Consider the following 57,671-nt stretch of genomic DNA (forward strand, 5'->3'; position numbering starts at 1 on the left):
CCTCAGACTGAAACGTAGAACAATCCTGGAGATAATTCATAATGCCTGTTAAAGTCAGTCTTCCGCATTCATCCGTCTCACTGTAGCGGACCCTGCTGCCAAATGTATACATTACACACCTCTCATCAAAATTATATAACATTATAAAGCATTTTCATGCTCTTGTCCAGATAAACCAGAAAGAACCCTGCCCCGGTTTCCCGAGAAATTCTATCAAAAAAGAAAGCTTTAACAATAAATTAACAACCGGTAATACAAAAAACGGAACCTTATAGGGTTCCGTTTTTCAGACTGGGCTACAAGGATTCGAACCTTGAAAATGACGGAGTCAGAGTCCGTTGCCTTACCATTTGGCGATAGCCCATCAATACAACAAGAGGAATTATACAAGATTTTTCTACATTAGTCAAGCTTTTTTTAACTCATTTTAAAAAACTTCGTTACCACCCGGGTTCAATCATATACTCCTTATCAGAGATTGTCCGGGCGGCAGAAGATTTTTTATTCGTAAATTTTCTTTCCAAAGATCTTTTCCAGTTTTTCCAGTGGAAGCTTAGGCGTTCTGTCTTCCCTCAGCAAACCGTTTGTCTCCTGCATGACATCCGTAAGCTGCGTATAACAGAAACCGGAAAATTTTCTGCTTTTAATCAGGAAATCCGTGATTGGTTCCAGACGTTTTAAAAATTCCCCTTCGCTTCCCACCTTATTGTAATATCCCCAGCCTTTCTCTTCTGCAGAAAAAGCGATGCCGCCATACTCTGTCATAAGGACAGGCTGCCCCCGGTATGTCTGCCCATCCGCCAGAACAAAACGGCGTTCCGCATGGCTATTAAGGATATCTTCCAGACAATCATATTTCTCTTCGGTTTCCGGCATCAGTTCATAATCATGTAAGGCAAGAATATCGGTGTGCTCGGTCTGTTCCCAGCCATCGTTTCCACTGACCGGTCTGGTTTTATCCAGAGCTTTGGCCTGATAAAACAGCATATTAGAAAAGCTCTGCTGACTCTTATCCGTCTTTATGTTTCTCATTCCCCAGCTTTCGTTCGCTGTCACCCATGTAATGATGGATGGATGGTTATAATCCCGTTCAATGAATTCAGCAAGCTCTCTGGAAGTGCTTCCCACAGTATTGTCTGTATACATATAGCAGCTTGGCATCTCTCCCCATACAAGAAATCCCAGTTTATCGGCCCAGTAGTAATATCTTGGATCTTCAATTTTCTGATGTTTTCTGGCCCCATTAAACCCCATTTTCTTTGAAAGCAGGATGTCATTCCGGATGGCTTCTTCATTGGGAGGCGTGAGAAGGCTTTGACTCCAGTAGCCCTGATCGAGAACCAGTCTTTGATATAACACCTCTCCGTTTAGCAGAATCCTTCCATTTGAAACGCAGACAGACCGAAGTCCAAAATAACTGGTTACCTTATCATTTTGAAGATTTACTTCCATCTCAATTAAATTGGGTTTTTCCGGCGTCCATGTCAGCTGATCCCGGCGCAGATCCAAGTCCGGCAAAGCCAGAATTCCTTTTCCATAGCCGTTTTCACAGGATATTTTCAAACTGCCCAGATCCATATCCATACCACCTTCTGCAGGAAGGCTATGAAAGGAAGCTTCCGCAGTCACACGCTCCATGGTGGAAATAAAGATTTCACATAATGCTTCATTACGTTCCAGATCCGGAGTTGCCTTTATTCGTTTTATATAGGGTTTTCCCGCATATTCCAGCCACACGCTCTGCCAAATCCCAGTTGTAGGAGTATACCAGCAGGCAAAATTTTCACCTGTCCAGGTCTGCTTTCCTCTCGGTTTATCCGCGTCACTGTAATCCATGACTTTAACCGTTATGATATTCTTTCCTTCGGAAACCAGTCCTGTAATATCTGCCTCAAAGGGAGTATGGCCTCCTCTGTGCCCGCCTGCATAGGTTTGATTGATATAAACCTCTGCTTCATAATCCACGGCTCCAAACTTTAAAAGCAGGCTTTTTCCACTTAATCTGCCTTTTTCCACAACGAACTCTTTCCGATACCACACAATATGGTGGACTCTCGTATCACCGATTCCACTCATTTCGGACTGATAGCAGAACGGAACCTGAATTTTCCGGTCAAATACCGGTTCATCAAAAGAAAAATCCCATTCTCCATTCAGATCCGTCCAATCTTCCCTTTTAAAATCAGGTCTTGGATAACTTTCAATGACCATCTTCATTCTCCTTTCCATTTTCCAATTTCAACTTAAGACAAAACTTTATCTTACCCTTTTAAACCGGAAGTACTGATGCCTTCCACCAGGTATTTCTGCAGGCAGATAAAGATAATGACTGCAGGCAGGATTGATAAGGTTGCCATTGCGAACATCGCGCCGTAATCGGAAGAGGATCCCGGATCGCAAAACAACTTTAAGGCAAGGCTGACCGGATATTTGGCAGACTCATTGATATAGAGCAGGGCGGAAAGAAAATCATCCCATCTCCACATAAATGAAAAAATGCTGGCCGTAATCAGCGCCGGGGATATAAGCGGCATAATGATCCTTGAAAATATGCCATAATAAGAGCAACCGTCAATCTTAGCTGCCTCGTCAAGCTCATGAGGGATTCCATCTATAAAATTGATCATCATGTAAACAAAGAATCCCTGAATCGCAAAACAATAAGGAAGAATTAACGGCTTATAGCTTCCTACCCACCCTAATTTCTGATACCATAAATACTGAGGGATCATCAGTACCTGAGCCGGAAGCATCATAGAAAGCAGCATAGCTACAAACAGAGCTCTTCTGCCAAAAAATCTGCATCTTGCCAGGCCATAAGCTACCAAAGCCGAGGAACAGACAGTTCCAAAGGTTGCTGCAACGGCTATAAACAGGGAATTCTTAAAAAAAGTCGCAAACGTAATCTTTGCAAAGCCTTTCCAGCCATTGATATAATTGGAAAATACAAATTTTTCCGGAATCAGCTGACCTGCTGTCTGAAAGATGGTACTGGTTTCCTTAAAAGAGCTCATAACCATCCACACCAGAGGATAGATCATCACAAGCCCCAGACCACAGACGATTACATGGTAAAAAATTTTTCCTATTTTTCTTTTAGTCTTCATCTGTATCACACTCCTTCCGTATAAACCCAGAATTTCTTCGTTGCGAACAGAATCATTGTAATGAGGCCAATAATCCCAAGCATTACCCAGGCTAAGGCTGCACCGTATCCAGTATTATAGAACTCGAAGGACTGCTGGTACATATAAACCGTATAGAACAAAGTGGAGTTAAGCGGTTTGCCTTGCGTAATAATGAAGCACTGGGTAAATGCCAGGAAACCGTTGATCATCTGCATCACCAGATTAAAGAAAATAGTAGGTGTTAAAAGAGGCAGAGTGATCTTGAAAAACTGAGAAAATTTATTTGCGCCGTCTACTCTGGCAGCCTCATAAAGCGTTACAGGAATCTGCTTTAAGGATGATAAAAAAATCAGCATAGAAGAACCAAACTGCCAGACTGCCAGGATAATAAGGGTCCAGATAGCCGTGTTCTTATTTCCAAGCCACGCAAAGCTTGTCTGAATCCCCATAATACCCAAAAGGTGGTTGATCACACCGTCAGTTGCAAACATTCTCTTCCAGAGAATAGCGACAGCCACAGAACCTCCAATGATGGATGGAAGATAGTAAGCCGCCCGGTAAAAGCCGGTTGCCTTTGTTGTATTAAGCAAAAGCATTGCCACCATAAGTGCAAAAATTAAACGCAGAGGAACAGATACTAAAGCAAAATAAAACGTGACTCCTATGGTCTGAAAAAATACTTTATCATCGGTAAACATCTTTATGTAATTTTTAAGTCCTGCAAAAACAGGCGGTGACAAAATGTTATAATCACACAAAGAATAGTAAAAGGATATTCCCATAGGCACCACCATAAACAGCAGAAAGCCGATGATGAAAGGAAGACTGAATATCACTCCCGCTGTACTTTCTTTGTTCAGGAAATGTCTGAGGCTTGCCCCTTTGTTATCTTTCATAGACGTCCTCCATTCAGGGATAACTTGTGTTCTTAGTCAATCGGATATTTGCAATCCGCTTCGCTACTTGATGATGTTAAAACAGGGGCAGAGCAATCTCTGCCCCTGTACTGCTTTTATTTATTTTTTGTTCATAATGTTATTAGACCCGTTAAAGAATTCTTCTGCTGCTGTAGCTGCATCATAAGCACCGTAGCATAACTGTTCCTGAACCTGATTTAACAGATTGGAAACCTCACTTGCGCCGTCTGGCTGTGGTGGATTGATGGGGGAACAGTTGGGGGTTACAACATCATTGATATAACGGATTACCTCCTGATCCACATCACTCATCTTCGGTGCCAGTTCCCCTGCAATTACGCCGGAAGCCGGAACACCTCTTTCTCCCTGCAAAATGTCGTTTGCCTCGCTGGAATTTGTTAAGAAGTTAAGAACCTTAACTGCTTCTTCCGGATTCTTTGTTTGAGCGCCTACAGAGAAAAACATACTAGACTTTAAATAACCGGATTTCTTCGGATCTGCTGACGGCCATGTGGTAATACCGATTTCCATACCATCCGGAGCTGCTTTTTGAATAGCAGTCAGCTGATTTGAGTTATAAAAAGCACACCAGGACATGGTTTCAGGACCGGAGCCGTAAACCAGAGGCTCCTGTTCAACGGAACCGATAGAAAGCTCAGCAAATACGCCTGGATCAATAAACCATCCTTCTTTAATTCCCGTCTCATACATCTGGAAAAATGGAATGTAATCTTCCGCAGTTCCGCCCATCTTTTTGTCTCCATAGAGAACAATATCATTGCCTCTCATAAAGTAATCCAGATAGGCTCCCGCATTATAGTAAGCAATGTTTGTTTTATACCCTGTCTTTTCGTAAACCTGGCGACACAAATCAATAAATTCATCCGTAGTCATATAATCCTTAATTTCAATCCCGTTTTCTTCCAGCAGAGTCTTATTATACAGAAGAGAAGGCGCATTAATTCCCGCGCAGATTGCATAGATCCCATCTCCCACCTCACCGCTGGCCATCGTGTTTTCGGAAATATTGGAGACATCCAGGGTGCCATCTTCAATATATGGCTTTAGATCTACCAACAATCCGTTCTTCACATATTGGTCAACGAACGAATAATCCATCTGGACAAGATCCGGGATTGCCTGCCCTGCTGCAGATGTGGCCAGTTTATTCCAATAATCAGACCACTCGGAAAACTGCCCTTCTATCACTGTCCCCGGATTCTGCTCTGCATATAAGTCTAAGGCAGCCTGAGTTTTCTCATTTCTGACCTGATTTCCCCACCAACTCATAGTCAGCTTTACATCTCCGCCACCATTTCCTGCACCTGCTGCGGTAGACTCTGCTGCTGCAGAACCTTCCGTAGTGTCTGCAGTTGTAGATGTGGTGACACCGCCACCGCATCCGGTAAGTGAAGCTGCTGCCATAGCTGCCGCCATTAGTAACGCAATTCTTTTCTTCATGAAACCTTCCTCCATTCATCTACTTTTGCTCTATCAAGCGTTTTCATTATACTTCCCACCATTCTTCCAGTAAATGAGTAAAACCGGGTTCCAAGTTGAAAAAACCGTGTTGTCTGTATAATTTGAATAGTTCTTTTACTTAATTGGTTGTTTTGCGGGAATGTTTTATATATAATTTAGCTGTCATTAGTTAGTACGCGAAAGGCGGTCCTTTATGAAGCAGTTTATTAGAAATCTCTCTTTAAAAAAGAAGATTCATTCCATTGTATTTCTTTGCATCATCCTTTTGGCTTTCGTTTCTCTGTTCAGTATTCATCTGGTATCCAAGGCCCATCAAAAGGTGCTTTATCAATCTGTGGCCTCATCCTTATCCTATACTGCCAAAGAGTTAAATAACCAGCTGGACAATATTTCTACTATGGCTGATATGTTTCTTGCTGATACCAATGTTCAAAGCGGACTCGGGACTTTAAAGGATTCTTCCAGCGTTCAGGACCGTTCCATTGCATACAAAGCTCTTTACGGAACTTTAAATGAATATTATTTTACCTTCCGGAAAAACAATATCAACTATATGAGTCTTTATCAGGATCGCTATTCCATTCATACTCATATCACATCAGGAAATACCCTACCGGAATCCGTTATTCAGGATCTTGTTGCAAGAGCCGAGAATGCGAAGGGACTCACTCTCTGGATTACCGATTACAGCGATGAGTACGGCCTGTTTATGGTAAAGAATCTGCGCCGCTCGGAATATTTAAGTCTGGATTCCTTAGGAACGCTTGTTGTCAGCTTAAATATTGACGGTATGATTAAATCTGCCACAAGAACCAGCCATTTTTATGATGACACCCGTTATATTCTTTACGGTCAGGAAGATTTAATCTATAATTCCTCCAGTTTAAAAGCCGGTGAACTGTCACTTTTTGATAATTTCTTTCATTCCAGATATGGTCTTGTGAATCCGGATGGTAATAGCTTCTTTTATGTAAAAGGGATCATACCGGAATTTGACTGGGATTATGTTTGTCTGATTCCATACGGCAGCATTGCGGATTCTCTCCGTACCAGCCTAAAAATCTGCCTGGCAATCATTACAGTCTCCATAGGACTGGCCATTTTACTCTCCTCTGCCTTGATCGACTCCATTACAAGGCATTTTGATAATCTGCTTTTAAAAATGGAACGCTTTGCAGCCGGAGAAAATGAAACACCGCAGATTTCCTACGATTACAGCAAACGTACTGATGAATTAGGTATTCTTCACACCCGCTTCGACCAAATGGTGGATAAAGTAAACCAATTGATCCGGACCAACTACTTAAACAAAATTTTTATAAAGGAAGCTCAGCTAAAAGCCCTGGAAACACAGATGAATCCGCATTTTTTATACAACACCCTGGAATCCATCAACTGGAGGGCAAAGTCAGTTGGGGCAAAAGATATTTCTTCCATGACAGAATCCCTGGGTACACTCCTTCGCATTACACTGGATCAAAAGCACAAAGAAGTTCCTTTAAGCCGGGAACTGGAGCTTGTGCAATGTTATATGACAATCCAAAAATACCGCTATGAAGACCGGCTGGAATATGAGATATCCGCTCCCCAGAATCTCTTCGGATGTTATGTACTTAAGATGACGCTCCAGCCACTGGTGGAAAATGCCATCCGTTATGGATTGGAGGAAAATACGGAAGAATGCCGAATTCAAATCGTAGCTGAAACAGACGGTTCTTCCCTCTTCGTTTCTGTAAAGAATAACAGTTCCTTCTTTGAGGAAGACCTCATAAAGAAACTTAAAACTCACAAAATCGAACCCCATGGTTTTGGAATTGGTCTTTTAAATATTCTGGAGCGAATGGAACTTACTTACGGAGAGAACTATGGTCTTACTCTCTATAATGAGGATGACCAAGCCGTCGCTCGTTTGTCTTTTCCTATTAATCCTCCACCTTTAGCCATTTCTGATACGAAAGGAGAACGTTAATGCTTAAATTAATTATTGCCGATGATGAACGAATGATCCGGGAATCTATTTCTTCTCTTATTGACTGGAACAGCCTGGGTATCGAACTTATAGGAACCTGCCGCGACGGTATTGAGGCTTATAATATGATCCTCGATGAATCGCCTAATATCGTTATGACTGACATCCGGATGCCTGGCCTGTCAGGTTTGGAGTTGATCGAACGCATATCTCAAACCGATATGGATATCCAGTTCATCCTGCTTTCCGGTTTTGGAGAATTTGAATATGCAAAGCAGGCGATGAAATACCGGGTCCATCATTATCTTCTTAAACCCTGCAACGAGGCACAAATCATGGAAAGCATGCGGGATGTGATCCAGGAATACTATCACCGACAGGCATTTCAGGATTTGAAAGAGCGCCAGAAGGCGCTGACCGCCAATCTCCACCACAGCATTCTGGCAAATATTATCAACGAACAGATTTTTCTGCCTGAACCGGCAGAATCTTCCTGGAATGCCTATTCCGGATTTATGGATTTTTATAATACGGGATATGAAATGTGTTTTCTACACTATCTGGAAGAAGACTATTTTATCTCTGTTTTAAGCCGTATTTACGATTACATGGCCGAACATGCACCTGGTATAGAACTCTACAGCATATATGTGAAAAACTCCTTGATTCTATTTTTTGAAGGATATCAGGTCTCCTATGATACGTTCGATTCATTTATGCGCAGCTTAAATCCAAAGGCGCAGTCAGTGGAATTAGACTATAAACGTTATACCTTTTCCAGCCTGGGAAGGCTTTTAGAAACCTTGATTGCAAAGATTAAGCGTTACGGAATCATCTATTTCATGAATGGACTGCAGCCAGTCCCCACCTGTAATTATAAAAACCTGATCTCCGAAATAGAAGAGCTGACCACACTTTTAATAGAAGCAAACGGCTCGGAACTGAAATCACACCTGGAGGAACTAACTGCAATTTTAAATGACATCGGCAATCCCGACTTTTTAAAGCAGGCAGGTTCACGGATACTGATTAAATTTGCCACAGAAAGCAACTACCTGTCATCCGTTGACACCACGGAGTATCTGATGGATTTAAACCAGCAGACTGAGGTTGGCAGCATCCGCTCCTTGCTATGTGAAAAGCTTAACGAGGCCTTAAAAGAGCCAACCACCCATTCCCAGCGCTACAGCCCTTTTATTGAAAAGATCATGCAATATGTAGAGGAACATCTGGACAATCCCAATCTTACCTTGAAATCCATCGCAGAGAATTATCTGTTTATGAATGTGGATTATGTAAGCAAACGGTTCAGCAAGGAAACAAAACAAAAATTCTCAAACTACATCACCATCCTGCGCATCCAGAAAGCCAAGCAATTATTAGCAGAAGGTCATACCGAACAAATTCAATGGATCGCTCAGCAGGTAGGATGTGGAAATAACCCCCAGTATTTCAGCCAGATTTTCAAAAAAAATACGGGGATGACACCTAGCGCATATGCAAAAAAGTTAAATGGAGGAGAATGACATGACAAACAAAGAATTACTGCCAAAAATCCATCTTGTGATGGACAAGCTTATGAACTTGGGAGGGGGTGACTATGAAAATGACCGCTCTGTTGGAAAGGAAGAGGCAAGCCGTGGCATCATTGCCAGAGACTTTGGAATCGAAGAATGGGACTGGCCTCAGGGCGTAGGTCTTTATGGTCTTTTAAAGCTTCAGAGATTTTACAGAGATAACCGTTACTTAGAATTCTTTGACAGCTGGTTTGAGAACAATTTAGAGAAAGGACTGCCCAGCAAAAATATTAATACAACTGCCCCTTACCTGGTTTTAGCCGAACTGCTTGATGATCTTAAGAACCCGGAATATGAGAAGCTGTGTCTGGAGCACGCTCACTGGCTGATGACCGGACTTCCAAAAACAAAAGAGGGCGGTTTCCAGCATGTGGTAACTGCCATCGGAGACCGCGACGGCGTCCTGTTAAATGATGGGGAAATGTGGATTGATACGTTATTCATGGCAGTTTTGTTTTTAAATAAAATGGGACATCGTTTCCAGAATCAGGAGTGGATAGGCGAAGCTCTTCATCAGGTATTATTACATATCAAATACTTATACGACAAACATACGGGATTATTTTATCACGGCTGGAGTTTTCCGTTAAATAATAATTTCGGAGGAGTTTTCTGGTGCAGGGGCAACTCCTGGTTTACCTATGGAATTCTGGAATATATTGAGTCCTACGAAGGAACTCTTGATCCGGGGCTTCTCACTTACCTGACAGATACTTTTAAAGCCCAGGTGAATGCTCTGATAGGTTTACAGGCCCCTTCTGGTTTATGGCATACTGTTCTCACTGATCCTTCAAGCTACGAAGAAGTATCCGGATCGGGAGCAATCGCCGGTGGTATTTTAAAAGGAATAAAAATGGGGATTCTTGATGAATCATATCATGACTGTGCAGACAGGGCCGTTAAAGCGGTATGCAAAAACATAGGAGAAGACGGAACCGTGTTAAATGTATCCGCAGGAACCGGGATGGGCTATCATGAAGATCATTATAAAAACATTACCATTCGCCCCATGGCCTACGGACAATCATTGGCTCTGATCTCACTGGTCGAAGCGTTGAATTAATAACAATCGGATATTCCCAATCCGCCCCCTGCTTAATGGGGTTAAATATACATACAAAAAAACCAGTAAATCTTACATTTACTGGTTTTTCTTATCACTGGGCTACAAGGATTCGAACCTTGAAATGACGGAGTCAGAGTCCGTTGCCTTACCATTTGGCGATAGCCCATCAGTGCAACGAATGTATTATACTATAGCTTTTCATTCTGGTCAAGTACTTTTTTACACTTTATTTCCAAAAACAATCCATCAGGAAGAGCGTCCTGATGGTGCAGGCTCTTCCTGATTTTTTGTTGTATGGGGCTCTTCCTGGGAACCGTTTTTCCCGGTTTCCGTCGCATTCTTTGTTGTCTCAGGCGGGCTGCTTTCCTTGGTAGGGTCCGTCTGCTCCGTTTGTTTCGTCTCTTCGCTCTCTTCTTCTGTTGTATCCGGATCTGCATTCCCATCTCCGATCACAGGAGTCTCAAAGATCCCCTTTACGGTTGTCTGCTTTCCTATTTTAGGAGAAATGCCGCCCAGGGTGAAGGTATATTCCGTACCTCCCTCCAGACCCGTCACATGAATCTCACAGGAATAAGAATCCGTATCTCCTACCTTGGCAGAATAGGTTTTTCCATCTCCGTCTTTTACTGAAACCGTAGGATTTTTCCATTTCACTTTGGTTTTAAAATAAACCATCACAACGCCATTATCGTAATCCACATAGTCGATTTTAACATTTTCCGTCGTTACGACATCCGCTTCTGAGGTGGTCTCTCCCACTGTAGTCGCTTCTGTGGCGGTTGGCTGGGTCTGGGTCGCCTGTGTCGGTGCCTGGCTTGTCGTTTCTGATGAAGAGGCTGCAGTACTTGATTCCTCAGCTGCAGAACTCTCTGCTATGGTTTCAGGCACAGTTGCTGTGGCAACCTGAGTTGTTTGCGCCGGGATCGTCTCTTCCCCCGCATCAGTCTTGCCGCTCACTGCATAAGAGCGTTCCGTTATTACTTTTGCAATCTCCTCCATGGTAAGAGGCGCCAACGCCTTCATATCTTCCATGGAAAGAGAATTGTTTTGCAAAATCAACTCCCTCAAAAAATAAGCTTTTCCATATGAAATCTTATATTCCTCTGCCAGCTGTTTTACTTCATCCTCTTCCATGACCTGCTGGTCATAGACCACCGCCTTCAGCTGTTTTTCCTCCAGCGTATTCCGAATGTCATTGACAACCGCATAACGCAGGCCCTGTGCCTTGCTAATGCTGTCATTGGACACAGTAACCAGGATCGCATTATCCAGCTGGTTTAAATAGCCGTGGGTCACCATAGAACCGATCACGGCGTTGACAGCTGTGTTCAAATCCACTCCCTTTAGATCCATGTCCTGCATGATGCTTTCCCCGTCCTCATTAAGGGCCTTTGCCGCCAGGACTTTATTCTTTTTATTCACAGATAATTCCACGCTTGGATTTACATCTATTCCGATTACAGAATCTACTTTCCCATTCTGATAAGTAAATGTTCCTCCGGCCAAAGCGATCATGCAAAAGCATGCAGCCACCAAGGTTGCAATGACCCTCTGCCTCAGGAAGAAAACGGAACGTTTTTCCTTCTCTGCCTTTATCTGAGGCGTACTCAAGTCAATTCGTTCCAAAACATTAGGAGTCATATCCCCGGCCGCAGATTTTAAGCAGGCTTCAATCTGTTGTCTATTCAATTGTCTGCGATTTAATTCAGCCATCTTAAAGCCTACTCCTCTCTTAAATAATTTTCCAGTTTTTTCATAGCACGGTTATATCTGGAAAGAGCTGTAGCCAAAGGAATCTTAAGGCTGGCGGCGATCTCCCTGTGCTTCATACCTCCCGAGGTATGAAGGAGAACGATCTCCCTTTCCTCTTCCTTAAGAATTTGAAGAGCGGCAAGAAGAACCATCCTATCAGCTGCCATCTCAATTTCAGGGCAGACTTCTCCTGTTTCCGCTCCGGTTAAATCCTCCAGTGTCACATCCGAATCATGCTTTTGCTCACGGAATTTCATATAGCACAGATTCCGGGCAATGGTAAACATCCATGCCAAAGGCTTCCCCTGGGATTTATAGCCTGACGCAGAAGTCCATATCTTAAGATATACCTCCTGCATGATCTCCTCCGCATCCTGGGGGTGCCTTATAATAGACAGAATAAAACTGTATATCGTCCGGTCCGTATTCTGATATAGCTGCCGAAAGGCCTCCCGGTCCCCAACCGCAACTTTTTTAAGAAGCTCTTCGTCGCTCAAACGGCCATAATCCTCAGGCCCGCCAAGGCTCATCAATCCCATAAATAACATGGATCCGATTTCCTTTCTACTATGTTAATGCGAAATACTGTCATCTTATTGCATAATATGGAAAATTTTTATTACCTTATTTTTCCACCCCGAAACCGCTTTCCGCAGTTATGATCAGACAGCACCGCTTATCTATTTCAGTTACCTTTTTCTTGACTTCTTCCTTCAGCCAATCCTTCTTTTTCCTGTCATATTCCCGGGGCATCACCAGATCAAAGATCAGATTGATCTGGCTTTTTCCCTCTACCATACGAAAATCGTGGAAAGAAATCCTGGAATCTATTTCCTGCAGCACATTTTTCACCATGTTCCCAAATTCCAAAACCCTGGAATCTTTTGTCTCTACCGGGTCCATATGGATTACCAGAAATATCCCAAATTTTCTTACTGCTTCCCTCTCAATGGAATCAATGATTTCGTGTGACACTTCTATGTCAACATCATTAGGCACCTCTGCATGAATGGAAGCCATGCTTCTGGAAGGGCCGTAGTTGTGTACAATCAAATCATGACTCCCTATAATTCCATCGTAGCTTTCTACAAATTCTGTAATCTCAACATATAACTTTGGATCAATCGGCTCTCCGATGAGAGGAGTAAGGGTATCCTTGGCAATTTTCACTCCTGCCCACATGACAATGACAGAAACTGCAATCCCTATGATTCCATCAATATTAAGTCCCCATATGCCATAAACAAGGATTGATACGATCGTGGCAGAAGTAGTAATCACATCTCCAAGGGAATCTGCCGCCGTAGCTTTCATGACCGTTGACTGGATTCTCTTCCCCAGAGTATTGTTAAAAAACGCCATCCAGAACTTAACGCAAACAGATAGCAATAGAACTACAACAGACACAGCCTTAAACGTCATCTCTTCGGGCTGAATGATTTTCCCAATGGATGTTTTTAAAAAGGAAAAGCCTACCTGAATGACCAAAAAGGCTACGATAAAAGCAGCAATGTACTCCATTCTTCCGTGTCCAAAGGGATGGTCTTCATCGGCAGGTTTTCCGGCCATCTTTACCCCTATAAAGCCAATGATAGAAGAAGCAGCGTCAGAAAGGTTATTAAAAGCATCTGCCATAACAGAGATACTGTTCACCAGCATTCCAACCAGCAGTTTTGCGCTGAACAAAATTACATTGCAGCAGATGCCTACGATACTCGCCATAAGCCCATACCGGGTCCGTACCTGAGTATCCTCTGTCTTTCTATAGTCCTTAACAAATTTCCTAACCAAAAACTCTGTCATAGTACTCCTTTTTCAGCCTTTACTCTTTATAACATACCTGTTCAAGAAACAGACCTTCCGGCGGCGCCGTATAGCCTGCCTCATTCCGATCCTTTGCATTCAGGATTTCCTTCATCTCTTCCGCTTTACGCTGTCCCAATCCCACTTCGATCAGCGTACCCGTTAAGATCCTGACCATATTATATAAAAAGCCGTTTCCCGTAAATCGTATCAGAAGACGGCTCCCCTGCTGTTCAAATTCAATCCGTTTTAAAACCCTGACTGTAGATTTCTTCATTTTCCGGTTGGAACAAAAGCTTTTAAAATCGTGTTCACCTATAAGAAATGACGTAGCCCGTTCCATAGCCTTTATATCAAGCTCCTTAAATAGGCCATAGATATACTTTCTTTCAAAAACCTGCTTTTTTTCGCCCATATCGATCCGGTATAAATAGGTTTTTTCCTGGGCATGAAGGCGGCTGTGGAATCGCTCTGCCACGCACTCCACGGTTTTTATCCGAATGTCCTCTGGAAGATACTGGTTTAAATATTCCCTGATCTCCTCTGAACTCATTCCTGTATTCCCATGAAAATTAGCTACCTGGGCCAATGCATGAACGCCTGCATCCGTTCGTCCCGAACCATGTACTTCCACTGCCTGTCCCAGCATACGTTCTAAAACATGTTCGATCTTCCCCTGTATGGTCTGATCCGTATTTCCCTGTTTTTGCCAGCCATCATAACGGCTTCCGTCGTATTCCAGGATCATTCGATAATTTTTTATCATATTGTTTTCGACCTCTTCTTCTATATCTGTGCAGCAAGGCAGCAATTAATATTCCAAAAGCCACTCCTGCGCAATCCAGCCACACATCTGATATCTGACCGGAACGGCCCCTTACCCCAAGCTGAATGGTCTCATCCACAAACGGAACCATAAACCCAGCCGTTATTCGTAGAAAATATCTTCTCTCCGCCGGAAAGTCAAAGGACCTTATACATCCGTACAACAAAATTCCCAATAAGGCATATTCTGTGAAATGACCCGTTTTACGGATTATGTGCTCTGTCAGCCACCTTGTGCTGATTCCCATGGATCCAAGTGATTCCTGTGCTACACGAAGCACCCATCCGCTGTCAGCCGATGAGATATCCGACGGCTTCATGGAATTTGAAAATATGAACAGGATAAAAAGAATGGTCACTGCCGTCCATATCGCTTTCTTTTTCATAGCCGTTTCCTCAAAATTCCGCCTTTCTCCACCATTTAGGCGGCCTGAGTTTCATTTCCTCTATCTTCCATATTTTATCATAATTTCATCCATTATAGTACAACAGCAGTTATAATACAAGGATAGGCATTAAAAAAATCCCCAAAAACGGCCTAAAACCGCATATTGGGGGAAATTCCTTTTATGGTCCAATCGTAACCGGTACGCCTAAATTACAGTAACTCCATAATACATCCATATCGCTGTTGTCCACTGCAACGCAGCCGTGAGTGGTTCCGTCAGGAACCCTGCAGCCGTGAATCTCAATAGCTCCTCCCAGAGGAGTATCCCATGGTGGCTGCTGCCCTGCCAAATTGGCCTTTATTATTTCATCTCTTTGAGCCTCGGTGATAATGCCGTCTGCATATCCTCTTTCCGCATCTTTAATACCCGGATAGGAAAGTCCCAATGCCAGATATGCTATGCTCTTATCATTTCTGGTACATACATAGAACTCCCCGCTAGGTGTTCTCATGTCACCCTCTACTTTTTTATTTCCTTCCGCTGAGGCCGCGCCCATGGAAACCGGGTATTCTGCAATCAATACACCATTCTGCTTTAATGTAAGCGTCTTTGTTCTCTTGCTCACATATATGGTCACGTTATTGGTCGTACCGGTATTGCCGGAGGTAATATTGGCACCGGGACCGGACACCGGCTCTGCGTACCCAGTAACTTGGGAAGATACCGCCAAAACGATGACCAGAACGGCTGAGATCAGACACCTATATCCTTTTCCTAACCATTTCATCATTCTTAACTCTCCTTTTTTGTTACATTATACCATCCATTTTGGAAACTATCATTTACAATATTCTTACATTTCCATCCAAAATTTTCCTATTGTAAATTCCATTTATTTAAAGTAAACCCTGCAAATAAGCCAGCACAGAATTTAAGCAGCCTTCTACCCCCACCAAACTGCTTTCCAGACAAAGGTGGTAATTCTGTGCCTTACCCCATTCGCATCCGGTATAATACTGGTAATAATCTCTTCTCTTTTTATCTATCTCCCGGATTCGTTCTTCCATCAATTCAGGGCTGACGCCTGTTTCAAGAGAATTCATCCGTTTAATCCGATCTTCCATTTTGGCATAAATAAACAGATTAATGCTGCTTTCAAGCACCCGGTCCGCACATCGTCCAACGATGATACATGGTCCCTCTTCTGCCAGCTTTCGTATCACACAAGACTGGGCCAGAAAAACTTGATCTGACATGGAAATCTCATAAATTGTAGAGAAGGGAGTATAATAGAGCTGTTCTAAGGATTCCTGCTGGACGGGAAGATGCTCGTCGTAATGCAGAAATGCTTCCTCCTCCAGATCACTTACTTCTGCAGATAAAGAAATCAGGTCCTTATCATAGAATGGAACTCCCAACCTTTCAGCCAGTTTCATGCCCAACTCTCGTCCGCCGCTTCCAAACTCCCGGCTAATTGTAATCACCTTATCCAACATATGCTCCTCCTTATCTTCTGCTGAGTAATTTCTGAGTAATCCTCTTCTACCCATCATAGTTTCTGTATAGCAAGATATCTACAAGGCTGTCAAATGGGCTTTAAATCTCCTGTTAATATAACTGCATTTTACCACATTCTTAAATACCTGTATACCACATTTCGGCTCTACTTATTCATACTTAAGCCAAATTGCATAAAAAGTATTGCGTACTGCATTTATTTTGTTAAATGATTAGTTATCTTTTTTAAAAATTCCCAGACGTTATCACCGTAATTACTTACCAAAACGAACATCATCTTTTTATCTGCATCATAGCTGGAAATAAAGCTGACACCTGGATCACAGCCTTGAAAATATGGTTTGTAACCGTTAACCTGTTTTTTTAACCAAATGCCGTAGCCATAACATTGCGCATCTCCGCTATGATTTGTCATCATAGCCGCTGTCATCTCTGGCGAAAGCAATTGGCCGGACATCAAATGTTCCCAAAATAAGCTTATGTCATTTACTGTTGTATAGGCGCCGCCTGCGCCTGTTCCTTTTGCGTCCACACTGAAAATATTGGTACGGTAATCATTATCTTTTTCATTGTAAATATAATTTACCGCACATTTTGCAGGCAGTCTGTCCAATTCATAATACCCGGTACTAACCATACCACAAGGAGCAAATACATTTTCTTTCAGATATTCATCAAACGTTGATCCTGTTAATTCTTCAATTATCATAGCAAGCACGACAAAGCCGGTATTATTATATTGAAACCTGCTTCCCCGTGGATACATCATTGGCTTATCAATAAAAAGTGGCAGCAGGTCCTTATTTGAACGTATCTTATAGTTGGGAAAATCGATCCACAATTCCTCATAGTCACTCATGACCCCTTCATCAAAGTAATCCGGTATTCCGGAAGTATGGGTTAGCAATTCCTCTATGGTTATTGTACCATCAATGGCCTTTAAGTCAAAATTGAAAATATTTCCTATTTCATCATTAAACTTGAGCAACCCTCGTTCTATTAGCTGCAATATTCCAACAGCAACAAAAACCTTACCTGCAGATGCCGTCGCAAATTTTGTATCGTTTTCATTTGGAACCTTATTATGTAAATCCGCATACCCAAATGACTTCTGAAAAACTGTTTCATTACCTTTTTGTATGAGCACACAGCCCCTGAAGTCCAAGCCGATCAAGTCATTTATATCCATATACGTTTGATTCCTTTCTGCTGTTTTTTAGTAATCTTCCCTCAGTATAACATAAGTACTTTAAAAAAGAAGCATCTAAAATATAGAGACGCAAACATTGTATAATATGTTTCCGCAGCTTTTCCACTAGATCATATCAACCAGTTCATATCCACCAGTTTATATCCACGAGTTCATATGATTGCCGGAATTCATGTTAGGATTAATTCAAGTTTCTATATTCGTCGGTTATACGATTAAAAATAAACCAAATTGCGAATGTAGCAATTAACGAATAAATTGTAGAAACTATAAATCTACTTATAAACGCTTTGTTTGTTACCAAACATTTTATTCGATTGATGATTTTACCTATCATAAATTTAACCTTCTTTCTATTACTGCTATCATTACACTACGCTACAAATAGTATAATCATAGAGAAATAAACTTATGACCTCATAGCAATTGATTTGTAAACTGTCTTCAGCTGTCTTCAAGTTGTAAATACGAAAAAATAGCGAAGACCTTAGTAAATTAAGGCTTCCGCTACAAATAAAAAAAGCGCGAGACGGGACTCGAACCCGCGACCCCGACCTTGGCAAGGTCGTACTCCACCAACTGAGCCACTCACGCATATCTCTTATTAACTTTCCTCTTGAGACATATACCCTCAAAACCACACATTGCTACATATCTATTTTCATCCGTTCTTTCCTCTTACCTAAACCAACCTGGTTAAGCCCTCGACCTATTAGTGACAGTCAGCTGCACATGTTGCCATGCTTCCACCTCTGCCCTATCTACCTCGTCGTCTTCAAGGGGTCTTACTCTTGCGATGGGATATCTCATCTTGAGGGGGGCTTCACGCTTAGATGCCTTCAGCGTTTATCCCTTCCCGACTTGGCTACTCTGCCATGGCTTTGATAGCCAACAGATACACCAGAGGTCAGTCCATCCCGGTCCTCTCGTACTAAGGACAGCTCCTCTCAAATATCCTACGCCCACGCCGGATAGGGACCGAACTGTCTCACGACGTTCTGAACCCAGCTCGCGTACCGCTTTAATGGGCGAACAGCCCAACCCTTGGGACCTACTACAGCCCCAGGATGCGATGAGCCGACATCGAGGTGCCAAACCACTCCGTCGATGTGAACTCTTGGGAGTGATAAGCCTGTTATCCCCAGGGTAGCTTTTATCCGTTGAGCGATGGCAATCCCACTTTATACCACCGGATCACTAAGTCCTAGTTTCCTACCTGCTCCACCCGTCGGTGTCGCAGTCAAGCTCCCTTATGCCTTTGCACTCTTCGAATGGTTTCCGTCCATTCTGAGGGAACCTTTGAGCGCCTCCGATACCCTTTCGGAGGCGACCGCCCCAGTCAAACTCCCCGCCTGACATTGTCCCCCAGCCAGGTCATGGCTGCAGGTTAGAAATCCAATACCGCAAGGGTGGTATCCCAACATCGGCTCTGATAAGACTGGCGTCCTATCTTCACTGCCTCCCACCTATCCTGTACATGCAGTACCGAATCCCAGTATCAAGCTGGAGTAAAGCTCCATGGGGTCTTTCCGTCCTGGCGCAGGTAACCAGCATCTTCACTGGTACTTCAATTTCACCGGGTGCATTGTTGAGACAGCGCTCAAATCATTACGCCTTTCGTGCGGGTCGGAACTTACCCGACAAGGAATTTCGCTACCTTAGGACCGTTATAGTTACGGCCGCCGTTTACTGGGGCTTAAATTCAGAGCTTCGCGTTGCCGCTAACCCCTCCTCGTAACCTTCCAGCACCGGGCAGGCGTCAGCCCATATACCTCACCTTTCGGTTTTGCATAGACCTGTGTTTTTGCTAAACAGTTGCTTGAGCCTATTCTCTGCGGCCTGGTTTCCCAGGCACCCCTTATCCCGAAGTTACGGGGTCATTTTGCCGAGTTCCTTAACAATGCTTCTCCCGCCGGCCTTAGGATTCTCTCCTCATCCACCTGTGTCGGTTTACGGTACGGGCACATATTACACAATAGCGGCTTTTCTTGACAGCCCCTACGAAGACTTCCCTACTTGTGTTCGGTACGCGTCACACCTTCCTGTTGCTGGGTGGATTTGCCATTCCAGCCAGTCCAGTGCTTGCCCCGGTCTTTTCATTCCCGGGTTCTTCTTCGGTTCTGTGTCCCCACAGTTCTGATAATATGCGGTACAGGAATTTCAACCTGTTGTCCATCGACTACGTCTTTCGACCTCGCCTTAGGCCCCGACTTACCCAGAGCAGATCAGCTTTACTCTGGAAACCTTAGATATTCGGCCTGGAGGATTCTCACCTCCATCTCGCTACTCATTCCGGCATTCTCTCTTCTTAACACTCCACATCTCCTTACGGTAATGCTTCTGTGCGTTAAGAATGCTCCTCTACCAATGTATATAAATATACATTCCACAGCTTCGGTGTCGTGTTTTAGCCCCGGACATTTTCGGCGCAGGACCTCTCGACTAGTGAGCTATTACGCACTCTTTGAATGTGTGGCTGCTTCTAAGCCAACATCCTAGTTGTCTGTGAAATCCCACATCCTTTTCCACTTAACACGCACTTTGGGACCTTAGCTGGTGGTCTGGGCTCTTTCCCTTTTGACTACCCAACTTATCTCGTGCAGTCTGACTCCCGTACATCATCTGGCCGGCATTCGGAGTTTGATATTCTTTGGTAAGCTTTGACGCCCCCTAGGAAATTCAGTGCTCTACCTCCGGCAGACTAATACGAGGCTAGCCCTAAAGCTATTTCGAGGAGAACCAGCTATCTCCGGGTTCGATTGGAATTTCTCCCCTACCCACACCTCATCGCCACCCTTTTCAACGGATGTGCGTTCGGTCCTCCATTTCCTTTTACGGAAACTTCAACCTGGACATGGGTAGATCACCCGGTTTCGGGTCTACCTTTACTGACTCTACGCCCTATTAAGACTTGGTTTCCCTTCGGCTCCACACCTTAAGTGCTTAACCTTGCCAGTAACGGTAACTCGCCGGACCGTTCTACAAAAAGTACGCGGTTCCACCTTTAACGTGGTTCCACAGCTTGTAAACACAGGGTTTCAGGTTCTCTTTCACTCCCCTCCCGGGGTCCTTTTCACCTTTCCTTCACAGTACTATGCGCTATCGGTCACTAAGTAGTATTTAGCCTTGGGGGGTGGTCCCCCCGAATTCCCACAAGGTTTCTCGTGTCTCGTGGTACTTTGGATCCTGCTCGCTGACTATTGTTTTCCCATACAAGGCTTTCACTTTCTATGGCCGGTCTTTCCAGGACCGTTCTGGTAACAAATCGTCTCACTTATTGCAGTCCATAACCCCAGTATGCACGCATACTGGTTTAGGCTCCTTCCATTTCGCTCGCCGCTACTTTGGAAATCGAGTTTTCTTTCTTTTCCTCCGGGTACTTAGATGTTTCAGTTCCCCGGGTTCCCGACGTATGGCTATGTATTCACCATACGACAACTGAGGTTTGCTCAGCTGGGTTTCCCCATTCAGATATCTCCGGATCAAAGGATATTTGCTCCTCCCCGAAGCTTTTCGCAGCTTATCACGTCTTTCATCGGCTCTTAGTGCCAAGGCATCCACCCTGCGCTCTTATTAGCTTAACCAATTCGATGTTCACCTGCGGGTGCGGGCTACTTATCTAAGATACATAGCGTTGTATCTCTGGTCTTAGGTTTGTTATTTCACCGTACGTTACGGTTACTTTAACGAGTTTTGTTTGGTTACATCGTTAGATGTAACACCTCGGATGTCTTGATGTCGTCTTTATACTTTAACATATAAAAACTCTATCTAGATATATTTCAATATGTGGTTTTCAAGGTACATGCGTGATGCAATTTAAAGTCCTATTAATTATAATAAACTTCACAATTACACCAAATGGAGATGGAGAGATTCGAACTCTTGACCCCCTGCTTGCAAGGCAGGTGCTCTCCCAACTGAGCTACACCCCCATAAAATAATCTGGCACCCACCTGCTCTCCCATGCCGTCTCCAGCATAGTACCATCGGCCGCTTAAGTCTTAACCATCGTGTTCGGGATGGGAACGGGTGTCTCCCCTAAGCGCATCGGCACCAGAAATCTTTTGTCTTTCTTGGTGTTTCTATATTCATTTTTATTTCTTTGAAAACCAAAGACTCAACAGTATATAAAACCCTTACTTCTTCTTCCTTAGAAAGGAGGTGATCCAGCCGCACCTTCCGATACGGCTACCTTGTTACGACTTCACCCCAGTTATCAGTCCCGCCTTCGGCAGCTCCCTCCTTACGGTTGGGTCACTGACTTCGGGCGTTACCAACTCCCATGGTGTGACGGGCGGTGTGTACAAGACCCGGGAACGTATTCACCGCGGCATTCTGATCCGCGATTACTAGCGATTCCAGCTTCATGTAGTCGAGTTGCAGACTACAATCCGAACTGAGACGTTATTTTTGGGGTTTGCTCCAGATCGCTCCTTTGCTTCCCTTTGTTTACGCCATTGTAGCACGTGTGTAGCCCAAATCATAAGGGGCATGATGATTTGACGTCATCCCCACCTTCCTCCAGGTTATCCCTGGCAGTCTCCCCAGAGTGCCCAACTTCACTTGCTGGCTACTAAGGATAAGGGTTGCGCTCGTTGCGGGACTTAACCCAACATCTCACGACACGAGCTGACGACAACCATGCACCACCTGTCTAGAATGCCCCGTAGGGAAGGGATCGTTACATCCCGGTCATTCCGATGTCAAGACTTGGTAAGGTTCTTCGCGTTGCTTCGAATTAAACCACATGCTCCACCGCTTGTGCGGGTCCCCGTCAATTCCTTTGAGTTTCATTCTTGCGAACGTACTCCCCAGGTGGAATACTTATTGCGTTAGCGACGGCACCGAAGAGCTTTGCTCCCCAACACCTAGTATTCATCGTTTACGGCGTGGACTACCAGGGTATCTAATCCTGTTTGCTCCCCACGCTTTCGAGCCTCAACGTCAGTTACAGTCCAGTAAGCCGCCTTCGCCACTGGTGTTCCTCCTAATATCTACGCATTTCACCGCTACACTAGGAATTCCACTTACCTCTCCTGCACTCTAGCACCACAGTTTCCAAAGCAGTCCCGGGGTTGAGCCCCGGGCTTTCACTCCAGACTTGCAGTGCCGTCTACGCTCCCTTTACACCCAGTAAATCCGGATAACGCTTGCCCCCTACGTATTACCGCGGCTGCTGGCACGTAGTTAGCCGGGGCTTCTTAGTCAGGTACCGTCATTTTCTTCCCTGCTGATAGAGCTTTACATACCGAAATACTTCTTCACTCACGCGGCGTCGCTGGATCAGGGTTTCCCCCATTGTCCAATATTCCCCACTGCTGCCTCCCGTAGGAGTTTGGGCCGTGTCTCAGTCCCAATGTGGCCGGTCACCCTCTCAGGTCGGCTACTGATCGTCGGCTTGGTGGGCCGTTACCTCACCAACTACCTAATCAGACGCGGGTCCATCTCATACCACCGGAGTTTTTCACACCGTACCATGCGGCACTGTGTGCTTATGCGGTATTAGCAGTCGTTTCCGACTGTTATCCCCCTGTATGAGGCAGGTTACCCACGCGTTACTCACCCGTCCGCCGCTAAGTCAATTTCAATTCCATCCGAAAACTTCCTTGAAATCGCTTCGCTCGACTTGCATGTGTTAAGCACGCCGCCAGCGTTCATCCTGAGCCAGGATCGAACTCTCAAATTAAATGGTGTTCAATCCGGGGTCAAAATCAACTAACTAGCTAATTTATTTCCCGTTTTACTTGTTGTTTGGTTCGTATACAATTGCTTGTATTCGTTCTGAAATTTTCTCATTCAAAGCCATCAAACATGACTTGTTTTATTAGAATTTTCAGGGTTTTACATACTGTTCAATCTTCTGTTTTCAAAGTGCTTTATTTCGTGTCGCTGTCTCAGCAGCAACTTTTAAAGTTTATCATGTTCGGTTGTTTTTGTCAACCATTTTTTTCATTTTCTTCAAAACTTTTTCATCGCTCATCGATGTGTTTTAGAAGAAGTTTTTGCCGCCGTTTTCAGCGGCGAGTTATATCATACCAAAGCATCTGACAAAAGTCAACAATTATTTTGTATTTTTTTCAAATTAATATTCCAGAACATTGCATGGTAAAATCGGCATATTATATTCTATCGTACTGACCATTGTTTCCCTTCTATATTACATAGATTTAATGCCTGTATATTTGTCTTTGAATCTTCTTATTACCTATTATATAAATCACCTTCAGCATTACCTGCACCTTTAATCTGTTATTTTGAGTGGATCTCTTATAACAGCCATCTTGAATTAGACTATCAAAAATTCAAGAGATTGCGCCTACATTATCCCTCTTAATCTTTTCCACAGTCTTAGCATTAAATGAAAGTTCTTTGAGTATCCGATAAACATCTAAGCTCGCTGACGCAAACTTATAGCTATAAGGGGAATCCTAAAAGAACCTTCATTACTTTATATCGGCCCTTATAATAAAAAGTATTCTCTCAAGCACCATTACTGTTCTTCCTATATAAAGAAGTCACTGTCTTTCTATGAATTTATACGCGTTGTAATCATACTCCATGATTTTGACTCCTATCAACGTGATTTCTATAATACTGTACTATTTATTATGAGAGTGGAACGCTCTTGGAAATTTAATGGAATTTTTGCAGGAGCTTTTATTTAATATTTCCCATGGGAAAATGTCTCCTTTTTCTTGACAATTTGTCACTCAAATGGTATCATCTATGTTGTCGTCAGCGGGTATGGCGGAATTGGCAGACGCGCCAGATTTAGGTTCTGGTGGGAGACCGTGCAGGTTCAAGTCCTGTTACCCGCATTGATCGAAAACCCTAGTGTTTACAAGAATTTCTTGCAAACACCAGGGTTTTTGCATATCAGGATTGGAAGTGTTTTACTGTATAAGGCACTCATATACCCATAAATGCAACACGATATCACACATAAAGAAGTTAGAAATGATATAATTCAATGAAGGGCGGGTATCTGGAATTCCAGACCTGCCTTTTAGTTACTTCCTAAATAATTAAAGTAGTTTGAGCAGTATTACAATCTGTAGGAAAACATATGGGAGTATTGGGGATCGGGACTAATGTAAAAAACATAGTAAAATATGCCTGAATGATAGAACAAATTTTATCATTTTCCATATTCTAATTTATAGTAAAATAATTGGAGTAATATAATGACAAATTATCCCCCTCCTTATGGAGCACCTACTTCTCCTCCTCCAAGAGTACCACCCAGAAAACCAAGAAATTCATATATTATTGATTGTATGTTCAAATATACGTATGTATGGCCACAGTTAGGTGATGAGTTTTGGTATTATCCAATTAACTTACAGTACGGTGCAGTGTTAGGATACCGCTGGACAGGAAGAAGTTGGACTTTCTTTGGTTTTGATCCGGATTTGATTGATGAGGTAGCATGCGTTCCGGTACCTACACTTTATTAGTTATAATAGGGAAGATGGATACAGTTCAATTTCATACAGTAAAATAAAAAGGCATCAGTATAAGTAAATCTTGATGCCTTAATTTTTATACTTTTTAGACCAAAAACGTGCTTTGCCGTGCTGCATTTTTAGGATCAAGATATACGCATTTAAACGCATATCTTCTATAATATTAGCCTCCAGCATATCCTCCATCTGTGCATAAGTAAAAAACTGCCTGTAATAAATAGGAACACGGGGCGGTGCTCCACCATCCTCTCTCTTCTATATTCAACAGTTTCCGGCTGACATCCCCTGCACCGGCCCTATTATTTACTTTCATAAGGTGCCATGGTAGAATAAGCATACAAAGGTTTCTATCATTTATATCAAACGAGGTAAATTGCCATGCGCAGTGAAAAGGAAATGTTTGAATTGATCTTGAGAGTTGTACAAGCTGATGAACGCATCAGAGCAGCATACATGAATGGTTCCCGAGCAAATCCCCTTATTGAAAAGGATATTTATCAGGATTATGACATTGTTTTTGTGGTTTCTGAGACACAATCATTTTTATCCGATAAAACGTGGATAAAGATCTTTGGAGAAGTTGCCGTTATGCAGGAGCCGGATTCTAATGACTTTGGCTGGGGCAAAGACTGCGACTTTACCAAATCATATGGCTGGCTCATCTTATATAAAGACGGGAATAGAATTGATCTGCATATTATGACCAAAGAAAAGGCCATTGAGAATTATCTTTCCGACAGCCTTACAGTGCCTTTGCTGGACAAGGATCATATCTTGCCTCAGATACCTCAGGCAAGTGATACCGGCTACTGGATTAAAATTCCCACGAAACAAATGTATGACGGATGCTGCAATGAGTTTTGGTGGTGTTTAAACAACGTTGCAAAAGGGATTAAAAGAGATCAGATTCCATATGCGATGAGAATGTATACGGAGATTGTACACAATCAGCTTGATATGATGGTGGAATGGTACATCGGCATGAATCATGGATTTTCTGTTTCAACGGGAATGTGGGGGAAATATTATAAAAAATACCTGCCTTCAGAGCTGTATGAAAAATATTTGAAGACCTACTCTGACGGCAGTTCTGAAAATCTTTGGAATGCTGTTTTCTCAGCCTGTGATCTGTTTCGTTTTCTTGCACTGCAGGTTTCCGGCCATTTGGGTTACACCTACTGCGTGCAAGACGATGAGAATATGATCAAATATATCGCTTCAATAAAAAATGCTGACATTGATCAATCGGAGATCTAATCCAGGATTGTTTTCCAGGCTTGCTCAGAAAAAGCCTGAAAACACATTTTTATCTGTTCTGCATTGCTCTTTTCCGTTGCAAGTGGCGGTAATTCTTCCAATGAGAAATAACGGCTGTCCGTGGTTTCATTATTTGCTTTAAATGAACCTCCAATAACGGAACACTGTATAAAAATTTTACAAATTTTGTAGGCATAGATTGGAAGATTATGTTTTTCTCTGTCCTGCACGGCAATAACCTTTTGAACCTCGACATCGAGGCCTGCTTCTTCCCTGACTTCTTTTATTATATTTTCTTTTACTGATAAATCTACATCGACCCAGCCTCCAGGCAGTGACCATCTCCCATCGGCTTCTTTAACCAGAAGAATCCTGTTGTTCTTAAAAATGGCGGCCCTGGTATCGATCTTGGGGGTTTGGTATCCTGTTTCACCACAAAATAAATCTTTGACCTTTTCGACAGGCATTTCTGATTGTCTGCTGATTATTTCAGCCGAAATCTCCCGGATCCTTTCAAATCGTTCCTGGTCAAAGCAATCCTTCGTATAATATAGTCCGGCCTGTGCGATTGCCTGCAATTCAACCGCCCATTCAAGCCATTTTTTATCCTCCATAATGCTTTCCTTCCTCACTCCATACTAAGTAGTATATTATCTCACATCTCCATAACTATCAAGATTATCTTATAAGATTGCGGTTACGGACGGCAGGCAATTGGAAAAATGAAGCAATCAAAGTTAATTAAGAAAGGAGAGGCAATATGGATACCAGAACAATCATGATATTTCCAGAATTTCATAACATGGATGTGATTCATTTCTATAGGAAACAATACGATCCATTATCTGCTCTTGTTAAACCGCATATTACTTTAGTTTTTCCCTTTCAAAGCAATATGAGTAATGATAGATTGAACAAGCACTTAAGCGATAAGCTTATGAATATCAAACCTTTTGAAATTACTCTGAATGGAGTTTCAAAGCAGCCTGGTGAATTAGGGAATTATTTGTTTTTAAATATTGTAGAAGGAAAGGAACATATTCATGAAATCCATGAACTACTCTATTCCGGTCTATTAAAGGAGTATAAAAAAGGATACTCTTATACTCCTCATTTAACTCTTGGAAATTTAGACTCCTTAGAAAAACTGGAAATGGCCTATTTAGATGCTTCTAAATGCACTGAAACATTTAGAGCTGTAATAAACACAATTTCTGTTGAAGTGATAGGTGCATTTGGAGAGTCAATGATAATAAGCGGGCACAGACTGCCGGAATAAAGGCGGTATAGCCCTTCGGTCTATCCATTTCTCATATTTTTTCATCTTCTGCCATATTATTTAACATGCATAACGGCCCGGCAGTGCTGCCGGGACATCCCTATTTTAGACAGCCACTACTGTCAGCAACGGCAAGGAGACTTAACTGTGAAAAAAATTTTGGATAACAATTATTTTGATTTAATTATTACAAATCCAATTACTTCAGCCACCAGCGATGATAACATTACCTATCTGAACAACCGGCATTCCTTACTGCATATCCCGGCTGCCGGCGTAACTCTTTGTGATATGGTAAAATATCCAGTCCACACCTTTCCCGGAATTTTTACGCTCACATCTACGGTCAGCCTTGAACAGTCCGGCGTAGGATCGGTTCAGCGGAATCCTGCCTTAGCCCTGTTTGGAAAGGGCGTAATCATTGTAGTCATTGATACGGGTGTTGAATACCAGCATCCTGCCTTCCGCAACAGTGACGGCTCGACACGTATTCTCTCCATATGGGACCAGACCCAGCAGGAAGGAACCCCTCCTGAGACTTTTACCTTTGGTACGGAATACAGCCAGGAGACAATCAATACCGCATTAAATTCTGATGATCCCCTCTCTGTTGTACCATCTACAGATACAAACGGGCACGGAACGTCTATTGCAAGCGTTATTGCCGGCACTCCCAACTTACTGGAATCCTTTAGTGGTGTAGTCCCTCAATCTGATCTGGTGATCGTAAAGCTTAAGGAAGCAAAAGAAAATCTGAAAAATTTTTATTTTATTCCTGATGATGCTTTATGCTTCCAGGAATCGGATCTTATTCTTGGTTTCCGTTATTCTCTTACCATCTCAGAAAAGTATAACCGTCCTGTGGTCACCTGCTTCGCCGTAGGAAGCAGCCAGGGAGGTCATGACGGGAGAGGCGCTCTAAGCGGTTACCTAAATGACCTGGCACTGCAGCCCAGTATCGGCATATCCGTCTCTGCCGGTAACGAGGGAAACAGTCAAAGACATTATTTTAATTCTACCCAATTAGAGCCTTATTACAATGATTTTGAATTAAGAATAGGGGAAAAAGATAAAATGTTTGCTATGGAAATCTGGTCAAGTTCCCTTGGACGGCTTTCCATTGATATTTCCTCACCAAACAGAGAATCCACCCAGCAGGTATATCCTTCCCTCGGCGATTGCAGAGTATTTAATTTTGTATTCACCCCTACTACCATTTATGTCAACAATTATCTTTTTGAAGAGGAAACCGGAGACCAGATGATCCTGGTACGTTTTCAAAACACCACTCCCGGAGTCTGGCGCATCCGGGTCAAAAGCATTGAAAATGAACCTTTGTCCTTTCATGCCTGGCTCCCTTCAAATGGTCTCATATCCAACCAGACCTTTTTTCTTAATTCCTCTCCGGATACCACCATCACTTCACCTGGAAACGGCAGGCGCCAGCTGACTGTGACTGCCTATAATCAGATGAACAACTCAATTCTTGGTGAATCAAGCAGAGGCTATACAAGAGTTGGCCTTATTAAACCGGATATTGCCGCTCCTGGTTATCAGCTTACCTGTGCTGTTCCCGGAAATAGATATGGCTCTGTTACAGGAACAGGGGCTGCTGCAGCCCACGTGGCCGGCATCATTGCCATGGCCTTTGAGTGGGCCATTGTCAAAGAACATTACAAAACAATGAATGGAGTCGATGTCAGCCGTCTGATGATGAGGGGGGCAATGCGCGCAAGCTCATACACCTATCCAAATAACGTATGGGGATACGGCCAGGTGAATGTGAACAATATGTTCATGCAGCTTACCAGTATTTAACCTCATCAAGCAGGATCGGGGATTGCGAATATCCGATTGACTGGAATGGAGAACAATTAGAGTCAAAAAAACAGAATTTCAGTCATATGTCCGGAACATTATATAAAAGGTGCTTTACAACTGTTATATAATTTTCTGGGAGGTGATCATATGAGACACTGGAATAAAAAACTCGAAAAAAGCTTGGAGGAAGAATTCAACCGGTTAGAGGCTGCCAGCAGGGATGTAATCCCCCCTTCTGCCCCTCCCGGAGAATTTGAAAACATCATGGCCGAAATGGAACGCAGAGGGATTGAACCCAGGATCAGAAAAGAATTAAGAAATCGGAAATAGGCGGGCTGGGTTTTTGAAAACCCGCCATTTTTGATCTATGCGTCATATGATAAGGGCCCGGGAAAATCCCAGACCCCTGTCACTACGGCTTCTCATTATTCTTTTTTGCCATATTGTTTCATTAGCTGATCAACGTACGTACTCAGTCCGGCGACCAGGATACCCTGGGTGATTGCTGTAAATGCTGCTGTAGCAATCTGTTGGATGGTGTATACTTCACTCATGGACATTACGTAAACACTACACAAAACAATGCCCGCTGCTCCGTTAATTATTGGAATGTATTTATCTTTAATCGTCTGGCTTTGTTTGATCCACTGCCCCAGCAGGTAAAGGACCACTGCCACTATGACAAGTTCTGGTTTCACATAATTTATAATCTCTTCCATAATAATCATTTCCTTTCCCCTTTCCCAATTCAGGAAACTATCCTTAACTCCTTCCATCTGGTAGAACCGCCTGATTTAATTGATGCTTTTTTTTCCTCAAACGTTCCTACCAAAAAAACCTCCAGGCCGCCGGAGAAAACTCTATCCAGCCTGAAGGTTTTGATCTTAAATTGATGTCAGCTGCCTGAACATATTTGCCGCATCCAGCTGCCCGTATCCCCATATATTATTGGGATAAATAGTCTCAGGGTCCCGTCTTGCCCCGCGAATCAATAAGCGGTTGACCTGATATCCGGTAACGGAGGTATAGTTTCCCTTATTGTAGGCCCATTCCATGCTCATGGCTGCAACCCCAGCCGCATGGGCAGCCGCGGCTCCGGTACCGGTCGCATTTCCATATCGAAAGTCAGGAAGCGCACAGGGAAGCTGGTAGCCGGGAGCACCCAAATCTGGTTTTACAAGCCCCAGTCTGGTATATCCTCTGCTTGATTCACTCAATATATTTCCATCCAGCTGATTATAGGCCGTAACTGTCAGAGGATGTATGGCATCTCCCTGGGCGGTTATGGTTGTATCAGGATTGGAGTTTAAGAAAAAGGTCTCATTTGATATGAGATTACCGGAGGGCAGCCAGGCATGATAGGAAAAACCTTCATTTTCAGTGCTGCCTACCCTGATACTCCAGATTCCGGCAACTACATTTTGAAAACGTACCAGAATCAGCTGATCTCCGGTTTCTTCTTCAAAAATAATATTGTTCACCCAGACAATGCTGTCCACGGATTGAAAGACAATTTTTTTACAATCTGAAAAGGAAGGATAAATAATCTGGGAGGACTCCCAGGTTGGAGCGGTGATCTCTATAAAAAGCCTGGAAGGTATGTAAGGCCAGATTTCCATGGAAAATCCCTTATCATTGATTCCTACGTTTAACTGGAAGGTATCTATGTAAGGGGCGGTCTGAGTGTTGTTAAAAAAATGTCTTCCGTTATTGCCTTCATTTCCGGCAGCAATGGTCACACCGATTCTTGGCAGCTGTACCAGATAATCCAGGTAAGCGGAGGAGGCACCTCGCCCGTCGTGCCCTCCCTGACTGCTTCCAAGGGCAATGCATATGACCAGAGGCCGGTTCAGCCTTTGAGCAGTAGTAACCAAATACCGGATTCCAAGGATGATGTCTGATTCCTGAAAGCACAAAGCATTATCCGGAACAAAGAACAGTTTCTTTAAGTTATCCTTTGCCGTTTTAAGTTTTACTACCAAAAGATCCGCTTCAGGAACAACACCGCTGAAGTTATAATCATCATTAGGCCTTCCGGCAATAATGCTTGCAATGGCAGTTCCGTGACGTATGGTATCAACTGTGGGAACAATCGAAAGAGGATTTTCAGAAATTAATGCAAAATTAATCAGTTCTTTGGTATATTCAGCACCGAAAGTAAACCCTCTTGGAGGTGTGCTTCCTACCTGAGTCTGATCCCATATAGACAGGATTCTGGTTGTTCTGTCATTATACTTAAAAGCAGGATGGCGGTAATCAATACCAGTATCCACAATGCCAACAATTACCCCTCTCCCAATCAGGCCAAGGCCAGGAGTCCTCTGAACAGATCCTATACCGGATTTCTCAATGCTGACCGATGACTCCAGGGTATATAGAGCCGGAAAGAAATGATAGGGATTTATCCCAAGATCACAGGGCTCCATCTGGTCCTTTGGTATATGCAGTAAGGAATTCATATCATTCAGCGTGGTAATATTATCACCTGTATTATAAGATGGCACCATGGCATTACTTATGATAAGATCATAATACCGATTATCCAGTATTTTTTCCATATTGCGGCCTCCTGCCTGTTTCAAATGAAGCATATGATATATTTTATGCAAAAGAGGTTCCAATATGAGCAGAAGAATCTGCCACAATCCAGGGAATAAAATGGCAATAGTGGAGTAATGTGTATATTTATATTTTATATTGCAATTTATGATGTATTTACGAAATATAAACGGATAATCTATAAAAATTTACTTATTTCCCTTTACTTAACCGATTATTTGCGCTATAATTTATATAACTCTTCTTTGGAGTGCCGTATTTCCCCAATCCTGCGGTGCTCCATTTTTTTATTGTCTCCTTTCACAATTTCTTCACATTTCCAACAAATTCTCAACACATTTCCACCGTATATTAATACCTGTAAACAGGCCAGAGAGACCTTTCATATACATTTTTTCATACTCAGCCGACAGGATCCCCCCTCCTGTCGGCTTCCTCCATTTTTTGAAGTGTAAAACAAGATTACTTTATGAAACCAACGGATTCCAATTCGGCAGCCGTTTTCTCCTGCCCATATTCCAGCAGATTGTGCAGTTGTTTTTCTATGACCGCACCATTTTGTTCCTGGGAAGAATCCTGTGCAGCATTACCATCCGAAGATCCACGGTCTGCTCTCCCGGTCAAAATTTACTCTAATGATTCCTTTTCATTTAGTTCCTGGTCATCATCCGGCTCCGATTTCTCAGCCAAGGGTTTTTCTGTCAGATTTTCTTCCGGAAACTTCCCTTCCGAACTTTCCTCTGCAGCGCTTTCTTCTGCAGGGCTTTCCTCTGCAGGACCTTTCTCTGCAGGACCTTCCTCTGCCGGGCCTTCTTCTGTTGGTTTTTCCTCTGCTGGGTCTTCCTCTGCTGGGTCTTCCTCTGCTGGGTCTTCTTCTGTTCGATTTTCTTCTTCTGTATTTACTTCCTCCGCGTTTTCTTCTGCAGGCTCATTTCCTTCCTCTATCTCAGGTTTCTCTACTACCTCTGCAACTGGTTCTTCCATGATTAATGTCCTTGCTTCCACATTCATATAATTTGGGATTTCCGGAACTGTTACAGTTATTTCATATGGCGCATAATTATTATATGTTGACAATATCCTTACCTCATGCTCCTCTGAGGTGAATTTTTTTGATAAGATGGTTAAACTGTATGGCTTTGTTCTCGTATTTACGCTATAATCTGTGCCACTGGTCAGCTTCTCACCATCCAGATAAACCGTGTTGTAGGAGCTATAAAAATAGTAAGATGTATTGGTTGAAAATTGTAAATCTCCATTTTCCAACCACTCATCTGTTATATCCGGCAGCTTCTGGTATGGAGTGAAGGTAACATTACAGGAACGGTATCCCGGCACTGAGATTGTTACGTTATAGCCATAAGAATATGACAAGGTACCGCTTAGCGTAATCGTCAACTGTTCTTCATCAGCGTTTTTGCTGAATCCTGTAATCGTCTGGTTGGAGGAAGAACGCTTTACGGATGCGTGGGACTGGATCAGAGAATCCCACCATTCCTCGTTCCCATCTGCTACATGCAGGATGATTGTATTTTCACCGCTTAAGGAGGTCCCGTTTTCTACTTCCAGCTTTGGCGCTGGTTCATAGGCAATATACTGCCCAAAGCTCATTTCTATCTTTTGATATGCTTCATTATATAAGACCAGAAGGTTTTCTTCCTCTGTAAGCAGTGCTGCAGGAATGTAAATTGTGCTGTATCCGCTGGTTGTATATCCGGTCCCCTTCTTCAGTTCGGCTCCATTCAAGGATACCGTTACTTTATCATAGAAATAGGAATCAGCCGCTGTCAGTTCCAGGCGTTCCTCGTCATAATTAATCGCGCCCTTAACACTAACTGTATATAAGATTCTGACCTCCACCTGAGCTGCCCGGTATCCCTTTGCATTTACTGTAACCGTATAAATACCAGGACTGTAGGAGCTGACAGTTGGTAAAGTCAGTCCATTTTCATTTTTTGTATAAGTGACTGCCGTGGAAGAGTAAGAATCCGATAGTGTCACTGAACTGATATTATTCAGCCAATCGCCCGCCTCTCCTGACACCACCTCAACAGTTACAGTACCTTTCTGTACAACAGCTTCTGATTTTAGCACCGGAGCTTCTAATGGAGACACCAAATCTGCCGGAGCAGTCCCTTCTAATACCTTTATTCCATAGCCGGAGGCATAAAGCTCAATTCTATATGGCGATCCGGCGGTAAAGTTATGGGGGAAAATTTCAATTCCTTTGCTGTAGGAAGCGGTATAATCAACAGCTTCTCCCTTTTTCAGTTGTGTTCCGTTTAAAACCACATTTGTTACATAGGAGCTTAAATAAGAGGCATTGCCTGTAAGCATTAAGCTGTAATTTTCCTGGTTCCACTGCTGGGTTATGGCAGGCGGCGCTTTTACGGGAGTAAATGTTATCGTTACCGCATCATATCCCGGTATGGCAATTTTCATGGTATATGTGTAATAAGAAGACATTGTAGTCTTACTCGCAGTGACCGTAAAACTGTTTCCTTCTTTTTCAAGAGAAAGGCCGGAAACACTGCTATAAGAATATGTCAGACTAAGATGATCAGCCTCTAAAGCCTGGAACCATTCCATCTCTTCGCTGTCTTCCTGCAATGCTCCGATATCAAATACAACAGAAGAACCTTCTATCGCTTCTCTTACGGTAACAGACGGCGCTTTCTTAGGCGTAACGAACGTTTCCGGGGAATCCACCTCAAGACTGGTATCCTCATAACCCTTTGCCTGAATTTCAATCGTATTTTTTCCGTTTACCAGATAGCGGTAGGAAATGTACAGATTATTGTAATCACTTGTAAAGCTTCCGGATTCCAGCCGGGTTCCATTGACTGTAATTGCGGTTATCTGATCAGTATAATATGTAAATCCCGCTCTTAATTTCAACTGGCTGTTGGCATCATCCCAAGTGGGCGTAAAAGATGGAGCCTTATCTACAACAGAAAGAGAACCTTTTACATCCCCGAACCCAAAGGAATGGATCGTAACCTCATAATCTCCGGCATAATTCATAGGGCCGCTGATCGCATCTACTCCAAGAGTTATGGTCTTCCCGTCTGCAGACAAGGTATTATTTTCTTGATAGTAGTGGGTTTTTGTTTCACTGTATGGAATCTCAATTTCAGTAATAGAACGGTACCAAGATTCATTTTCCTCACTGAGCTGTATGACTGCGCTCTTTCCTTTCAAAGATGGGACAATGGTCAGCTCAGGCGGATTGGTATTGTCTGTTTTTCCTGTTAAAAGTTCTGCTTTTGTTCCGTAGCCGCCTTTATCTGTCAAATACTTCACATACCTGGGCAGGTCCTCCGCTTTTTTCCAACTTCTGGACTTTAAATCTTTCGCATCTGTACTCAGGGTCAGGTCCTCATTTAACGCAGATAATTTCTCAGAAGGTTCCCATTTCGACAGAAAGGCCTCTACATAAGAGGTTCCAATTCCCAGATTATCAGCAATTATATTATTAGCTGCCAAATCAAACAATACAGCAATTGTGGCCACCTCTTCCTTTCCCTCCAGACTGGCAGGGGGTGCGGTAGTAGCACTTGAGACCGCATCCGAAGCAAGGCTCTTAAGACCGGCCGCGGCCCTGTTATCTTCCTCTATCAGGATATCACTTTCTTTCTCTTCCTGGCTTTTGCTCTGCGCTTCCTCCAGACCCTGGAGCTGCATGGTATCTACCGTAGTTTCCGACGGTTTTATGAAGAGGGAATCTCCCTGCCTGATAAATTTTACATACTGGGTCAAGGGAATGGTTGCCTTAGTAAGCACCACATAGGGGATATCCGATGGAAGGGAAAGGTTCGTTTCAATAAGCTCTTTCTCTGCCGCAGTACTCTTTCCCGGCTCTCTCAGTGCAATAACAGATACGGTCCATTTCCCGGAGGTTATGGCCAGTGTATGGGTATCTTCATCCGGCAAAGGTATCTTTACCGTCCTGCCTGAAGCTGTTACAGGAGTAACGGTCGATGTGGCATCTTTCCCTGCTATGGAATAACGGAACTCATCAAGTCCTTCTGCCTGATCGGTAAAGGATATTACGGCATAGGGAAGTCCCTGAACAGATACGATCCCGGTTTGTTCCAGAATAACAGGACTCTTGCTTTCCCATGGATTTTCGCCGCCCTCCGTTCCATTATTTCCGGAATTCCCATTTTCGCTGTTCTCTCCTCCTTGATTATTTTCTCCCCCTGGTTGATTGTTTCCTCCTCCCGTTTGATTGCTTCCGTTCCCCCCTGTATTGTTGGAGGTTTTGCTGCCAGAACTGCTGCCGCCGTAAGAATTCCGGGCTGACTTTCCGTTCCAGGCCCCGCTTCCGTCCACATAGTATCCTTCGGGCGTGTAACCATTTACCAAAGCCTCTCCTGACTGCTTATCAAGATAATACCATTTCCCATTGATCTCTTTCCAGCCGGAAGCCATGGAACCGTCCGTCTCCATGTAATACCACTTTCCACGAATCTCCTTCCAGCCGGAAGCCATGGAACCGTCTGAATCCAGATAATACCACTTCTGATCCGTGTCCTGGTACCATCCCGTTCTCATAATTCCGTTCTCATCAAAATGATACCAATTGCCGTCATCGGTTTTCAGCCACGAATTCTTTTGTACCCGGCCATCTTCCAGATTATAACGCCACTTGTCCCCATCTTGTCTCCACTCCCCTGCAAATGGCTGGATCGTAAATACCAGGTTCATGGCAGTCAGAACCGCCAGAAATTTAACCTTATTTCTACTCCTCATAGATTCCTCCTTGCTTATGATTGAAGTTAGTTATAACTAACCAATGTATTATAAAATATTCCCAATCTTTGGGCAAGCGGATAAACGAGAAAATTATTCAACTGGTGACCAGTGATAATTTATCACCATTAAAATAAGCAGGAAAACCACAAATTGGTTTTCCTGCCAAAAATCTGTTTTAACCCTTGATTCCTGTGGAGGCAATTCCTTCCACCAGATATTTCTGCATGGTCAGGAAAATCAGAAAAATAGGAATCAGGGAAAAGGTTGCCATTGCAAACATCGCGCCCCAGTCTGAGCCGGCTGTTGGGTCGGAAAACATCTTTAATGCATAGCTGACCGGGTATTTCATTGGATCGCTTAAGAAAAGCAGAGCCGTCATAAAATCATCCCATCTCCACATAAAGGAGAAAATGGCGCTAGTCACCAGAGACGGTTTAATAAGAGGAAGGATGATCCTTATGAAAATGGAGTATATGGTACATCCATCCATTCTGGCAGCTTCATCTAAATCAATGGGGATTCCCTTTATAAACTGTACATTTAAGAAAATGAAAAAGCCCTGGCCAAAAAACTGAGGTACAATGATGGGAAGATAGCTTCCCACCCAGCCCATTTTGTTAAAAATGATATACTGGGGAATCATGATGATCTGGAACGGAAGCATCATGGCAAGCAGCATACATGCGAACCAGAAATTTTTAAATTTAAAATCAATACGGGCAAATCCATAGCCTATAAGGGCGGAAGAAACGACCGCCCCAACCGTGGAAAGGCCAGCAATGATAAAAGAGTTCTTAAAAAATGTGCTGAAACCATAGCCGGCAAAGCCCTGCCAACCTACGCGGTAGTTTTCAAGTGAAAATTTATCAGGCAGCAGTTTTGCAGCAGTCCGGAATATTTCATTGGAGTTCTTAAAGGAACTCATCACCATCCACACAAGGGGATATATCATAACACATGCCAGCAAAAAGGTGAACACATGATAAACCACTGTGGTGGCTATTCTTCTTTCTCTATATCCTGTTTTCATATTTTGTCACCCTTCTGATTCATAATATACCCATTTCTTCTGTGTCTTGAAAAGTATCAGGGTCAAAAGCCCTACTACAAACACCATGAACCATGCCATTGCACAGCCATAGCCCAGCTTATTATACGTAAAGGAATTCTGGTACATGTATACTGTATAAAACAGGGTACTGTCCTTTGGTTTTCCCTGAGTAATAATATAGCTTTGGGTAAATGCCATAAAGCCGTTGATCAGCTGGTTAATCAGGTTAAAGAAAATCGTTGGTGTCAGCATTGGAATCGTGATCTTAAAGAAACGCTGAATGCCATTTGCACCATCTACGGTAGCCGCCTCATAAAGACTTACGGGAATCTGTTTTAACCCGGATAAAAATATGAGCATGGAAGAACCAAACTGCCAGACAGCAAGGATAATCAGGGTCCAGATAGCGGTATCCGCTCTACCCAGCCATGCAATGTCGGACGGCAGTCCAAATATACCTAATATTGCATTTATTACACCATCACTGGCAAACATCCGCTTCCATAGAATTGCCACAGCCACGCTGGAGCCAATGATGGAAGGTAGATAATAAACAGCCCTGTAAAAACCGGACATTTTAGTGCTTTTTACAAGCAGCATGGCTACAAGCAGAGCCATAAGAAGCCGGAGGGGAACCGAAAACAGAACATAGTACATGGTCACGCCAAATACCTTCCAAAACTTTGGATCCGCTGTAAACATGGCCTTGTAATTTTCCAGACCTATAAAAACCGGTGATTTTAAAATATTGTATCTGGTAAACGAAAACCCTAAAGAAAAAATCATTGGTACAGCCAGAAAGGCAAGAAAGCCTATAATGAAGGGCAGGATAAATACATATCCTGCAACCTTCGGTGTGTTCATTACCTGGGAAAATGTTTTTTTTCTTTTGGGGGTCATTTGATTGTTCTTCATCTAATTCCCTCCAGACTATTCTGTCACTATTTCGCTGCTTCTTCCAAAATCTTTTTCGCTTCAGGTACAAAGCTGGCTGCCGCTTCATCAGCGGATGTATCACCATAGCGGATTGCTTCTACTACGCTCTTGGTCAACGCCTCAACTTCACCCTTACCTGCTGGATCTGGAGCATCAATCGGTACCGCAATCTCAGAAACCTTTGCGACATAGTCAAATACTTTCTGTGCAACTGCATCTACCTTTGGTTTAATTGCATCAGCTACCTCAGTATTAACCGGGATTCCTCTTTCAGCCATAAGGATTTCATTACATTCTACGCTGTTGGTGAACCAGTCAAGAAACTTTGCAGCCTCCTCTTTGTTCTTGGAAGTTTCAGCAATGGAGAAGAACTGGCTTGGCTTTAAATACATATTCTGTGTGTCTTTGTTCAGAACCGGGTTCATCGTTACTTCTAACTCTCTTCCGGCTGCATTGGAAAGGCTGATAAACTGATTGGAATATGGGAAGTCATTCCATGTGGTCTCATCTACAATCGGTTTTGTTTCAATGTTATCCGGGTTCTTCTCAACAAGAATATCCGGTGCGATGGAGAATTCTGCTTTTTGGAATTTCTCCACATTGGCAAAATGTATCTTCGTAGAATCTTCCTTACCTGCCATTAACTCATCGAATATATGAGAACCATTGGCTCTTGCTGTCATCTGCAGCATATTGATCCAGCCGTCATAAGCGGTCTTTACCCCTGTTTTCTCGTATATGGTTTTGGAAATGTCATATAATTCATCATAGGTCATCTGCTCAGGAATGGTCACTCCTGCCTTTTCTACAATGGCCTTATCATAAACCATCATAGGAGCGTTGCTTCCAAGGCTGAGAGCATAACAGTTTCCATCGATAGAACCACTCTCAATGATGCTTGAAGGAATCTTTGAAGTATCAATAACGCCTGAGGACATGAATTCTGATAAATTAGCCAGCTGTCCGCTCTTCTGGTACTGGTTTAAGTAGGAATAGTCCATCTGGATGATATCCGGTAAGTTACCGCCGGCTGCCATTGCAGAAAGCTTATCCCAGTAACCGCCCCAGTCAGTAAACTCAACCTTGATATCCACATTTGGATTTTTACTCATGTATAAATCCGCTGCTTTTTTTGTTACGTCATTTCTGGTCTGATTGCCCCACCAGCAAATGTTTAAAGTTACCTTATCTCCTGATGCTGTCTTTGCGCCGTCATCTGCCTTTGTAGTTGACGCCTCTGTTGCAGCAGCCGCTGTCGTCCCGGAATCCACTTTTTCTGTCTTGGAACCACAACCGGCTAAAGATGTCGCTGCAATTAATGCAGCAAGTGATGTTGCTAGTAATCTCTTTCTCACTTGTAAAACCTCCCTTTAAGTTATTTGTGATATCCACATTTTATGGCAAATATGCACAATGGTAAAGTTAAAATGTGGCTTTTTATGATTAAAAAAACGGCTTTATGTAATTTTAGGCGGTTTTGCAATTCCTTTTTTTATCTTTTTACTATATAATACGATTACTTGGGAAAGGATATAAGATTATGAAAAGATGTACGTTCTGGTTTAATAACCTGTCTTTATACAAAAAAATACTGACCATTTTTCTGTTGGCCCTGCTGGCAGTTTGCATTACCTTCCTGATCAGCATCAGGATTCTCACCTCCCGCTATAATGAGGAGCTGTACCGCACCAATGCCAACTCCTTAAATCATGTGACCACTTATCTGGAATCGGAAATACAGCTGATCCAGAGCATATCATACAGCATGATCGGTGACCCCGTTCTTCAGGATAATCTGGTGTTTTTAGCGGAGAAACCTTACAGCAACCGGCGTGCCCAGGCCCGCCAGGAAATTTATCAGCAGCTTTATTCCTATGTTTACCGCAGCAAATATATAAAATCCATTAATATTATCCTGACTGACGGAACGAATATCTGTATGGGAAGCTCTGACGAGATCCTTAAGTTCGACCTTAGGGAGCTTGATAAAACAACCAGCGACTTAAAGGGACAAGCCACTTGGGCTCCTGGCATAGAGCCGGGAAACGATACGGTATGCGCCAGGCAGATATTAAAGCTTAAATACTTAAGCTTAAAAAAGCTGGCCGGGCTATACATTACGGTTAACATGGAGCGAATGATTGAGGACGGCTTAAAAAGTGCCGGGAGCCTTGTGGAAAACTCTAATTTCATCCTGATGTCAGGGGATAAGAGGATTTACCCTGCAACTGCCTTCCACGACGCGTACTGCGCGGAAATCATTGCCGACGGCAAACAGCAGGAAAACGCCTATCTCATTTCCACACTGGACAATAAAAAGGAATTTATCATAACCAGTCATGTTCCCTATGTGGGCTGGGATTATATTTATTTCAGGGATTATGATCCGCTTTTTTACAGAATTCAGCTTATGAGTCTTCAGATCATTATATTTACCGTCTTCATCATATTTATCACCGCAACCTATGTCAACCTGATTTTCCGCCATATCTTCCGCCACCTGGATTATTTGATAGAGAAGATTCAAAAGTTCGGCAGCGGGGAGTCCCTGGCCTGTGATGTGAAATGCTATGATTATGAAAACCGACAGGACGAAATCGGCCAGCTTCACCGGAGTTTTGATGAAATGACCCACAGCGTAAAGGTCCTGCGGGATGAAAATTATGACAAGCAGCTTCTGCTTAGGGATTCCACCATTAAGATGCTCCAGCAGCAGATCAATCCTCACTTTTTATACAATACCCTGGATACGATCAACTGGATGGCGCAGAAATACGGAGCCGAAGATATCTCGGTTATGGTTCGTTCCCTTGGGAATTTATTCCGGGCCTCCATTGCCGGACAAAAAGATATCATCCCCCTTGAAGATGAACTGGAGGTGCTGGATAATTACATCCGCATTCAGGAAATTCGTTTTAAGGACAGGCTTCACTTTGAGCTTAAGACCCCGGAGAACATTACCCATATATTCGTTCCAAAGTTTTGTATTCAGCCCCTGGTTGAAAACGCTTTAAAACACGCCATGGAGGATACGGATGAAATGTGCAGAATACAGGTCATCATAGAGGAAATGGAGAACGATTATGAGATCCGGGTATCCAACACCGGTTCCCGGTTTGAATCGGACCTTTTAGAAAAGATCAGGCACAAAGAGATCAAACCCCAAGGCTCCGGTGTGGGCCTGACCAACATTCATTCCCGGTTAAAGCTCCTCTATGGAGATCATTATGGCCTGAAATTTTATAACGAAAGAGACATGGCAGTGGTTATGCTGTCTATTCCTAAGGAAAAGGAGATTTGATATGTTGAGACTGATGATTGTAGATGATGAACAGATTATAAGAGAGGCACTTTCCCAAATGATCGACTATAAATCCATCGGCTATGAACTCATCGCCACTGCAAAAAATGGAATGGAGGCATACGATATCATCTGTGACGATTATCCGGATGTGGTGATTACGGATATCCGAATGCCTATCTTAAACGGCTTGGACCTTATTGAACGTTCCATAAAATCAGATTCCCATATTACCTTTATTCTCCTTTCCGGGTACAATGATTTTGAATATGCCAAACAGGCCATGAAATACGGGGTTCGTTATTATCTTTTAAAGCCAACCGATAAAAATGAACTGATCGAATCTCTGGTTTCCATAAGGAAGGAACGACTTCAGGAGGAAGAAAGCAGAAAAATGCAGCAGCAGGATTTCTTAAGAAGCCTTCATTTTCCCCTGGAGCAGAGCTTTATTATGGAGGCCCTGGAGCACCAGGATTCCTTTCCGGCCGTATTCCGCAAATACCAGGGCCTTTTATCCCTTCCGAAGAACTGCATTTATGCCTGTATCTGTTCCTTTGTGGAAGAAAGCTATATAAAAAGCTTTATCTGTGATGTCAAAAAGCTTTTAGATGCTTCCAAGGTTCCCCTGCAGTTCTCCATTGTTTATGTAAAAAACACTGCGGTCCTCATATTCCCGGCTTTTACTCTGGCAATACAGGAACGGATCGAAAGTGCCATAACCGAACTTCGGTACCCCGGTCAGTCCGTTACTTTTGAGGCGGAATTCCTTCACAGAGATTCATCTGATAAGCTTTTTCAGGAAATCATACAGAAGATCTCCCGTTTTGAACGGATCCTTCTCTTCAGTGAAGGAGGAGATGTCCACGAAATCAGAAACCATATTGCATCCCCCTGGATGATCAGCAGGCTTGAGAACTCTATCACCTCTGCAGAGGATATGGTGCAGGCTGAGGAGCTCCTTGACTCCGTTTTTATGGACTCCATTCCTTTATCTACTGCCAGAAACCTTGCATTAGGATTATTCCTTCAGATAGGGCCGGAACGGGAAAAGTTACCTGTAGACGCTGCCTGTGACTTTTTCCGTCGTCTCTATTCCTGCGATACGGTATCCGGGATCCGGGAACTTCTTCGTGTGGTACTGGTCCGGAAAGACACCGCATGCGGAACTCATAAGACCGGCTCCAACATCGCCCTTTTAAAAGCCTACATCAGAGAACACTTATACTCTGAAAATCTCTCCTTAAAGTGGCTGGCTGAGAATTATCTTTTCGTAAGCATAGGATACTTAAGCAAGCAGTTCGTAAAGGAAGAGGGAATGCGTTTTTCCGATTACTTAAACAAGGAGCGGATGGAGGAAGCCATCCGGCTGATGACCTATTATCAGAATGATAACATAAAGCACATTGCCCGCCAGGTAGGATTCGGCAGCAATCCCCAGTACTTCAGTCAGGTATTCAAGCGGTATACCGGCTACCCGCCGACCGAATATATAGAAAAGCTAAAAAGCAAGCATTAAACAAGCATGGAAAAGGAGAAAAATAGTGATGACAAACGAACAGCTACTTGAAAAAATCCATTTGGTTGTGGAGAAGCTGATGAATCTTGGAGGATATGACTATGATAAAGACAAGAGCGTCAGCAGTACTGATACAAAAAAAGGGCTTATCCAAAGAGATTTTGGCATAGAGGAGTGGGACTGGCCTCAGGGAGTCGGACTGTATGGCTTATATAAACTACAGGAATTTTACGGAGACAGCCGGTATCTCCCATTCTTTAAGAGATGGTACAGCGGCCACCAGAATAAGGGGCTTCCTTCTAAAAACATCAATACCACCGCTCCATTTCTACCCCTATCTTTTTTATACGAAGGCCTTGACAATCCAGAGGAATTTTACGATCTGTGCGTTCAGAGGGCGGACTGGCTCATCAACGACCTTCCAAAAACCCCGGACAATGGATTCCAGCATGTGACCAGCGCCATCGGAGACCGGGATGGTGTTAGTTTAAACAACGGGCAGATCTGGGTCGACACTCTGTTCATGTCCGTGCTTTTCTTAAACAGGATGGGATACATATCTGGGAACACCCTTTGTAAAGACGAAGCTCTTCATCAGTTCCTGGTCCATATCAAATATCTCTTTGATAAACAGACCGGCCTCTTCCACCACGGCTTCAGCTTTGAGCGCATGGATAACTTCGGTGGCATCTTCTGGTGCAGAGGGAACTCCTGGTTTACCTACGGGATCATGGAATATTTAGATACCTGCGGGGACGGCTTAGATAAAGGGATGAAGGCATTCCTGACTGACACCTTCAAATCCCAGGCCTCCGCCCTTTTACGCCTTCAGTCCCCATCAGGACTGTGGAACACTGTTCTAACCGATGATTTAAGCTACGGCGAAGTCTCCGGCTCTGCCGCCATTGCCGCCGGGCTTTTAAGAGGTGTGAAAGCAGGAATACTTGACGGCTCCTATAAGGCTGCGGCTGACCGGGCCATTGAAGCCATTTGCGCCAATATATCTGATGATGGAACTGTGTTAAATGTTTCGGCAGGAACCGGAATCGGCATGGATTCCGACCATTATAAGAACATCGCTATCATGCCCATGGCCTATGGACAGGCTCTTGCCCTGACCGCTCTGTGCGAAGCCCTGGAAAAGGAATGACCCTCCGGCAATACTGCCCGGTTAGGAAAGAAGGAACATGGCTGTACTCTTGCCATGTTCCTTCTTTTTATGCCTTTTAACCTTTTTATAACCTCGCTCTGCCATTCTTATGGCACTAGGCCTCTCCCCCATCCTTTCTGTATTTTAAGGGTGTCACATCCGTATGCTTTTTGAATACCCGCTCAAAATAGGTAATACTTTCAAATCCAAGAATTTCTGATATTTCCGTAATAGAATACCCGCTGTTTGCCAGAAGTTCTTTCGCCTTTCTCACTCTGGCCAGGTTTCTGTATTCATTTACAGAAAACCCGGTTACCTCCCGGAAGATTCTGCTTAAATAGGATTTGCTGATAAAAAATACCTCCGCCAGTTCCTCTAAGCTCTCCCCTGTCTCGCAGTGAAGTGTTAAATATTCCGCCACCTCATGCACTTTTCCATGCTTTGCAGTCTGAACAGTGGGAGGCATCTCCTTAAGTACAGTCTTCTTCCTGCTGCGGTAGACCATCAGTAAAATCTGGGAAAGCTTCAGTCTTACCATTATCTCATACCGCTCTTTCCGGTGAATCAGTTCCTCTGAAATCCCCAGCAGCAGCCCCTTCATTTCTTCCCATTCCACCTGGGAGAGCCTTGCCACTCCATAATAATCTCCAAACAGCTTCTCAAGGGAAGAGACCCCTGCCTGCTTAAGCCATGGCTCCAGAACTCTCCCGCTTAGCTGGAGAAGGATCCGGTCATGTCTCCTGCTTCCAGCCTGGCTCGTCTTATGGACTTGTTCCCGGTTTACCAAAACGACATCCCCTATTTTCACATAATAGGTTTCTTTCTCAATGAAATAGTAACGTTCCCCTTCCAGAAGAAAATAGAGTTCGTAGGTATCATGAAAGTGCTTCATTGTCATGGAATATTCCTGGTCCCGGACCACCTCATCAATGGTGATTCCCTCCATACTTTCCGAAAATATAGTTTTTTCCATCCCTGCCTCCAAAATAGTAGCCAAAAGTATGATTTTATTAAAAAAAGCCCCAATTATATAAGATTTCTAATACTATAATCCATTATAATGGTACTAATATGAACTTGCAACAATAACCAAGAAAACTTTTACAGAATTATTCTTTTAACAGGAGGAAACCCTTATGAAATATGCAAACAACAAAGTCAGCGATATTAATATCGCCTATATCGGAGGCGGCTCCAGAGGCTGGGCCTGGACCTTTATGACGGATCTGTCCATGGACGATTCCTTAAGCGGAACGATCCGTTTATATGACATCGATGAGACAGCCGCAAAAAATAATGAAATCATCGGTAACAAACTGACAAACCGAGAAGATACCACTGGAAAATGGAATTATGTCACCGCCTCCTCCTTAAAGGAAGCTTTAACGGGCTGTGACTTTGCTGTCATCTCCATTCTCCCCGGAACCTTTGATGAGATGGATTCAGACGTCCATCTTCCTGAAAGGCTTGGCATCTACCAGTCCGTAGGTGATACCGCCGGTCCCGGAGGAATGGTCCGTGCTCTCCGCACCATCCCGATGTTTGTGACCATCGCAGAAGCCGTAAAAGAATATTCACCAAATGCCTGGATCATCAACTACACAAATCCAATGTCCCTTTGCGTAAAGACTCTTTACCACGTATTCCCTGAGATCAAGGCTTTCGGCTGCTGCCATGAAGTATTCGGCACCCAGAAGGTTTTAAAGGGAATCTGTGAAGAAACCTTTGGCTTTGAAAACGTTGACCGCCGGGACATCAATGTAAATGTTTTGGGAATCAATCATTTCACCTGGTTTGACCAGGCTTCCTACAAGGGAATCGACTTATTCCCTATATACCGTTATTATATTGACGCTCACTACGAGGAAGGCTACAACGAACCGGATAAGAACTGGGCTAACAACAGCTTTGAATGCGCTCACAGGGTAAAGTTTGATCTTTTCCGCCGCTATGGCCTGATCGCTGCTGCCGGTGACCGCCATCTTGCAGAATTCATGCCCGGAAGCGATTACTTAAAAGACCCGGAAACCGTAAAGAGCTGGAAATTCGGCCTCACTACCGTTGCCTGGAGAAAAGAGGATTTAAAGAACCGTTTAGCTAAGAGCCACCGTCTTGCAGGGGGCGAAGAGGAAATTGAACTGAAAGCATCCGGAGAAGAAGGAATCCTTCTCATCAAAGCTTTATGCGGACTTGAAAAAACCGTGAGCAATGTCAATATCCCAAATTCCTTCTTGCAAATTCCTAACCTGCCGGCAGAGGCCGTCGTTGAAACCAACGCCCTGTTCAGCCGGGACAGCATTAAACCGGTGGTAGCTGGCGCCATTCCGGAGAATGTCCTTGAACTGATCGAGCCACATGTTGCCAACCATCAGCGGATCCTTAAAGCCGCTCTCACTCATGACCGCTCCCTGGTATACGAAGCCTTCTTAAACGATCCCCTGGTAAAAGACCGTGCAGGAGAAGAAGAAATCAAAAAGCTGGCAGATGATATGATCGAAAATACCCTGGCTTATCTGCCGGAGGGCTGGAAATAATATTAAAAAAATAAGGAGCTGCTGCAAAAAGCTAATCAAACATCAGATACTATATCTGATACAGATTGTCTTTTTTGCAGCAGCTCCTTATTCTATTTTAAGCCATTGCCCCAGTCTTTCTGGAGTAACCCGGCGTTTTGCTTAAACAGGCGTTTATTTCTCCAGAAATTTCAGGGTAAAATGTGCCTCCCCCTGCTCATCGATCTCCATAATCATGTAGGATGGCTTTCTCCCTTCCTGTCTGGGATAAGAAAGGCTGCCCGGGTTTAAGATCGTGATCCCGTTATGTACCTCATAAAAAGGCCTGTGGGTATGACCGTACATGGCAATATCAATTCCTCTATCCGCAGCTTCCTGCTCCAGGCGCTCAACCCCAAGGGATACATTATAATAATGTCCATGGGTCAGCAAAGCCCGGTACTTCCCTATTACCACTTCCCTCTCCCGGTCCAAATCCGAGAAAAAATCATTGTTGCCAAGAACCATCTGAAGCTCACAGCCTGCAGGAATCCAGCCCGCTATTTTGTCTTCGCTGCCTTCCGAGTCCCCCAGGTGGATCAGCATGTCCAGCGATTCGGTTTCTGCAATGATCTTATGTAAACTCTCATCTTTGCGGTGCGTATCACTGACAATCAGTATTTTCATTATTCTCTCCCTCCTGTAAAAGTTTCTTTAAGCCGACCTTTCATGGCCTCCAGAGCCTTTCCGCGGTGGCTGATCTTATTCTTCTGTTCCATGGTAAGCTGGGCGCTGGTTACGCCGAATTCCGGTATATAGAGGATGGGATCATAGCCAAAGCCTTCCTTTCCGGCAGGCTGGTCAGCCAAAAGCCCTTCCATGGATTCTTCCGTATGGAGCACCGTTCCATCAGGGAGCACTGCGGCGATATTGCAGACAAAACGGGCGCTTCTATCTCCGCCCTTAGCATGAGCAGCTCTGTCGAGGATATTCTGATTTTTGATCTCATAGGATGTGTCTTCTCCCATATATCTGGCAGAAAGGATCCCAGGCTCTCCATTTAAGCAATCCACAACCAGGCCGGAATCATCTGCAAGCACGATTCCTCCGGTTCTTTTCCACACTGCCCTGGCCTTTATCTCAGCGTTTTCCCCAAAAGTAGCTCCATCTTCCACAATATCAAGGCTTGCACCGGCCTCTTTCATGGAGAGGATCTCCATTCCTAAGTCTTTTAGGATCTCTCTGATCTCCCGCATTTTGCCTTCATTTCCTGTAGCAAATACGATCTTTTTATCGTTCATCTATTCCGTCCTCCATAAAACTTTTCACCAGTCTTTTGTGTATGCCTTTAAGCAAAGGTTACACCTTTTCTCTTCAGCCCGTTCCCATGACATGCCATCAGCACTGATATAGCCTTCTCCGTCTGTAACATTGACAAAGGTACGTCCATCTCCCGCATCATACTCAATGGCCGCAGGATGAACTGCACCCGGCGTAGTAATCTTTACGATAACTGCAAAGCGTTCCCCTGGGGAAAGTTCTAAGTCTTCCCGATGATTTCCCATAAGGGGCACCGTATAGTATCCTCCATAGTCAAAGCTTCCCCTGGTAAGAAGAACTTTCCGGTCAAAATCCTGACCATCCAAAATATCAGATTCTATTCCCGCATGACGGACTACATAAACCTCATAGGAAGTATGGGGACCTGTAGCATAAAAGCCTGCCGCTTCAAGGCTCTGGGAGGTTCCGGCCTCGTAAACATTAGAAAACCACACGGTATCTTCTCCATATCCCAGCTGGCCGACCCAGCCCCGGAGATCCGACTGATAAATGTGGTCATAATTGTCCGTGTCTTCCACAACCGTATAAACAATGTTATTCCTTCCAATATTGGAATCATAATAGGATACATAAAAATATCCCTGGTCTCCGAATCCATCTCCCCAGCTGTTCATACAGATAAATGCTCCATCTCCCTGAACTTCCCCATGAAAGTTCTCTTTCGGATAAGCATCGTCCCAGCCAATGATCACAGAATCATGGTTCGGAGGCTCTGTGCCAGTGTAGCAATAGGCGTAGGCCTCTTCATTATAGGCTTCAGACCGGATGTCCCCTTCCGCAAGGGAAGTATAAAGGGAACTTTGAACCCCTCCATACATAAGAACCGCCCATTTAATTTTTTCAAAATCTTTATCCGGCAGGATCTGGATCTCCTGAACATGCTTTACCGCTTTTAAGCCATCGGGGGAGATGCCGTCGCCGTATGGGTCGTCTGCTTCAAATACCGGTCCTCTCCAAGACAACAGATAGGCCATTGACATGGTATATTCCCCGCCCTCTTCCTGGGGAATACAAAACCCATTGTTCAAAGACATATGGTCTTCCGAAAATTCATAGGTTTCTTCGGGAAGCAGGGCCGCTTCCAAGGCCTGCAGTGAGGCAAAAGCCCAACAGGTTCCAATGGAACCCTGGTTTTTCACAGAAGGAACCCGGCCTTCTTTTCTCCCATCATAAAAGGCCGGGAGCTGCTCATTTATAATTTCCGATTTCGATGGCACCCCCCGGCTGTTCGCCTGTGCACTTCCCGGCTCTTTTAAATAATCCTGGTCTGCTTTATTCGCAGGAATGATCTCCGAACTGGGAATCCAGTATCCTGCAGAAAAACAGATGATCATCAGAAATAGGAAAAACCATCCTTTAATCTTCAACCGAATCTCCTTTTTTTTAAGAAAGTTCGATTCGCCTTTGGCTCATCGAAGCCTTGGGGGCTTTGGCCCCATAAACTGATAGAAATAGGTTTTCATCATACCATTATAAATTTTACGGTTTTTATCCGCCTTTCTGCCGATGTATTTCTCAGCTTCCTCGTAGGCAGTGATCATGTACAGGGACCAGGCATCAAGAGCCTTATACCGTTCTCCAATCTGCCGGTACAGCTCCGGTAAATTTTTCTTTTCCTCAATTCGTTCTCCATAAGGGGGATTCGTAATAATAAAACCGTACTTCTTTGGATGACTTAAGGCAGTCAGGGGTCTTTGCTGAAAGTGGATCATGTGATCCACTCCGGCTGACTCTGCATTAGCTCTGGCAGCCTTTACAATCTCACCGTCTATGTCATATCCCTGTATATCCACTTTGACATCTGAGTCCAAAAGGTCGTTTGCCTCATCCATTGTCTCATACCAGCACTTTCTTGGAATCAGGTTTTTCCAGTCTTCTGATAGGAAGGAACGGTTCATGCCTGGGGCCATATTGGCCGCCATCATGGCCGCTTCGATTACAAAGGTCCCGCTTCCGCAGAAAGGATCGACAAGAATCCGGTCCTTGTTCCATGGAGTCAGCATAATAAGGGCCGCAGCAAGGGTTTCCGTGATCGGAGCTTTGCTGGTCAATGTACGGTATCCTCTCTTATGGAGAGAATCTCCAGTGGTATCAATGCCAACGGTCACTTCATCCTTATGGAGGAATACCCGCAGAGGATAGCTGCTTCCGGTCTCCGGAAACCACTCCACACCATGAGCCCCTTTTAACCGTTCCACCATGGCTTTCTTCATGATGGACTGGATGTCTGAGGGGCTGAATAATTTACTTTTAATTGAAGAAGCTTTGGCGACCCAAAATTTCCCATCCTGAGGTATAAAATCTTCCCAACAAATTGCCTTAGTACCCTGAAAAAGCTCTTCAAAGGATTCTGCATGAAAGCTTCCCACCTTTAGCAAAACTCTTTCTGCCGTGCGAAGAAAAACATTCGCACGACAGATGGCCTCATCATCACCAATAAAGGTAACCCTTCCGTCTTCTACTGATGCAATGTCATAACCGAGATCCGTGATCTCTCTTTTTAAAACCGCTTCCATACCGAAATGGCAGGGTGCGATCAGTTCAAATGTTTTTTTCACTTTATTCTCCTAAGTTCATCTCTTTTATTACATTCCCGTCAAAATCCATAACACGGAACACCTTATCCTCCAGCATACCGTAAGTAGGAGGATTACCGCCCTTTGGAATGGACACAGAGCCTGGATTTAATATGGTAATATCTCCAAAACGCTCTGCTGTCAGGATATGAGTGTGTCCATGAAGCAAGATGTCTCCCCTTTGTAACGGAGGCAGGTTTTCCTGATTATAAATATGTCCATGGGTGGCATAGATTGTCAGGCCGGAGACGGCAATCAAGGCATAATCCCCAAGAATAGGAAATTCCAGTACCATCTGATCCACTTCTGTGTCACAATTTCCCCTTACACTATAGATCTGGTCTTTGCATTCATTTAGCATGGAAATCACCTCTTTCGGGGCATATTCCCTTGGAAGGTCATTTCTGGGGCCATGATAAAGAATGTCTCCTAACAGGATCAGCCTGCCGGCTCCGGAAGTTTTATATACATCTAACAGCTTCCTGCAAAAATAGGCAGAACCATGAATGTCGGAAGCAATCATATATTTCATAGGTTGTTTTCTCCTTTTGTATTTAATAGGTATATTTTAAGGCTAGCGGGGTATTTCTGTCAATGAATTTACCTATCCGTGAACCATATATTTTCCTTTGTAATAAGTGATTCCATTGGCTATATTGACTACATCATATCCAGACTGCTCCAAATTCCTGCAGACTATCATGCTTTGTCCGCCCCTGGAACAGTAAATAATCAAAAGTTTATCTTTTGGCAAGCTGCTTACCCAACGATCCATATTTTCATATGGCAGATTTACCGCTCCCCGAATATGGGACTGCCTGTAGGACGATTGACTGCGAAGATCTATAATCATAATATCACTATAGTAATCGATATAGTGATCGATTTCCCAAATCGGTATGGTCTTGAACATACTATCACCTGTCCTTTCTAGTAATAATATATTCCATATTTTCAGGATTGCGAAAATCATATAGAAACAGGAAGATTTCAACAAAAAAACGCAGGAAAGGACCTCATTGTCACTTTCCCGCGCCTTTTCTCAAGAACAATTAAAACAACTTCCGTTATTAGTTGAATCTGTTACGGTTGTTGTCTTTGCTGGAATCACGGCTGCTGTCGCGGCTGCTGTCCCTGCTGGAATCACGGCTGCTGTCTTTGCTGGAATTACGGCTGCTGTCTCTGCTGGAGTTACGGCTGTTATTCTGATTATCGTTCTGATTGTTGTTCTGATCGTTGTTCTGATTGTTGTTCTGATTGTTGTTCTGTGAGTTCCTGGAGTTCTCCATATCATTGTAGTTATTCTTAGACATAATAAATACCTCCTGTCGGCGTTTTTCGTTACATCGTTAGTATGGCGAGTTTATAAAATATTATACAATTGTTTTTTTATTTTAAAATTAAAGAAGAAATGATATATTATTCGAAAATGCAGCCATATTTTGTAAAAATACTTTGCATTTTTATCACAGCTATATTATAATCAAAATGAGGGGTTTTCCCCTCATCCTTATTAATTATTTATACTCCCCTCAGAAGCAGCCGAAATAGCTCCCCTATTCCGGCTGTTTCTCTTTTTCCTGATTATAAGCATCAAAAGACCCCCAGCATAAAATGCCGAGGGTCTTATATCCCTTCCAAAATCCGGTTATCCGCTATTTCATTAATCGCCAAGAACGTTGACGATTTTTACAGGTGCCCGATAATTCCACGGTGAAGTCTTAATACCTGTTCTATAAGTTGATGAATGTACTACTTGTCCATTACCAATATACATGGCAACGTGGTTTATGGATGATCCGCTTCCATAAAAAATCAAATCGCCCGGACGCATCTGATCTGCACCGACTGTTCTTCCCTGGGAAGCCTGTCCACCTGAGGAACGATTTAAAGTAAGGCCTGCTGCATGCTGCATCACATATCTGGTAAATCCGGAACAGTCTACTCCGGTGCGTGGATCGCTGCCGCCATAGGCATAACGTCCGCCTACAAACTGAAGAGCGTAATTAACAATGCTTTGTCTGAAATTAACAACGGCCTCTGTCTGAGTCTGAGTCTGAGTCTTAACTTCCAATGCAGCCAGCGTTTCTTCATCGGTTGAAGATACGGTTGCATTGCCTTCTACTGGCATATAGCCATATGTATCATTGATCTTAACCTTCATATATCCGCCGCCCATATCCTGTACAACTTCAAAGGAAGATCCTTTGGAAGCGGTCATAAGCGCTTCCTTACCAGCTTCATCCTTGCTGATCGTTACATTATCTGCATCAACGGTCACCATATAGTTCCCATAACTGAGTCCTGGACCGGAAATTTCATCTGCTCTTACATCTGAAGGAACTGCCATTACCATTGCTCCGCAAAAAGCCATAAGTCCTAACGTTTTCCATGCATTGTTTATCATCGGGAAATTGCTCCTATTTTTACTTTTTGATTTTCAAATGTTACATAAGTATTAAATTCATTACGGTTATTATACAATTATTTTATCTTTTCGTCAAGTATTATTTAAAAGTGCACGAATTTAAAATTATTTTAGTTTAAAACCCTGACAAATTTCACAGGTTTGCGATACATGACGTTTGTTACGATAATTCCGGTCTTTTCTGTGGAAGCGTGGACTACCCGGCCGTCTCCCATGTATAAGGCAACATGGTTAATCGATCCATTTTTTCCATAAAATACCAGATCCCCTGCACGAGCATCCTCGTAGCTGACACTGCGGCCCTCTCCCGCCTGAGACCTAGAGCTATGGCTTAAGCTTACACCAGCTGCATTCCTTAACACATAGCTGGTAAATCCGGAACAATCCACTCCTGTTTTGGGATTAACTCCTCCGTAGACATAGCGTCCGCCCACAAACTGAAGCGCATAATCTACAATTTTCTGGCGCTGCATTACAGACTTGTCCACCTTTTCCTGAGTCTTCTCAATCAGGGTCGCAGCATCGCTTTGTATGTAACCTTCTCCTTCCGGAGTCTTTATTTTAATCCAGCCATCTCCTGGGGATTCAACCACTTCATAAGTCTGGCCTTCCCCTGCCTGGGAAAGAGCCGTTCCCGACTTATCCGCAGCTTCTCTGACAGACACAGGCATATCCATCTTCGCATAAAGTGTTGTGCTGGTTTCTACAGCAATTTCCGCTGCTTTCGCCTCTACCTGGGGAGTCCAGCTTAAACTTGCTAAAATCCCTAAAAGGCCCATCGCCTTCCACATTTTATTCTTCATATTAAATCTCCTGTTTTTACGTTTTTCTGTCGTTCCCGCAATACTTCGTTAAAATGTTACATAATTGTTACATTTCGAATTATATACTTATTCCTCGAATTTGTCAAGCAAAAACGGCAGTTATGGCGCTTTATGCGTCATAACTGCCGTCACAGTTTCGTAATATTTCCATAAACTTGTTAAATTTATTTAACTTTATCGTTTCGTTCCTCTTACGAACCAGACAATGAGGAATACCAAAAGCAATGGGCCCATAATAGGCATCAGAAGGCTGAAAATCCCTGTAACAATGCTGGCAATCAGAAAGAAAAATAAAACAAGAACCGTAACTCCCAAAAGCTTCCAGTACCATTTGCTCAAGTCAATGTAATGCATACGGCGCCCAGAATTACCTGGATCCTCATACACATTCCGGTCCGCGCCAGAGTAGGATTCGTAAAAAGTTCTTCCGGATCCGCTGCTCTTTGCATTCTCGCTGGCCTCTAAAATAGTCTTGGCAATCAGTCTTGGATCGCCGATGGAGGCTATCACTGCCTCTTCCGTAGAACCATTTCTCACTTCCGTGCCGATATATTCTTCATAGTACCTGATATTTTCTTCAATCACGCTTCCAGGAACTTCACCTGATAAAGCCTCCCTTAAGCGCTGTAAAAACTCCTGTCTGCTCATCTGAGCCTCCTTCAATTAAGTAAATAGCTTTGATTATTGTATCATCCGACAGGGACTTCGTAAAGAAACCTTCTCTGAAAAAATTCTTAAAATTTCATAATAGGGCTTATCCGTACAGACTACTCTACCTTCTCCTTAATTACGCCATCCCGGTATGCCGCCACCAGTTCCTTTAAATCTGCAATCCGCTCGGCCAGCTCCGCGCCTTTATCCGTATCCGCCACCATGACCCGGTTCTTCATGTTCTCAACAACTGAAACTTTTGGCGTGCTTTCCTTATTCGGATCAAAGGGCTTGTGCTCCGCAAGAGCCAGATGGTTGGAATTATAAATGAGCGTATAGCCTGCGATTCCTGTCTTAGTCTGGTAGGCCTTTGACAGCCCTCCATCTATGAGGAACAGCTTGCCTCTCGCCTTCACCGGCGATTCCCCTTCCTTTATTTTCACCGGAACGTGACCGTTGATGATGTGGGAACCTTTTTTAGGAAGGCCGAATTCTTCCAATATCTTATCACAGGTTTCTTCCTTCATGCTAAGTCTGTAATAAGGGTTCATAGGCTCCTTGTGAGCAGATGGATCTTCGATAAAATAATGTTCAAAGGTCGTCATCTTCCCCTTGCCGTAAACCGGAGATTTGGCTCCGCACCATAGATACCACATGAAATCCCTGGCATCCTCACTCTCCGCAGAACCCTCCGGCATAAAATATGCATTTTGAGCCTTCCGGTCCACGTAATCCATTAACGCCTTCCCTGAGTAAGCATGGTGATCCACCGCGATCTCTTCAAAGGAGCCGTCCTCCCTCATAGGAATACAGCCATGGTAGAGAAGGTTTGAATTGTAACATTTGTACATGCTTCCATGAGAATACAGAAAACGAATATGCTTATGAAGAAGCTCGTTATGCATGAAAGAAAGCTGAAGGGTATGGAGAAGCTCTCCTTCCTCCTTGCTCAGCTTTAATGGTTCCTTAGGGTCTACCGTTGGGAAGAATTTATCAAGCATTGGATATTCCTTACCCTCTACGGTCACAACACCCCTGTCAAAGTCAATGGCCTCAATCAGGATCCGGTCGCTCATCTCATATTCCGGATGGCGTTTTATGATCTGGCCTTCTACCTTAAACTGAATGATTGCAATGGCCTTGTGCATCTTTGCCGCCAGCCCCGGATCCACCGCATCATAGATGTTTTCATCAAGGATCTGGGGTACAAACCGATCGCAGGGATCCTCTCTGTAAATCCTGGCTGCAAACATGGATAAGGGACGCAGGTTGATGCCGTATCCGTCCTCCAGCACATCAAAGCTGTTATAGCTGATGGCGATACGCAGTACGTTGCAGATACAGGCCAGATTCCCGGTGGCCGCTCCCATCCAGGAGATATCATGATTGCCCCACTGGATATCAACGTCATGAAATTGCAGCAGTTCATCCATAATAATATCCGCCCTTGGACCGCGGTCAAAAATATCTCCGATAATATGCAGGCTGTCAATGGTCAAATTCTGGATCAGCTCGCATAAGGCTATGATGAACTTATCTCCCACCCGGATGTCAATGATGGAACGTATGATCTCATTATAGTATACACGTTTATTATCATCATTATAATCCACATGAAGCAGCTCATCAATAATGTAGGCAAACTCCGGGGGCATTTTCTTCCTTACCTTGGATCTGGTGTACTTTGATGAAACCACTTTGCAAATCTGTACCAGCCGGTAGATGGTCACTCTCTGCCAGTCTCCGTCTGCCAGGCCCTTAAGCTCCAGCTGATTCATGATCCGCTCCGGATAGTAAATTAAGTTGGCTAACGCCACTTCTTCTTTCTCTGGTATGATGTGGCTGAATGTTTCCGTGATTTTTTCACGGATAACGCCTGAGGCACTTTTTAATAAATGGACAAATGCCTCATATTCACCATGTAAGTCACTGAAAAAATATTCCGTTCCCTTTGGTAAGCCCTGTATGGCAGTAAGGTTGATGATCTCGCTGGAAGCAGCCTTAATCGTCGGATACTCCCTTGCCATCAGTTTTAAATACGCCAAACTTCTCATAATACCTCCCCTTCTCCCTGAAGCGATGCTGCCGCATTTCTATAGAGCTATAGTATCATAAAAGATTTCAATTTAAAACCCTTTTTAGCAAGGCAGTCCCTATGGGGCCAAGGCTTCCCTTGATTTGATCCTACACAACAAGAAAGCTGCCGGCTTAAACACCATAGCCAGCAGCTTGCGGAATCGTTGGTTCTTTCCCTTGGATTGAAAGGCTGACGACCGTTTAACCGGCAGTCCTTTAAGCCAATTAAAATCCTCTTATAATGTTCCTTTTGCTTCCTTCCAATCAACAAATAGATTGTAACGTTCTGTTTTAAAACGCAGAACACAGTAATTTGGATCTTCCGGACCGTCAAAATTTTCTTCAAGCCCCTTGTACCACATCTCTTTTTTTATATCCGGATCGGTTAATATTTCTATTGTACCCACCAGGGTGATATTGTGGTCTATTCCGTTAAAACAAACGCTGGCGAGGCTGCATTGTTTAATGCGATTGGATTTATTGCTTCCAAGTCCAGTGCAGAATGTGATCCAGTCGATACCATCTGCCTTTGATGCGGATATCGTGGAGG

46 protein-coding genes, 5 tRNA genes and 3 rRNA genes (2 of these 54 only partly in view) are annotated in these 57,671 nt (G+C 43.6%); 13 read left to right on the forward strand and 41 right to left on the reverse strand.

Translation table 11 applies throughout. From position 1 onward, the window contains the following. The 6 genes from BMW45_RS02285 to BMW45_RS02310 all read right to left on the reverse strand — a co-directional run. Positions 1-112, reverse strand: partial view of an acyl-[acyl-carrier-protein] thioesterase gene (locus BMW45_RS02285; RefSeq protein ID WP_054791552.1) — the 5' end (the start) only. The gene continues 614 nt to the left of window position 1, outside the view; only the first 112 of its 726 coding nucleotides appear in the window; the start codon lies at positions 110-112; the stop codon falls past the left edge of the window. 179 nt (positions 113-291) lie between these two features. Further along, a tRNA-Gln gene (locus BMW45_RS02290) sits at positions 292-364 on the reverse strand. Between the two features lie 137 nt (positions 365-501). Then, entirely contained in the window at positions 502-2,211 is a 1,710-nt protein-coding gene (locus tag BMW45_RS02295; RefSeq protein WP_242882874.1) for a glycoside hydrolase family 2 protein, read from the reverse strand. A gap of 50 nt (positions 2,212-2,261) precedes the next feature. Further along, on the reverse strand, positions 2,262-3,107 hold the full coding sequence (locus tag BMW45_RS02300) for a carbohydrate ABC transporter permease (protein ID WP_092240374.1): 846 nt from the start codon (positions 3,105-3,107) through the stop codon (positions 2,262-2,264). 5 nt (positions 3,108-3,112) lie between these two features. Then, positions 3,113-4,024 carry a carbohydrate ABC transporter permease gene (locus tag BMW45_RS02305; protein ID WP_092240375.1) on the reverse strand — a complete coding sequence of 304 codons (912 nt, stop codon included), beginning with the start codon at positions 4,022-4,024 and terminating at the stop codon, positions 3,113-3,115. A gap of 120 nt (positions 4,025-4,144) precedes the next feature. After that, the gene (locus tag BMW45_RS02310) at positions 4,145-5,506 is read right to left on the reverse strand and encodes an ABC transporter substrate-binding protein (protein WP_092240376.1); all 1,362 of its coding nucleotides are present in this window, start codon (positions 5,504-5,506) and stop codon (positions 4,145-4,147) included. A gap of 214 nt (positions 5,507-5,720) precedes the next feature. Here BMW45_RS02310 and BMW45_RS02315 point away from each other — a divergent pair, with 214 nt between their 5' ends. From BMW45_RS02315 to BMW45_RS02325, 3 genes are read left to right on the forward strand one after another with little or no spacing between them, the layout of a single operon-like run. Beyond that, positions 5,721-7,496, forward strand: a complete 1,776-nt coding sequence (locus tag BMW45_RS02315) for a sensor histidine kinase (RefSeq protein WP_092240377.1) — start codon at positions 5,721-5,723, stop codon at positions 7,494-7,496. Then, positions 7,496-9,022 (forward strand): response regulator transcription factor, encoded by a 1,527-nt coding sequence (locus BMW45_RS02320; RefSeq protein ID WP_092240378.1) that lies wholly within the window; start codon positions 7,496-7,498, stop codon positions 9,020-9,022. The genes BMW45_RS02315 and BMW45_RS02320 overlap by 1 nt, the downstream gene beginning before the upstream one ends. A gap of 1 nt (position 9,023) precedes the next feature. After that, positions 9,024-10,136, forward strand: coding sequence for a glycoside hydrolase family 88/105 protein (locus BMW45_RS02325; protein WP_242882876.1), 1,113 nt, complete (start codon positions 9,024-9,026; stop codon positions 10,134-10,136). A gap of 97 nt (positions 10,137-10,233) precedes the next feature. Here the strand turns inward: BMW45_RS02325 and BMW45_RS02330 are convergent. From BMW45_RS02330 to BMW45_RS02395, 14 genes are all read right to left on the reverse strand, one after another. Further along, positions 10,234-10,305 (reverse strand) — tRNA-Gln (locus BMW45_RS02330). An 80-nt stretch (positions 10,306-10,385) separates the two neighbouring features. Beyond that, positions 10,386-11,852 carry an anti-sigma-I factor RsgI family protein gene (locus BMW45_RS02335; RefSeq protein WP_092240380.1) on the reverse strand — a complete coding sequence of 489 codons (1,467 nt, stop codon included), beginning with the start codon at positions 11,850-11,852 and terminating at the stop codon, positions 10,386-10,388. Between the two features lie 8 nt (positions 11,853-11,860). Further along, positions 11,861-12,439: an RNA polymerase sigma factor gene (locus BMW45_RS02340; protein WP_092240381.1), complete on the reverse strand. Its 579-nt coding sequence runs from the start codon at positions 12,437-12,439 to the stop codon at positions 11,861-11,863. Between the two features lie 76 nt (positions 12,440-12,515). Continuing rightward, positions 12,516-13,694, reverse strand: a complete 1,179-nt coding sequence (locus BMW45_RS02345; RefSeq protein WP_092240382.1) for a cation diffusion facilitator family transporter — start codon at positions 13,692-13,694, stop codon at positions 12,516-12,518. 19 nt (positions 13,695-13,713) lie between these two features. After that, complete coding sequence (gene truA, locus BMW45_RS02350; protein ID WP_092240383.1) at positions 13,714-14,460, reverse strand: tRNA pseudouridine(38-40) synthase TruA; 747 nt, start codon at positions 14,458-14,460, stop codon at positions 13,714-13,716. Next, positions 14,411-14,905, reverse strand: coding sequence for a VanZ family protein (locus BMW45_RS02355; RefSeq protein ID WP_092240384.1), 495 nt, complete (start codon positions 14,903-14,905; stop codon positions 14,411-14,413). The genes truA and BMW45_RS02355 overlap by 50 nt, the downstream gene beginning before the upstream one ends. A 181-nt stretch (positions 14,906-15,086) precedes the next feature. Then, positions 15,087-15,698 (reverse strand): L,D-transpeptidase family protein, encoded by a 612-nt coding sequence (locus BMW45_RS02360; protein ID WP_025231446.1) that lies wholly within the window; start codon positions 15,696-15,698, stop codon positions 15,087-15,089. Between the two features lie 106 nt (positions 15,699-15,804). Next, on the reverse strand, positions 15,805-16,401 hold the full coding sequence (locus BMW45_RS02365; RefSeq protein ID WP_092246097.1) for a cytidylate kinase-like family protein: 597 nt from the start codon (positions 16,399-16,401) through the stop codon (positions 15,805-15,807). 221 nt (positions 16,402-16,622) lie between these two features. Continuing rightward, the gene (locus BMW45_RS02370; protein WP_092240385.1) at positions 16,623-17,615 is read right to left on the reverse strand and encodes a serine hydrolase domain-containing protein; all 993 of its coding nucleotides are present in this window, start codon (positions 17,613-17,615) and stop codon (positions 16,623-16,625) included. Positions 17,616-18,157: 542 nt separating this feature from the next. Then, a tRNA-Gly gene (locus BMW45_RS02375) sits at positions 18,158-18,230 on the reverse strand. Positions 18,231-18,328: 98 nt separating this feature from the next. After that, positions 18,329-21,220, reverse strand: a 23S ribosomal RNA gene (locus BMW45_RS02380). A 278-nt stretch (positions 21,221-21,498) separates the two neighbouring features. Continuing rightward, a tRNA-Ala gene (locus BMW45_RS02385) sits at positions 21,499-21,571 on the reverse strand. 8 nt (positions 21,572-21,579) lie between these two features. Further along, positions 21,580-21,697, reverse strand: a 5S ribosomal RNA gene (gene rrf / locus BMW45_RS02390). 96 nt (positions 21,698-21,793) lie between these two features. Next, a 16S ribosomal RNA gene (locus BMW45_RS02395) occupies positions 21,794-23,325 on the reverse strand. Together the 16S, 23S and 5S rRNA genes with 2 tRNA genes alongside form the textbook arrangement of a ribosomal RNA operon. Positions 23,326-24,377: 1,052 nt before the next feature. Here BMW45_RS02395 and BMW45_RS02400 point away from each other — a divergent pair. The 3 genes from BMW45_RS02400 to BMW45_RS02410 all read left to right on the forward strand — a co-directional run bounded on the left by BMW45_RS02400 (position 24,378) and on the right by BMW45_RS02410 (position 26,362). Further along, a tRNA-Leu gene (locus tag BMW45_RS02400) sits at positions 24,378-24,457 on the forward strand. A gap of 366 nt (positions 24,458-24,823) precedes the next feature. Further along, the gene (locus BMW45_RS02405) at positions 24,824-25,096 is read left to right on the forward strand and encodes a transporter (protein ID WP_092240386.1); all 273 of its coding nucleotides are present in this window, start codon (positions 24,824-24,826) and stop codon (positions 25,094-25,096) included. A gap of 387 nt (positions 25,097-25,483) precedes the next feature. Next, positions 25,484-26,362 (forward strand): aminoglycoside 6-adenylyltransferase, encoded by an 879-nt coding sequence (locus BMW45_RS02410; RefSeq protein WP_092240387.1) that lies wholly within the window; start codon positions 25,484-25,486, stop codon positions 26,360-26,362. Here the strand turns inward: BMW45_RS02410 and BMW45_RS02415 are convergent. Next, positions 26,359-26,976: an NUDIX hydrolase N-terminal domain-containing protein gene (locus BMW45_RS02415; protein ID WP_330390652.1), complete on the reverse strand. Its 618-nt coding sequence runs from the start codon at positions 26,974-26,976 to the stop codon at positions 26,359-26,361. The two genes, BMW45_RS02410 and BMW45_RS02415, sit on opposite strands and share 4 nt — an antisense overlap. A 146-nt stretch (positions 26,977-27,122) precedes the next feature. On the opposite strand from BMW45_RS02415, the gene BMW45_RS02420 reads away from it, so the two are divergent. The 3 genes from BMW45_RS02420 (at position 27,123) to BMW45_RS02430 (ending at position 29,792) form a co-directional block, all read left to right on the forward strand. Next, entirely contained in the window at positions 27,123-27,641 is a 519-nt protein-coding gene (locus tag BMW45_RS02420) for a 2'-5' RNA ligase family protein (RefSeq protein ID WP_092240388.1), read from the forward strand. Positions 27,642-27,788: 147 nt separating this feature from the next. Continuing rightward, entirely contained in the window at positions 27,789-29,459 is a 1,671-nt protein-coding gene (locus BMW45_RS02425; protein WP_092240389.1) for a S8 family peptidase, read from the forward strand. A 150-nt stretch (positions 29,460-29,609) separates the two neighbouring features. Next, entirely contained in the window at positions 29,610-29,792 is a 183-nt protein-coding gene (locus tag BMW45_RS02430) for a hypothetical protein (protein WP_025231437.1), read from the forward strand. Between the two features lie 95 nt (positions 29,793-29,887). Here BMW45_RS02430 and BMW45_RS02435 read toward each other — a convergent pair whose 3' ends face one another. From BMW45_RS02435 to BMW45_RS02460, 7 genes are all read right to left on the reverse strand, one after another. Further along, positions 29,888-30,181, reverse strand: coding sequence for a phage holin family protein (locus BMW45_RS02435; RefSeq protein WP_207649083.1), 294 nt, complete (start codon positions 30,179-30,181; stop codon positions 29,888-29,890). Between the two features lie 165 nt (positions 30,182-30,346). Then, positions 30,347-32,020 carry a S8 family peptidase gene (locus BMW45_RS02440; RefSeq protein ID WP_092240390.1) on the reverse strand — a complete coding sequence of 558 codons (1,674 nt, stop codon included), beginning with the start codon at positions 32,018-32,020 and terminating at the stop codon, positions 30,347-30,349. 463 nt (positions 32,021-32,483) lie between these two features. Further along, positions 32,484-32,645 carry a hypothetical protein gene (locus BMW45_RS27695; RefSeq protein WP_166433265.1) on the reverse strand — a complete coding sequence of 54 codons (162 nt, stop codon included), beginning with the start codon at positions 32,643-32,645 and terminating at the stop codon, positions 32,484-32,486. A 3-nt stretch (positions 32,646-32,648) separates the two neighbouring features. Beyond that, positions 32,649-36,776 carry a hemoblobin-interacting domain-containing protein gene (locus BMW45_RS02445; protein WP_092240391.1) on the reverse strand — a complete coding sequence of 1,376 codons (4,128 nt, stop codon included), beginning with the start codon at positions 36,774-36,776 and terminating at the stop codon, positions 32,649-32,651. 178 nt (positions 36,777-36,954) lie between these two features. Then, complete coding sequence (locus BMW45_RS02450; protein ID WP_092240392.1) at positions 36,955-37,809, reverse strand: carbohydrate ABC transporter permease; 855 nt, start codon at positions 37,807-37,809, stop codon at positions 36,955-36,957. Positions 37,810-37,815: 6 nt separating this feature from the next. Beyond that, a complete protein-coding gene (locus BMW45_RS02455; protein WP_085961515.1) occupies positions 37,816-38,745 on the reverse strand; it encodes a carbohydrate ABC transporter permease in 930 nt (309 codons plus the stop codon). A 26-nt stretch (positions 38,746-38,771) separates the two neighbouring features. Further along, on the reverse strand, positions 38,772-40,121 hold the full coding sequence (locus BMW45_RS02460) for an ABC transporter substrate-binding protein (protein WP_025231431.1): 1,350 nt from the start codon (positions 40,119-40,121) through the stop codon (positions 38,772-38,774). A gap of 185 nt (positions 40,122-40,306) precedes the next feature. Here BMW45_RS02460 and BMW45_RS02465 point away from each other — a divergent pair, with 185 nt between their 5' ends. The 3 genes from BMW45_RS02465 to BMW45_RS02475 are packed head-to-tail and all read left to right on the forward strand — an operon-like array spanning position 40,307 to position 44,733. Further along, on the forward strand, positions 40,307-42,067 hold the full coding sequence (locus BMW45_RS02465) for a sensor histidine kinase (protein WP_092240393.1): 1,761 nt from the start codon (positions 40,307-40,309) through the stop codon (positions 42,065-42,067). Position 42,068: 1 nt separating this feature from the next. Further along, a complete protein-coding gene (locus BMW45_RS02470; protein ID WP_092240394.1) occupies positions 42,069-43,583 on the forward strand; it encodes a response regulator transcription factor in 1,515 nt (504 codons plus the stop codon). 28 nt (positions 43,584-43,611) lie between these two features. Continuing rightward, complete coding sequence (locus tag BMW45_RS02475) at positions 43,612-44,733, forward strand: glycoside hydrolase family 88/105 protein (RefSeq protein WP_092240395.1); 1,122 nt, start codon at positions 43,612-43,614, stop codon at positions 44,731-44,733. 115 nt (positions 44,734-44,848) lie between these two features. On the opposite strand, the gene BMW45_RS02480 is transcribed toward BMW45_RS02475, so the two are convergent. Next, on the reverse strand, positions 44,849-45,706 hold the full coding sequence (locus BMW45_RS02480) for an AraC family transcriptional regulator (RefSeq protein WP_092240396.1): 858 nt from the start codon (positions 45,704-45,706) through the stop codon (positions 44,849-44,851). A gap of 163 nt (positions 45,707-45,869) precedes the next feature. On the opposite strand from BMW45_RS02480, the gene BMW45_RS02485 reads away from it, so the two are divergent. After that, positions 45,870-47,267, forward strand: coding sequence for a family 4 glycosyl hydrolase (locus BMW45_RS02485; RefSeq protein WP_092240397.1), 1,398 nt, complete (start codon positions 45,870-45,872; stop codon positions 47,265-47,267). Between the two features lie 153 nt (positions 47,268-47,420). Here BMW45_RS02485 and BMW45_RS02490 read toward each other — a convergent pair whose 3' ends face one another. The 12 genes from BMW45_RS02490 to BMW45_RS02545 all read right to left on the reverse strand — a co-directional run. Further along, the gene (locus BMW45_RS02490) at positions 47,421-47,912 is read right to left on the reverse strand and encodes a metallophosphoesterase family protein (RefSeq protein ID WP_054791749.1); all 492 of its coding nucleotides are present in this window, start codon (positions 47,910-47,912) and stop codon (positions 47,421-47,423) included. Continuing rightward, positions 47,912-48,526, reverse strand: coding sequence for an RdgB/HAM1 family non-canonical purine NTP pyrophosphatase (gene rdgB / locus BMW45_RS02495; protein ID WP_025231424.1), 615 nt, complete (start codon positions 48,524-48,526; stop codon positions 47,912-47,914). Before rdgB ends, BMW45_RS02490 begins: the two co-directional genes overlap by 1 nt. Before the next feature lie 24 nt (positions 48,527-48,550). Continuing rightward, positions 48,551-49,933: a lectin like domain-containing protein gene (locus tag BMW45_RS02500; protein ID WP_242882879.1), complete on the reverse strand. Its 1,383-nt coding sequence runs from the start codon at positions 49,931-49,933 to the stop codon at positions 48,551-48,553. Between the two features lie 42 nt (positions 49,934-49,975). Continuing rightward, positions 49,976-51,124: a THUMP domain-containing class I SAM-dependent RNA methyltransferase gene (locus BMW45_RS02505; RefSeq protein WP_330390654.1), complete on the reverse strand. Its 1,149-nt coding sequence runs from the start codon at positions 51,122-51,124 to the stop codon at positions 49,976-49,978. Position 51,125: 1 nt separating this feature from the next. Continuing rightward, positions 51,126-51,674: a phosphodiesterase gene (gene yfcE / locus BMW45_RS02510; RefSeq protein ID WP_092240398.1), complete on the reverse strand. Its 549-nt coding sequence runs from the start codon at positions 51,672-51,674 to the stop codon at positions 51,126-51,128. A 72-nt stretch (positions 51,675-51,746) separates the two neighbouring features. Beyond that, on the reverse strand, positions 51,747-52,055 hold the full coding sequence (locus tag BMW45_RS02515; RefSeq protein WP_092240399.1) for a rhodanese-like domain-containing protein: 309 nt from the start codon (positions 52,053-52,055) through the stop codon (positions 51,747-51,749). A gap of 157 nt (positions 52,056-52,212) precedes the next feature. Then, positions 52,213-52,455: a hypothetical protein gene (locus tag BMW45_RS02520; RefSeq protein ID WP_207649044.1), complete on the reverse strand. Its 243-nt coding sequence runs from the start codon at positions 52,453-52,455 to the stop codon at positions 52,213-52,215. A 350-nt stretch (positions 52,456-52,805) separates the two neighbouring features. Beyond that, positions 52,806-53,549, reverse strand: coding sequence for a C40 family peptidase (locus BMW45_RS02525; protein ID WP_025231418.1), 744 nt, complete (start codon positions 53,547-53,549; stop codon positions 52,806-52,808). Positions 53,550-53,680: 131 nt separating this feature from the next. Continuing rightward, positions 53,681-54,373, reverse strand: coding sequence for a C40 family peptidase (locus BMW45_RS02530; RefSeq protein ID WP_092240401.1), 693 nt, complete (start codon positions 54,371-54,373; stop codon positions 53,681-53,683). 195 nt (positions 54,374-54,568) lie between these two features. Then, on the reverse strand, positions 54,569-55,042 hold the full coding sequence (locus BMW45_RS02535; protein ID WP_092240402.1) for a DUF1700 domain-containing protein: 474 nt from the start codon (positions 55,040-55,042) through the stop codon (positions 54,569-54,571). A 119-nt stretch (positions 55,043-55,161) separates the two neighbouring features. After that, complete coding sequence (locus BMW45_RS02540) at positions 55,162-57,099, reverse strand: fructose-1,6-bisphosphatase (RefSeq protein ID WP_092240403.1); 1,938 nt, start codon at positions 57,097-57,099, stop codon at positions 55,162-55,164. Positions 57,100-57,357: 258 nt separating this feature from the next. After that, a protein-coding gene (locus BMW45_RS02545) for a pyridoxamine 5'-phosphate oxidase family protein (RefSeq protein ID WP_242882881.1) crosses the window boundary here: on the reverse strand, positions 57,358-57,671 show its 3' portion. 115 nt of this gene lie beyond the right edge of the window; the window shows 314 of its 429 coding nt (coding positions 116-429); the start codon falls outside the window, past its right edge; its stop codon occupies positions 57,358-57,360.

The sequence above is a fragment of the Lacrimispora sphenoides genome (assembly GCF_900105215.1).
In the GTDB taxonomy this organism is placed as follows: Bacteria; Bacillota; Clostridia; order Lachnospirales; family Lachnospiraceae; genus Lacrimispora; species Lacrimispora sphenoides_A.

What these genes read in the sequence shown, in the direction of transcription:
- BMW45_RS02295 (WP_242882874.1), bottom strand. Translation starts at nt 2,211, where the DNA reads ATGGTCATTGAAAGTTATCCAAGACCTGATTTTAAAAGGGAAGATTGG.
- BMW45_RS02300 (WP_092240374.1), bottom strand. Translation starts at nt 3,107, where the DNA reads ATGAAGACTAAAAGAAAAATAGGAAAAATTTTTTACCATGTAATCGTC.
- BMW45_RS02305 (WP_092240375.1), bottom strand. Translation starts at nt 4,024, where the DNA reads ATGAAAGATAACAAAGGGGCAAGCCTCAGACATTTCCTGAACAAAGAA.
- BMW45_RS02310 (WP_092240376.1), bottom strand. Translation starts at nt 5,506, where the DNA reads ATGAAGAAAAGAATTGCGTTACTAATGGCGGCAGCTATGGCAGCAGCT.
- BMW45_RS02315 (WP_092240377.1), top strand. Translation starts at nt 5,721, where the DNA reads ATGAAGCAGTTTATTAGAAATCTCTCTTTAAAAAAGAAGATTCATTCC.
- BMW45_RS02320 (WP_092240378.1), top strand. Translation starts at nt 7,496, where the DNA reads ATGCTTAAATTAATTATTGCCGATGATGAACGAATGATCCGGGAATCT.
- BMW45_RS02325 (WP_242882876.1), top strand. Translation starts at nt 9,024, where the DNA reads ATGACAAACAAAGAATTACTGCCAAAAATCCATCTTGTGATGGACAAG.
- BMW45_RS02335 (WP_092240380.1), bottom strand. Translation starts at nt 11,852, where the DNA reads ATGGCTGAATTAAATCGCAGACAATTGAATAGACAACAGATTGAAGCC.
- BMW45_RS02340 (WP_092240381.1), bottom strand. Translation starts at nt 12,439, where the DNA reads ATGTTATTTATGGGATTGATGAGCCTTGGCGGGCCTGAGGATTATGGC.
- BMW45_RS02345 (WP_092240382.1), bottom strand. Translation starts at nt 13,694, where the DNA reads ATGACAGAGTTTTTGGTTAGGAAATTTGTTAAGGACTATAGAAAGACA.
- truA (WP_092240383.1), bottom strand. Translation starts at nt 14,460, where the DNA reads ATGATAAAAAATTATCGAATGATCCTGGAATACGACGGAAGCCGTTAT.
- BMW45_RS02355 (WP_092240384.1), bottom strand. Translation starts at nt 14,905, where the DNA reads ATGAAAAAGAAAGCGATATGGACGGCAGTGACCATTCTTTTTATCCTG.
- BMW45_RS02360 (WP_025231446.1), bottom strand. Translation starts at nt 15,698, where the DNA reads ATGATGAAATGGTTAGGAAAAGGATATAGGTGTCTGATCTCAGCCGTT.
- BMW45_RS02370 (WP_092240385.1), bottom strand. Translation starts at nt 17,615, where the DNA reads ATGGATATAAATGACTTGATCGGCTTGGACTTCAGGGGCTGTGTGCTC.
- BMW45_RS02405 (WP_092240386.1), top strand. Translation starts at nt 24,824, where the DNA reads ATGACAAATTATCCCCCTCCTTATGGAGCACCTACTTCTCCTCCTCCA.
- BMW45_RS02410 (WP_092240387.1), top strand. Translation starts at nt 25,484, where the DNA reads ATGCGCAGTGAAAAGGAAATGTTTGAATTGATCTTGAGAGTTGTACAA.
- BMW45_RS02415 (WP_330390652.1), bottom strand. Translation starts at nt 26,976, where the DNA reads ATGGAGGATAAAAAATGGCTTGAATGGGCGGTTGAATTGCAGGCAATC.
- BMW45_RS02420 (WP_092240388.1), top strand. Translation starts at nt 27,123, where the DNA reads ATGGATACCAGAACAATCATGATATTTCCAGAATTTCATAACATGGAT.
- BMW45_RS02430 (WP_025231437.1), top strand. Translation starts at nt 29,610, where the DNA reads ATGAGACACTGGAATAAAAAACTCGAAAAAAGCTTGGAGGAAGAATTC.
- BMW45_RS02435 (WP_207649083.1), bottom strand. Translation starts at nt 30,181, where the DNA reads ATGGAAGAGATTATAAATTATGTGAAACCAGAACTTGTCATAGTGGCA.
- BMW45_RS02440 (WP_092240390.1), bottom strand. Translation starts at nt 32,020, where the DNA reads ATGGAAAAAATACTGGATAATCGGTATTATGATCTTATCATAAGTAAT.
- BMW45_RS02445 (WP_092240391.1), bottom strand. Translation starts at nt 36,776, where the DNA reads ATGAGGAGTAGAAATAAGGTTAAATTTCTGGCGGTTCTGACTGCCATG.
- BMW45_RS02450 (WP_092240392.1), bottom strand. Translation starts at nt 37,809, where the DNA reads ATGAAAACAGGATATAGAGAAAGAAGAATAGCCACCACAGTGGTTTAT.
- BMW45_RS02455 (WP_085961515.1), bottom strand. Translation starts at nt 38,745, where the DNA reads ATGAAGAACAATCAAATGACCCCCAAAAGAAAAAAAACATTTTCCCAG.
- BMW45_RS02465 (WP_092240393.1), top strand. Translation starts at nt 40,307, where the DNA reads ATGAAAAGATGTACGTTCTGGTTTAATAACCTGTCTTTATACAAAAAA.
- BMW45_RS02470 (WP_092240394.1), top strand. Translation starts at nt 42,069, where the DNA reads ATGTTGAGACTGATGATTGTAGATGATGAACAGATTATAAGAGAGGCA.
- BMW45_RS02475 (WP_092240395.1), top strand. Translation starts at nt 43,612, where the DNA reads ATGACAAACGAACAGCTACTTGAAAAAATCCATTTGGTTGTGGAGAAG.
- BMW45_RS02480 (WP_092240396.1), bottom strand. Translation starts at nt 45,706, where the DNA reads ATGGAAAAAACTATATTTTCGGAAAGTATGGAGGGAATCACCATTGAT.
- BMW45_RS02485 (WP_092240397.1), top strand. Translation starts at nt 45,870, where the DNA reads ATGAAATATGCAAACAACAAAGTCAGCGATATTAATATCGCCTATATC.
- BMW45_RS02490 (WP_054791749.1), bottom strand. Translation starts at nt 47,912, where the DNA reads ATGAAAATACTGATTGTCAGTGATACGCACCGCAAAGATGAGAGTTTA.
- rdgB (WP_025231424.1), bottom strand. Translation starts at nt 48,526, where the DNA reads ATGAACGATAAAAAGATCGTATTTGCTACAGGAAATGAAGGCAAAATG.
- yfcE (WP_092240398.1), bottom strand. Translation starts at nt 51,674, where the DNA reads ATGAAATATATGATTGCTTCCGACATTCATGGTTCTGCCTATTTTTGC.
- BMW45_RS02515 (WP_092240399.1), bottom strand. Translation starts at nt 52,055, where the DNA reads ATGTTCAAGACCATACCGATTTGGGAAATCGATCACTATATCGATTAC.
- BMW45_RS02520 (WP_207649044.1), bottom strand. Translation starts at nt 52,455, where the DNA reads ATGTCTAAGAATAACTACAATGATATGGAGAACTCCAGGAACTCACAG.
- BMW45_RS02525 (WP_025231418.1), bottom strand. Translation starts at nt 53,549, where the DNA reads ATGATAAACAATGCATGGAAAACGTTAGGACTTATGGCTTTTTGCGGA.
- BMW45_RS02530 (WP_092240401.1), bottom strand. Translation starts at nt 54,373, where the DNA reads ATGAAGAATAAAATGTGGAAGGCGATGGGCCTTTTAGGGATTTTAGCA.
- BMW45_RS02535 (WP_092240402.1), bottom strand. Translation starts at nt 55,042, where the DNA reads ATGAGCAGACAGGAGTTTTTACAGCGCTTAAGGGAGGCTTTATCAGGT.
- BMW45_RS02540 (WP_092240403.1), bottom strand. Translation starts at nt 57,099, where the DNA reads ATGAGAAGTTTGGCGTATTTAAAACTGATGGCAAGGGAGTATCCGACG.